General features: G+C 60.8%; 48 protein-coding genes, 1 tRNA gene and 2 riboswitches (2 of these 51 cut by a window edge). Of the genes, 20 read left to right on the forward strand and 29 right to left on the reverse strand.

From position 1 onward, the window contains the following. The 3 genes from ACQY1P_RS21150 to ACQY1P_RS21160 all read left to right on the forward strand — a co-directional run. Positions 1-529 carry the 3' portion of a response regulator transcription factor gene (locus ACQY1P_RS21150; protein ID WP_062462280.1) on the forward strand. The gene continues 152 nt to the left of window position 1, outside the view, so 529 of the gene's 681 nt are visible here — the last part of the coding sequence; the start codon falls outside the window, past its left edge; its stop codon occupies positions 527-529. 24 nt (positions 530-553) lie between these two features. Then, positions 554-1,009, forward strand: a complete 456-nt coding sequence (locus ACQY1P_RS21155) for a cyclic nucleotide-binding domain-containing protein (RefSeq protein WP_430255334.1) — start codon at positions 554-556, stop codon at positions 1,007-1,009. Between the two features lie 193 nt (positions 1,010-1,202). Then, complete coding sequence (locus ACQY1P_RS21160; protein WP_430255336.1) at positions 1,203-1,454, forward strand: hypothetical protein; 252 nt, start codon at positions 1,203-1,205, stop codon at positions 1,452-1,454. 14 nt (positions 1,455-1,468) lie between these two features. On the opposite strand, the gene ACQY1P_RS21165 is transcribed toward ACQY1P_RS21160, so the two are convergent. From ACQY1P_RS21165 to tesB, 6 genes are all read right to left on the reverse strand, one after another. Then, positions 1,469-2,272 carry an exodeoxyribonuclease III gene (locus ACQY1P_RS21165; RefSeq protein WP_430255338.1) on the reverse strand — a complete coding sequence of 268 codons (804 nt, stop codon included), beginning with the start codon at positions 2,270-2,272 and terminating at the stop codon, positions 1,469-1,471. A 111-nt stretch (positions 2,273-2,383) separates the two neighbouring features. Further along, on the reverse strand, positions 2,384-3,043 hold the full coding sequence (locus ACQY1P_RS21170) for an outer membrane lipoprotein carrier protein LolA (protein ID WP_062581593.1): 660 nt from the start codon (positions 3,041-3,043) through the stop codon (positions 2,384-2,386). A gap of 93 nt (positions 3,044-3,136) precedes the next feature. Continuing rightward, complete coding sequence (locus ACQY1P_RS21175; RefSeq protein WP_062581591.1) at positions 3,137-5,818, reverse strand: FtsK/SpoIIIE family DNA translocase; 2,682 nt, start codon at positions 5,816-5,818, stop codon at positions 3,137-3,139. A gap of 224 nt (positions 5,819-6,042) precedes the next feature. Continuing rightward, positions 6,043-7,404, reverse strand: coding sequence for an ammonium transporter (locus ACQY1P_RS21180; RefSeq protein WP_430255340.1), 1,362 nt, complete (start codon positions 7,402-7,404; stop codon positions 6,043-6,045). A gap of 28 nt (positions 7,405-7,432) precedes the next feature. After that, complete coding sequence (locus ACQY1P_RS21185; protein WP_062462263.1) at positions 7,433-7,783, reverse strand: P-II family nitrogen regulator; 351 nt, start codon at positions 7,781-7,783, stop codon at positions 7,433-7,435. 210 nt (positions 7,784-7,993) lie between these two features. Continuing rightward, positions 7,994-8,881: an acyl-CoA thioesterase II gene (gene tesB / locus ACQY1P_RS21190; RefSeq protein ID WP_430255342.1), complete on the reverse strand. Its 888-nt coding sequence runs from the start codon at positions 8,879-8,881 to the stop codon at positions 7,994-7,996. A 114-nt stretch (positions 8,882-8,995) separates the two neighbouring features. On the opposite strand from tesB, the gene ACQY1P_RS21195 reads away from it, so the two are divergent. After that, the gene (locus ACQY1P_RS21195) at positions 8,996-10,210 is read left to right on the forward strand and encodes a ubiquinone biosynthesis hydroxylase (protein WP_430255344.1); all 1,215 of its coding nucleotides are present in this window, start codon (positions 8,996-8,998) and stop codon (positions 10,208-10,210) included. 24 nt (positions 10,211-10,234) lie between these two features. Here the strand turns inward: ACQY1P_RS21195 and ACQY1P_RS21200 are convergent, their stop codons facing one another. From ACQY1P_RS21200 to ACQY1P_RS21215, 4 genes are all read right to left on the reverse strand, one after another. Beyond that, positions 10,235-10,423 (reverse strand): Trm112 family protein, encoded by a 189-nt coding sequence (locus ACQY1P_RS21200; protein ID WP_062581585.1) that lies wholly within the window; start codon positions 10,421-10,423, stop codon positions 10,235-10,237. A gap of 14 nt (positions 10,424-10,437) precedes the next feature. Then, on the reverse strand, positions 10,438-11,112 hold the full coding sequence (locus ACQY1P_RS21205) for an LON peptidase substrate-binding domain-containing protein (RefSeq protein WP_062462253.1): 675 nt from the start codon (positions 11,110-11,112) through the stop codon (positions 10,438-10,440). Between the two features lie 162 nt (positions 11,113-11,274). After that, positions 11,275-12,288: a thioredoxin gene (gene trxA / locus ACQY1P_RS21210; RefSeq protein ID WP_062462250.1), complete on the reverse strand. Its 1,014-nt coding sequence runs from the start codon at positions 12,286-12,288 to the stop codon at positions 11,275-11,277. Positions 12,289-12,369: 81 nt separating this feature from the next. Then, entirely contained in the window at positions 12,370-12,867 is a 498-nt protein-coding gene (locus ACQY1P_RS21215; RefSeq protein ID WP_430255346.1) for a prolyl-tRNA synthetase associated domain-containing protein, read from the reverse strand. 50 nt (positions 12,868-12,917) lie between these two features. Here ACQY1P_RS21215 and ACQY1P_RS21220 point away from each other — a divergent pair, with 50 nt between their 5' ends. Then, on the forward strand, positions 12,918-13,130 hold the full coding sequence (locus tag ACQY1P_RS21220) for a hypothetical protein (RefSeq protein ID WP_430255348.1): 213 nt from the start codon (positions 12,918-12,920) through the stop codon (positions 13,128-13,130). Further along, positions 13,131-13,205 (forward strand) — tRNA-Gly (locus tag ACQY1P_RS21225). It abuts the gene before it with no gap. A gap of 139 nt (positions 13,206-13,344) precedes the next feature. Here ACQY1P_RS21225 and ACQY1P_RS21230 read toward each other — a convergent pair. Beyond that, positions 13,345-14,367, reverse strand: a complete 1,023-nt coding sequence (locus ACQY1P_RS21230) for an aldose epimerase family protein (protein ID WP_430255350.1) — start codon at positions 14,365-14,367, stop codon at positions 13,345-13,347. Positions 14,368-14,488: 121 nt separating this feature from the next. Beyond that, positions 14,489-15,412, reverse strand: a complete 924-nt coding sequence (gene metA / locus ACQY1P_RS21235) for a homoserine O-acetyltransferase MetA (protein ID WP_430255352.1) — start codon at positions 15,410-15,412, stop codon at positions 14,489-14,491. Positions 15,413-15,474: 62 nt separating this feature from the next. Next, positions 15,475-15,552, reverse strand: a riboswitch (SAM riboswitch). A 118-nt stretch (positions 15,553-15,670) separates the two neighbouring features. Between metA and ACQY1P_RS21240 the strand changes: the two genes are divergently transcribed. The 7 genes from ACQY1P_RS21240 to ACQY1P_RS21270 all read left to right on the forward strand — a co-directional run bounded on the left by ACQY1P_RS21240 (position 15,671) and on the right by ACQY1P_RS21270 (position 24,158). Further along, entirely contained in the window at positions 15,671-16,321 is a 651-nt protein-coding gene (locus tag ACQY1P_RS21240; RefSeq protein WP_430255354.1) for a thiamine diphosphokinase, read from the forward strand. A 7-nt stretch (positions 16,322-16,328) separates the two neighbouring features. Beyond that, a complete protein-coding gene (locus ACQY1P_RS21245; protein ID WP_430255356.1) occupies positions 16,329-18,143 on the forward strand; it encodes an ABC-F family ATP-binding cassette domain-containing protein in 1,815 nt (604 codons plus the stop codon). Positions 18,144-18,311: 168 nt separating this feature from the next. Further along, on the forward strand, positions 18,312-18,785 hold the full coding sequence (locus ACQY1P_RS21250) for a response regulator (protein WP_062462225.1): 474 nt from the start codon (positions 18,312-18,314) through the stop codon (positions 18,783-18,785). Positions 18,786-18,952: 167 nt separating this feature from the next. Continuing rightward, a riboswitch (TPP riboswitch) is annotated at positions 18,953-19,060 on the forward strand. Between the two features lie 42 nt (positions 19,061-19,102). Next, positions 19,103-20,125 carry a thiamine ABC transporter substrate binding subunit gene (thiB, locus tag ACQY1P_RS21255; RefSeq protein WP_430255358.1) on the forward strand — a complete coding sequence of 341 codons (1,023 nt, stop codon included), beginning with the start codon at positions 19,103-19,105 and terminating at the stop codon, positions 20,123-20,125. Between the two features lie 15 nt (positions 20,126-20,140). Beyond that, a complete protein-coding gene (locus tag ACQY1P_RS21260) occupies positions 20,141-21,763 on the forward strand; it encodes a thiamine/thiamine pyrophosphate ABC transporter permease ThiP (RefSeq protein WP_325265475.1) in 1,623 nt (540 codons plus the stop codon). Then, the gene (locus tag ACQY1P_RS21265) at positions 21,756-22,430 is read left to right on the forward strand and encodes an ATP-binding cassette domain-containing protein (protein WP_325265474.1); all 675 of its coding nucleotides are present in this window, start codon (positions 21,756-21,758) and stop codon (positions 22,428-22,430) included. Before ACQY1P_RS21260 ends, ACQY1P_RS21265 begins: the two co-directional genes overlap by 8 nt. A 213-nt stretch (positions 22,431-22,643) precedes the next feature. Continuing rightward, positions 22,644-24,158: a M48 family metalloprotease gene (locus ACQY1P_RS21270; RefSeq protein ID WP_430256755.1), complete on the forward strand. Its 1,515-nt coding sequence runs from the start codon at positions 22,644-22,646 to the stop codon at positions 24,156-24,158. A gap of 107 nt (positions 24,159-24,265) precedes the next feature. Here the strand turns inward: ACQY1P_RS21270 and ACQY1P_RS21275 are convergent, their stop codons facing one another. The 5 genes from ACQY1P_RS21275 to ACQY1P_RS21295 all read right to left on the reverse strand — a co-directional run bounded on the left by ACQY1P_RS21275 (position 24,266) and on the right by ACQY1P_RS21295 (position 30,521). Then, the gene (locus ACQY1P_RS21275) at positions 24,266-25,129 is read right to left on the reverse strand and encodes an RNA polymerase factor sigma-32 (protein ID WP_062462213.1); all 864 of its coding nucleotides are present in this window, start codon (positions 25,127-25,129) and stop codon (positions 24,266-24,268) included. A 297-nt stretch (positions 25,130-25,426) separates the two neighbouring features. Beyond that, positions 25,427-26,002 carry a CarD family transcriptional regulator gene (locus ACQY1P_RS21280; protein WP_062462212.1) on the reverse strand — a complete coding sequence of 192 codons (576 nt, stop codon included), beginning with the start codon at positions 26,000-26,002 and terminating at the stop codon, positions 25,427-25,429. A 385-nt stretch (positions 26,003-26,387) separates the two neighbouring features. After that, positions 26,388-26,726: a ferredoxin FdxA gene (gene fdxA / locus ACQY1P_RS21285; protein WP_062462209.1), complete on the reverse strand. Its 339-nt coding sequence runs from the start codon at positions 26,724-26,726 to the stop codon at positions 26,388-26,390. A gap of 182 nt (positions 26,727-26,908) precedes the next feature. Beyond that, positions 26,909-27,316, reverse strand: a complete 408-nt coding sequence (locus ACQY1P_RS21290) for an RNA-binding S4 domain-containing protein (protein ID WP_062462206.1) — start codon at positions 27,314-27,316, stop codon at positions 26,909-26,911. 4 nt (positions 27,317-27,320) lie between these two features. Then, positions 27,321-30,521 carry a helicase-related protein gene (locus ACQY1P_RS21295; RefSeq protein WP_062462202.1) on the reverse strand — a complete coding sequence of 1,067 codons (3,201 nt, stop codon included), beginning with the start codon at positions 30,519-30,521 and terminating at the stop codon, positions 27,321-27,323. Positions 30,522-30,896: 375 nt separating this feature from the next. Between ACQY1P_RS21295 and ACQY1P_RS21300 the strand changes: the two genes are divergently transcribed. Both ACQY1P_RS21300 and ACQY1P_RS21305 read left to right on the forward strand, forming a co-directional pair. Beyond that, positions 30,897-31,052, forward strand: a complete 156-nt coding sequence (locus ACQY1P_RS21300; RefSeq protein WP_082471964.1) for a DUF3309 family protein — start codon at positions 30,897-30,899, stop codon at positions 31,050-31,052. A gap of 40 nt (positions 31,053-31,092) precedes the next feature. After that, on the forward strand, positions 31,093-31,347 hold the full coding sequence (locus ACQY1P_RS21305; protein WP_062462199.1) for a glycine zipper domain-containing protein: 255 nt from the start codon (positions 31,093-31,095) through the stop codon (positions 31,345-31,347). Between the two features lie 63 nt (positions 31,348-31,410). On the opposite strand, the gene ACQY1P_RS21310 is transcribed toward ACQY1P_RS21305, so the two are convergent. Continuing rightward, entirely contained in the window at positions 31,411-32,139 is a 729-nt protein-coding gene (locus ACQY1P_RS21310; protein ID WP_192077880.1) for a beta-ketoacyl-ACP reductase, read from the reverse strand. Between the two features lie 81 nt (positions 32,140-32,220). Further along, positions 32,221-33,402, reverse strand: a complete 1,182-nt coding sequence (locus tag ACQY1P_RS21315; RefSeq protein WP_113111682.1) for an acetyl-CoA C-acetyltransferase — start codon at positions 33,400-33,402, stop codon at positions 32,221-32,223. A 230-nt stretch (positions 33,403-33,632) separates the two neighbouring features. On the opposite strand from ACQY1P_RS21315, the gene phaR reads away from it, so the two are divergent. Further along, complete coding sequence (phaR, locus tag ACQY1P_RS21320) at positions 33,633-34,235, forward strand: polyhydroxyalkanoate synthesis repressor PhaR (RefSeq protein WP_113165692.1); 603 nt, start codon at positions 33,633-33,635, stop codon at positions 34,233-34,235. Positions 34,236-34,326: 91 nt separating this feature from the next. Here phaR and rpmF read toward each other — a convergent pair whose 3' ends face one another. The 4 genes from rpmF to mtgA form a co-directional block, all read right to left on the reverse strand. Continuing rightward, the gene (gene rpmF, locus ACQY1P_RS21325; protein WP_062462189.1) at positions 34,327-34,512 is read right to left on the reverse strand and encodes a 50S ribosomal protein L32; all 186 of its coding nucleotides are present in this window, start codon (positions 34,510-34,512) and stop codon (positions 34,327-34,329) included. A gap of 168 nt (positions 34,513-34,680) precedes the next feature. Further along, positions 34,681-35,328 carry a glutathione S-transferase family protein gene (locus ACQY1P_RS21330; protein WP_184654643.1) on the reverse strand — a complete coding sequence of 216 codons (648 nt, stop codon included), beginning with the start codon at positions 35,326-35,328 and terminating at the stop codon, positions 34,681-34,683. A 14-nt stretch (positions 35,329-35,342) separates the two neighbouring features. Next, entirely contained in the window at positions 35,343-36,065 is a 723-nt protein-coding gene (locus tag ACQY1P_RS21335; RefSeq protein WP_430255361.1) for a DUF1868 domain-containing protein, read from the reverse strand. Positions 36,066-36,176: 111 nt separating this feature from the next. Continuing rightward, entirely contained in the window at positions 36,177-36,923 is a 747-nt protein-coding gene (mtgA, locus tag ACQY1P_RS21340; protein ID WP_184654645.1) for a monofunctional biosynthetic peptidoglycan transglycosylase, read from the reverse strand. A gap of 131 nt (positions 36,924-37,054) precedes the next feature. On the opposite strand from mtgA, the gene ACQY1P_RS21345 reads away from it, so the two are divergent. Together ACQY1P_RS21345 and ACQY1P_RS21350 are read left to right on the forward strand one after the other, a co-directional pair. Further along, a complete protein-coding gene (locus ACQY1P_RS21345) occupies positions 37,055-37,969 on the forward strand; it encodes a polyprenyl synthetase family protein (protein WP_430255363.1) in 915 nt (304 codons plus the stop codon). Between the two features lie 49 nt (positions 37,970-38,018). Beyond that, positions 38,019-38,660 carry a LysE family translocator gene (locus ACQY1P_RS21350; RefSeq protein WP_430255365.1) on the forward strand — a complete coding sequence of 214 codons (642 nt, stop codon included), beginning with the start codon at positions 38,019-38,021 and terminating at the stop codon, positions 38,658-38,660. A 25-nt stretch (positions 38,661-38,685) separates the two neighbouring features. Here the strand turns inward: ACQY1P_RS21350 and ACQY1P_RS21355 are convergent, their stop codons facing one another. The 3 genes from ACQY1P_RS21355 to ACQY1P_RS21365 all read right to left on the reverse strand — a co-directional run bounded on the left by ACQY1P_RS21355 (position 38,686) and on the right by ACQY1P_RS21365 (position 42,009). Beyond that, positions 38,686-39,345 carry an OmpA family protein gene (locus ACQY1P_RS21355; RefSeq protein ID WP_062462176.1) on the reverse strand — a complete coding sequence of 220 codons (660 nt, stop codon included), beginning with the start codon at positions 39,343-39,345 and terminating at the stop codon, positions 38,686-38,688. Between the two features lie 114 nt (positions 39,346-39,459). Next, positions 39,460-40,710, reverse strand: a complete 1,251-nt coding sequence (gene ispG, locus ACQY1P_RS21360) for a flavodoxin-dependent (E)-4-hydroxy-3-methylbut-2-enyl-diphosphate synthase (protein WP_113165653.1) — start codon at positions 40,708-40,710, stop codon at positions 39,460-39,462. 105 nt (positions 40,711-40,815) lie between these two features. Further along, on the reverse strand, positions 40,816-42,009 hold the full coding sequence (locus ACQY1P_RS21365; RefSeq protein ID WP_113165652.1) for an MFS transporter: 1,194 nt from the start codon (positions 42,007-42,009) through the stop codon (positions 40,816-40,818). A gap of 219 nt (positions 42,010-42,228) precedes the next feature. Here ACQY1P_RS21365 and ACQY1P_RS21370 point away from each other — a divergent pair, with 219 nt between their 5' ends. Further along, on the forward strand, positions 42,229-43,140 hold the full coding sequence (locus ACQY1P_RS21370) for a DMT family transporter (RefSeq protein WP_430255367.1): 912 nt from the start codon (positions 42,229-42,231) through the stop codon (positions 43,138-43,140). Positions 43,141-43,144: 4 nt separating this feature from the next. Here the strand turns inward: ACQY1P_RS21370 and pyc are convergent, their stop codons facing one another. Together pyc and ACQY1P_RS21380 are read right to left on the reverse strand one after the other, a co-directional pair. After that, positions 43,145-46,606 carry a pyruvate carboxylase gene (gene pyc, locus ACQY1P_RS21375; protein WP_430255369.1) on the reverse strand — a complete coding sequence of 1,154 codons (3,462 nt, stop codon included), beginning with the start codon at positions 46,604-46,606 and terminating at the stop codon, positions 43,145-43,147. A gap of 100 nt (positions 46,607-46,706) precedes the next feature. Then, on the reverse strand, positions 46,707-47,444 hold the full coding sequence (locus ACQY1P_RS21380; RefSeq protein WP_113165649.1) for a helix-turn-helix transcriptional regulator: 738 nt from the start codon (positions 47,442-47,444) through the stop codon (positions 46,707-46,709). Between the two features lie 315 nt (positions 47,445-47,759). Between ACQY1P_RS21380 and ACQY1P_RS21385 the strand changes: the two genes are divergently transcribed. After that, positions 47,760-49,535 carry a glucan ABC transporter ATP-binding protein/ permease gene (locus ACQY1P_RS21385; RefSeq protein ID WP_062581549.1) on the forward strand — a complete coding sequence of 592 codons (1,776 nt, stop codon included), beginning with the start codon at positions 47,760-47,762 and terminating at the stop codon, positions 49,533-49,535. A 369-nt stretch (positions 49,536-49,904) separates the two neighbouring features. Here ACQY1P_RS21385 and ACQY1P_RS21390 read toward each other — a convergent pair whose 3' ends face one another. Next, positions 49,905-57,671, reverse strand: the 3' portion of a protein-coding gene (locus ACQY1P_RS21390) for a GH36-type glycosyl hydrolase domain-containing protein (protein WP_430255371.1). Its footprint extends 729 nt past the window's final position; 7,767 of the gene's 8,496 nt are visible here — the last part of the coding sequence; its start codon lies off the right edge, out of view; its stop codon occupies positions 49,905-49,907.

The raw sequence follows: 57,671 nt of genomic DNA on the forward strand, positions 1-57,671 counted from the left end.
GATCATGGATGTCGGCTTGCCGGATATGGACGGCCGCGAGGCGGTCAAGGTTCTGCGCAAGAACGGCTTCAAGGCCCCGATCATCATGCTGACCGGCCACGACACCGATTCCGACACGATCCTCGGCCTCGAAGCTGGCGCCAACGATTACGTGACGAAGCCGTTCCGCTTTGCTGTTCTGCTTGCGCGTATCCGTGCCCAGCTTCGCCAGTACGAACAGAGCGAGGACGCCACGTTTACCGTCGGCCCCTACCTGTTCAAGCCGAGCCAGAAGCTTCTGACCACGGACGATGGCAAGAAGATCCGTCTGACCGAAAAGGAAGCGGCGATCATCCGCTATCTCTATCGCGCCGGGCTGAAGGTCGTCACACGCGATATTCTTCTGGAAGAAGTATGGGGCTATAATTCCGGTGTTACAACGCATACACTGGAAACCCATGTCTATCGTCTGAGACAGAAGATCGAGCGCGACCCCTCGAATGCTGAGATTCTGGTGACGGAAAACGGTGGATACAAGATCGTTCCTTAACCTCGAAGACCGCAAACCCGCAAAATGGCACTGTCCGACGATATCCGGCTTCTGTCGCAAGTGCCGCTTTTCAGGGAACTGGATGGCGACCAGCTGCGGCTGATTGCGTTCGGGGCGGAACGACGCTCAACATCCGGCGGCCAGGAGCTGTTTCGCGAGCGTTCCCCCGCCGAATCCGCCTTCATCGTCTGCAAAGGCAGTTTCGACCTTTACTCGACCACCCGCGACGGCACCGTTCGTCTCGACAAGACGGTCGGGGCCGGCACGCTTCTATCCGAGCTCGCGCTGGTGACCATGGTCGAGCGCAAGTTCACGGCAATCGCCGCCGAAGATTCCGAAACGCTGAGGATCGGCCGATCCCTGTTCGAGCGCCTGCTGGAGGAATATCCGCAGGTCGGTCGTCTCATCGAAAACCGCATCCGCGACAACATCGTCAACCTTGCCAAGGCGGCGCTCGCCATGCAGCACCGGTTCCGCTGAAGTTTGGCTGCTAGCTGCTTCCCTAGTCGACCATCCCTCACCCTAAATGCTTGATTAACCGAGAAATTGCAGCGACACCGCATGGCAGTTTCTGCGTGTTAATTTGCGCGGACAAGCTTAGGGGTGGCCATGCAAGGCAAAAAAAAGCAGTATCGGTAAAGCAGCAATCATTGTCGGAGCCCTCGCCGGAATAATGGCATCGCTTATTCCCTGGGAGGAGCTTTCAGCTCCAGCTGGCGAATTCGCGTTCTGGGCAACTAAAATCTTCGCTGGTTTGGGCGGCGTTTATCTCCTGGGCTTGCTTATCTGGTCTTGGAAATCAAACCGTGAGATGAACCGTCTCATCGATCAGCGCGCGCGGTTCCAAACGCGAATGACGCCGGAAAACAAAAACTATTTCAATGCTCTAAGCGATGATCCATCGGAAAATAAGCACAGCCGCTAGACGGCACCCGCCGCTTAGAACTTGAACACTGCCGTCACCGGAACGTGGTCCGATGGCTGGGTCCAGCCTCGGGCTTCCTTCAGCACCTCGATCCGGTCGAGAAACGGGCCAAGGTCCGGCGATGACCAGATATGATCGAGACGGCGACCCTTGTTGGCGGCTTCCCAGTCCTTGGCGCGGTAGCTCCACCAGGTGTAGATCTTTTCCGGCTCCGGCGTGTACTGGCGCATCAGATCGAGCCAGCCGCCCTTGGAGATGATCTCCTTCATGCCCTCAGTTTCGACCGGCGTGTGACTGACGATCTTCAGAAGCTGCTTGTGCGACCACACATCGTGCTCCAGCGGTGCGATATTCAGATCGCCGACGAGGATCGACGAAATGCCGGGCGTCGCATCGGCCTTCAAAACCTTCATCTCTTCGACAAAATCCAGCTTGTGGCCGAATTTCGGATTGATCGTCCGGTCCGGCTCGTCGCCTCCCGCAGGCACGTAGAAATTATGCACCCGGATGCGCCGGGTACCCGTCCCGAAAAGCGCCGAGATGTGCCGGGCATCGCCGACATTGCAGTAATTCTGGCGGTGATCTTCCGAGAGCGGGATCCGCGAGGCGATGGCGACGCCGTGATAGCCCTTCTGGCCGTGCACGATGATATGCTCGTAACCGAGGTCTCTCAGCGGCTGGTAGGGGAATTCAGGCTCCTGGCACTTGATCTCCTGCAGGCAGAGAATGTCCGGCTGGTTGCGGGTAATGAACTGCTGCACGATCGGCATGCGAAGCCGGACCGAGTTGATGTTCCAGGTGGTGATGGAGAATGTCATGCCTGCCCTCGCTGATGGGCATCACCTCTAGGCAATTTCGCATAGCAGGAAAAGCAAAAAGGGCCGCGTTTCCGCAGCCCTCCAAAAGCGATCCGTCCTAGTCGATATGTCTTACTTCACCTGATCATAGGGGATGGTGAACACTCTCTCGTCCATCGCCACGCCGTTGCGGACGTTATAGACCATCACGGACGTATCCTTGTTCTGGGCGTCGGTGATCGTCCACTGGCGAAGGTCGAAGGTCTTGGTGTCGAACATCATGGTGATAGTCGAGTCGCCGAAGATCGACTTGTTGCCGAGCACGATCGTCGTCAGGTCGGTTTCCTCACGCACGCTGCGCACGGTCGCGGATGTCAAATCGATGCGCTCGGACAAGAGCAGGCTGAGCGGCGTCTTCGACAGCGGGTAGATATCCCAGGTCTTGAGCTTGACGTTGCCCACGACCACGTTGCGACCATCGGCAATCACGCGCAGCGGCGACGGATCCTCGAAGTTGAAGCGCAGCTTGCCGGGGCGTTCGATAAAGAACTTGCCGCCGGTCTGTTCACCGCGCGGCCCGAACTGAACGAACTCGCCCATCATCGTCTTCACCGACGAGAAATGGTCGGCGATCCGCTGAGCCGAGGCACCGGCTGCGGCCTGCGCCAGAACGGGCTTGGCCGCTCCCGCAACCAGCAGTCCGGCAACACCGCCGGCAAGGCCGAGCGAGAACTGGCGACGGCCGAGAAGTCCGGTCATGCTTTTGGAAAGAGTGGTCTTTTGTTCTGTCATTCTGGTCTCCTTCCGTGTTTCTGTTGTGGAAACACGGCGTCTTGATGGCCGCTTGCGCCGGATCACGAACCCCTGAAGACCGCTTTACCGGCCTTACCGATCCAGCACATCCGCTTCGGTCGGCACGAGGATCTCGCGCTTTCCGGCATGGTTGGCCGGGCCGATCAGGCCCTCCTGCTCCATCCGCTCGATCAGCGATGCCGCACGGTTGTAGCCGATGCCGAGACGGCGCTGGATGTAGGATGTGGAGGCCTTGCCGTCTTTGAGCACAACCGCCACCGCCTGGTCGTAAGGATCGTCCGAGTCGGAGAGGTTGGAAGTGCCGGCAGGTCCTGCGCCCTCGCCATCCTCGTCGTCATCAGCCGTGATAGCTTCGAGATATTGGGGCGACCCTTGAGTTTTCAAGTAGGCGACGATCTCTTCGACCTCGGTATCGGAGACGAAAGGCCCGTGGACACGCTGAATCCGACCGCCGCCCGCCATGTAGAGCATATCGCCCTGACCCAGCAGCTGTTCGGCACCCTGTTCGCCGAGAATGGTACGGCTGTCAATCTTCGACGTGACCTGGAAAGAGATACGGGTCGGGAAGTTGGCCTTGATCGTGCCGGTGATGACGTCGACCGAGGGGCGCTGCGTCGCCATGATCACATGGATGCCGGCCGCACGCGCCATCTGCGCCAGACGCTGGACAGCGCCTTCGATATCCTTGCCCGCTACCATCATCAGGTCGGCCATTTCGTCGATGATGACGACGATATAGGGGATCGGCTGCAGGTCGAACTCTTCCGTCTCGTAAACCGCCTCGCCGGTCTGGCGATCAAAACCGGTCTGGACGGTACGGGTCAGAACCTCGCCGCGTTCCATCGCCTGCTCGACGCGCGAATTGAACCCGTCGATATTGCGCACGCCGATCTTCGACATCTTCTTGTAGCGCTCTTCCATCTCGCGGACGGTCCATTTGAGCGCGACAACGGCCTTCTTCGGATCGGTGACGACGGGAGACAGAAGATGCGGGATGCCGTCATAGACGGAGAGTTCGAGCATCTTCGGGTCGATCATGATCAGGCGGCACTTCTCCGGCGTGTAACGATAGAGAAGCGAGAGGATCATCGTGTTGATAGCGACGGACTTACCCGAACCGGTGGTACCGGCCACGAGAAGATGCGGCATCTTGGCGAGATCGGCGACAACAGGCTCGCCCCCGATCGTCTTGCCGAGTGCCATGGCAAGCTTTGCCTTGCTGGTTTCGAAATCCTTAGAGCCGATCATTTCGCGCAGATAGACGGTTTCGCGGATGCGGTTCGGCAGCTCGATCCCGATCGCGTTGCGGCCGGGAACGACCGCGACACGGGCGGCGATGGCGCTCATGGAGCGGGCGATATCGTCGGCAAGTCCGATCACGCGGGACGACTTGATGCCCGGCGCAGGTTCCAGTTCGTAGAGTGTCACGACAGGGCCCGGGCGGACGTGAATGATCTCGCCCTTGACGCCGAAATCCTCCAGCACGCCTTCCAGCATGCGGGCGTTCTGCTCCAGCGCGTCAGCCGACAGCGAAGCATCGCGGGCAATCGCCTTTGGTTCGGCAAGCAGGTGCACGGAGGGCAGTTGGAACCCGTCGGCAGAGATAAACGAGCCCTGCGCATCGCGACCGACGCGGGCGCTGGGCTTGGGAGGCGGTGCCGCCGGGACGACGCGCGGAGAGCCGTTGCCAGCAGATTTCGGCCCGCGCGCGGCCGCGAAATCCTCATCGTGGTCGGCGAGGATCCCGGCCGGGCGCCGTGGATTGTCTCCCGTATCGAGCGACGAATCATCGTCGTCATCCGCGTCATTGGAGGACATCGGCGGTGCCGATACGATCCGGCGTGGCGACAGGACCCGCTCCGGTGCGCCATCGAGCGACGGCTCCATCCGGCTTCTGCCACCGGCAGAGGCCTGCTTGGCACGGACCGGCTCGTTCAGGGTGCCGAATTCGTCGTCGTTGAAATCATAGGGCTGGTCGAAACCGACACGGGCGCGGGGCTTTGCGCCAGTCAGCCGCCGCAGGCGCGCCTGAGCGATATACCAGTAGTGTGCCAGTGCGCCGAACGCCAGGAAGCCTCCGAAGAGGCCGTTGTCGTCGCCGTCATCGTCCTCATCCTGACGGTTGCGCGCGGAGACGGCGGCCACGGGCGCATCGTCGTCATCGCTTTCCGTCTCGACGGCTTCGCCGACAAAGCCGGAGGCAAACAGCATCAGCCAGATGCAGGGAATGGTAAAGATGCAGCCGAGCACGGTTGCGACCATGCCGGTCGGATAGGCACCGACGAAGAGAGCCGGGAAGCGCAGTATCATGTCGCCAATGACGCCGCCGATGCCGTTCGGGATAGGCCAGGTCGCCGGCGCCGGAAAGCAGCCGAGCGTCGCCGAGGCAAGAAGCGTACCGCCGCCCCATGCTGCAAGCCGCGCCGGAATGCGATCGTAACGACGCCCGGAAATCAGAGCGAGCGCCAGGGCAAGGATTGGAAGCAGCGCAAAGATGCTCGCAAGTCCGAGGAACTGCATCATCAAGTCGGCGAAGGCTGCGCCCGAAAAGCCGAGGATATTGGCAGGCGGGTTGTCGGTGGCGTAGGAGAAACTCGGATCTGCGACATTCCACGTGGCAAGGGCTGCCACCGCCAGCGCCAGCAGCGTGAAAATGCCAAAGCCTGTCAGCGCAAGCGCCTGTCGCCAGACAAAGGCTGTGAGTACCAGGCGGGTGGATCGATTTGCCATAGCCGCCGAACTGCTTCTGCCCATCTTGTCTGCCCGCCGTCCTGAAAAACCGCCTGTTTCATGAACCGGCAGGTTTCGGCCGGTCACGCAATTCCAGGCAGAATACCCCCGCGATGGTTAACGCGACTTTAACCAAGATTGATCGGGTGGAATTCGCTTGGCAAAACGCAAAAGCCCGGACCAGAGGCCCGGGCTTGTGTGATGGTCATCAGAGATTGACGCTGCCTTCGAGAGGCAGTTGCAGCCTCTTACGAGTGGTAGGCAGCTTCGCCGTGCGAGGCGAGATCGAGACCTTCGCGTTCTGCTTCCACGGTAACGCGCAGGCCCACGACGAGATCGACGATCTTGTAGATGAGCAGCGAGCCGATACCGCACCATGCGATGGTGACGAGAACGGCATAGACCTGGGTCATGAACTGACCGCCCATCGTGACGCCTTCGGCATAGCCGATACCGCCGAGCGAGGCGGATGCGAAGATGCCCGTGGCAAGAGCGCCGAACAGGCCGCCGATGCCGTGGACGCCGAACACGTCTGCCGTGTCGTCATAGCCGAACTTGTTCTTGATGACGGCAACGAAGAAGTAGCACAGCGGCGAGACGATCAGACCCATGACGATGGCGCCCATCGGACCGGCAATGCCGGCAGCCGGCGTGATGGCGACGAGACCGGCGATCATGCCCGAGACAGCACCGAGCAGCGAAGCCTTGCCGCGGGTGAAGGTTTCGACAACGCACCACGAGAGGACGGCTGCAGCGGTTGCAACAAAGGTGTTGACCGTTGCGAGCATCGCGCCGCCCGAAGCTTCGAGGTTGGAGCCTGCGTTGAAGCCGAACCAGCCGACCCAGAGCATTGCAGCGCCGACCAGCGTCAGCGTCATCGAATGCGGGGCCATCATGTCCTTGCCGTAGCCGGTACGCTTGCCGACCATGATCGCACCGATCAGACCTGCAAGACCTGCATTGATGTGAACGACGGTGCCGCCGGCAAAGTCAAGCGCGCCCCAGCCGAAGATCAGGCCGTTTGCGTCCCAGACCATGTGGGCGATCGGGAAGTAGACGAAGGTAACCCACAGGATGCAGAACAGGATCGAAGCCGAGAACTTGATGCGCTCGGCGAAGGCGCCAATGATCAGTGCAGGCGTCAGAGCCGCAAAGGTCATCTGGAACATCACGAAGATGAATTCCGGAATGACCACGCCGTCGGAGAAGGTTGCAGCCGTCGAGTCCATGTTGACACCCGACAGGAACATTTTCGCCGTACCACCCCAGAAGGCGGAGGTGCTGCCACCGAAGGCGAAGGAATAGCCGTAGGTGACCCAGATGATCATGATGGCGGCGCCGGCAACGGTGCACTGCATCAGGACCGACAGCATGTTCTTGGTGCGGACGAGGCCGCCGTAAAACAGGGCGATGCCCGGCATCAGCATGAACAGCACGAGAAGCGTGCAGATGAACATGAACGCGGTGTCGCCCTTGTCGGCAACCGGGGCCGCAGCCGCGGCAGCGACTGCCGGTGCGGCAGCGTCCTGCGCAAAGGCGACGGCGGGCGCGGCGAAGGCCGCAGCCGCGGCACCGAGGCGCCCGAGAGTGGAAAATTTAGTGAATTGCATAGCTTGAAGACTCCCCTGTCAGCCGTTCTTACAGCGCTTCAGTATTGGTTTCGCCGGTGCGGATGCGCACGGCCTGCTCGATCGAATAGACAAAGATCTTGCCGTCGCCGATCTGGCCGGTCTTGGCGGAAGAGGCGATTGCTTCAACGGCTTTTTCGACGAGGTCGGTCGGAACCGCGATCTCGATTTTCAGCTTCGGCAGGAAGCTGACCGCATATTCCGTCCCACGGTAGATTTCCGTGTGTCCCTTCTGGCGTCCGTAGCCCTTTACTTCGGTCACGGTAAGGCCCTGGATACCGACAGCGGTGAGGGCTTCGCGCACCTCATCCAGCTTGAATGGCTTGATAATGGCCATTACAATTTTCATCTGGCTTCCCATCCTTTGTTGCTCGGCTCGGGGCCGATTCTCCTGGATCACTGCCTGATCAAGAGCAGCGACTGACATGACACATTCAAGGGTCATGCCAGTTTGAAAAGCCAGATTAAGCTATTGATAAGAATGACCCTTTTAGAAAGTCGCCAAATAACGGGCAACGCGCCGGCCAAATTGCGGCGAAAACTTGTGCAGTTTTCTCAAAATGCCCAAATATTATTCATTTGCTCTTTTACGAATCAAACCTTCTTGTGCGACGGATGCGACGAGCTCGCCGGATCGACTGTAGATTGCGCCGCGGGTCATGCCGCGCGCGCCGGATGCGCTGGGACTGTCCTGCGAATAGAGCAGCCAGTCGTCGAAACGGATCGGACGGTGGAACCACATCGCATGGTCGATACTCGCGGCCTGGATGGTTGGATCGAAGATCGAGGTGCCGTGCGGATAGAGAGATGCATCGAGAAGCGTCATGTCGGAGAGATAGGCAAGCAGCGCTGCCTGGATCGGCCGGTCGTCCGGCACCGGGCCGGTGGTCCTCACCCAGATATCCTGGCGCGGCTCCAGCTTCTCCTTGGACAGATAATGCGCAAGCGACGTCGGCCGCATCTCGATCGGACGCTCGCGAGACCAGTAGCGGCGCACGGCATCCGAGCCGTGCTTGAGGAACATCTGCTTGAATTCGCTTTCCGGCATCAGCTCTTCCGGCATGGCGACGGGCGGCATCGACATCTGATGGTCGTAACCGCCTTCTTCGATCTGGAACGAAGCGGACATCGAAAAGATGGCATGACCATGCTGGATGGCGACAATCCGTCGCGTGGTGAAGCTCGACCCGTCCCTGATACGCTCCACTTGGTATATAATCGGCACCAGCGGATCTCCAGGCCGCAGGAAATAGGCATGCAGCGAGTGCACGAAGCGATCGCTGGCGACCGTCCGCTGTGCCGCAACCAGCGCCTGGCCGATCACCTGTCCGCCGAACACTCTCTGCCATCCCGTGTCGGGGCCGGTCCTGCCGCGAAACAGGTTCTCCTCCAGCTTTTCGAGGTCGAGTACTGTCAGCAATGCGCTGATGGGATCGATCGGGGTAGAAGAACTCGACATTAAGACGGACTCCGGCGGTAGGAAGCGGGCACTTGATGATCTATATCTAAGGCTAAGCGTTTCGAGCTCAAATGGAAACGCCACGAAGTGTTTGACGTGCTCGGGAGTTTTTCAATGCTGGACATGCTGGTTGTGGGTGGTGGTTATGTGGGCCTTGCGGCGGCGGTCGCGGTCAAGCAGGCGGCGCCGCATCTGGAGGTCCAGGTCGTCGAGGCCGCACCGGCCGGTGTCTGGGAAAAGGACGAGCGCGCCTCCGCGATCATCGCGGCCGCCAGCCAGATGCTCGACATCCTCGGCACCTGGGACGAGATCTTGCCGCATGCCCAACCCATCAACCGGATGATCGTCACCGACAGCCGGACATCCGATCCGGTCCGCCCGGTCTTTCTCACCTTCGACGGCACGATCCAGGCAGGCAAGCCCTTCGCCCACATGGTGCCGAACGTCGCGATGGTGCGCGCACTGCGCGGTGCCGCCGATCGGCTCGGCGTCTCGATCCGTCACGGCCTTTCCGCCACCGGCTTCGAGACGACGGCAACGCATACGACCGTGAAGTTTTCCGATGGCTCGACCGAGGACACACGCCTCCTCGTCGCCTGCGACGGCGTGCGCTCGAAGCTGCGCGACATGGCCGGCATCCGCACTGTCAACTGGACATACGACCAGTCCGGCATCGTCGCGACGGTTGCCCATGAACGCGACCACGAAGGCGTGGCGGAAGAGCATTTCCTGCCGTCCGGCCCGTTCGCCATCCTGCCGCTCACCAACAATCGCTCGTCGCTGGTCTGGACGGAGCGCACCGATGCCGCCGAGCGCCTGATGGCATCGGACGACTTGATCTTCGAGGAAGAGCTGCAGCGGCGCTTCGGCCACAAGCTGGGCGAGATCCGGCTGGTCGGCGGTCGCAAGGCCTATCCGCTCAGCCTCACCCTGTCGCGTGCCTTTGTCGCACCGCGCTTCGCGCTTGCCGGCGATGCCGCCCACGGCATTCATCCGATCTCCGGCCAGGGCCTCAACCTCGGCTTCAAGGATGTGGCAGCGCTTGCCGAGACCGTCGTCGAGGCGGATCGCCTCGGCCTCGACATCGGCTCGCTCAATGTGCTCGAGCGCTACCAGTCGTGGCGGCGTTTCGATACGTTCCGGATGGGCGTGACGACGGATGTGCTGAACCGGCTGTTTTCCAACGACGTCACGCCAATCCGCATCGCCCGCGATTTCGGCTTGGGCGTCGTGGAGCGGCTTCCGAAGATCAAGGATTTCTTCATCGGTCAGGCCGCCGGAACGACGGTGAAGGACAACCCGAAACTGCTGAGCGGCCGATCGATCTGAAGGCTGCACGGCTCGATCTGAAGGCTAGTCCTCGAGCTTGCGGGCTTCCGACATGAGCATGATCGGGATCCCGTCGCGGATCGGATAGGCAAGGCGCGCGCCTTGCGACACGAGCTCGTTGTTTTCGCGATCGAGTGACAGCCTTCCCTTGGTCAGCGGACAGACGAGAAGATCGAGCAGTTTCGGGTCCACCTTGCTGAGTTTTTCGTCCATGACCGGCCTTTGCCCTACTGCAGCACGTTCGCTGTCCCGGACCCTTGCGCGAGCAGGATCTCGGTGATTGCGATCAACGTATCAGCCCGGCTCTTCAGATCCGGTGCCTCAAGAAGCGCCTGCTTCTCGGCAGGGCCAAAGGGCGACATCATCGACAGCGAATTCACCAGCGTCCGGTTTCCGGCCCGCTCGATGCTTTCCCAGTCCGCCTCCAGCTTGTTGGCGTCGAGATAGGCCTTGAAGACCCGCAGCAGTTCCGGCCGATTGACGGCTTTTTCATCATCCTCGTCGGTCAGATCGGACAGGAAAGGCGCGTGTCTGAATTTGCGGAACGGATGGCCGCCACCGATCTCATCGAGCAGCCTGAAGCGGCAGATCCCGCTGAGCGAAATGATGTAGCGGCCATCGCCGGTTTCGGCAAAGGACGTGATCCGACCGGCGCAACCGATCGACGACAGCGCCGAGCGCCCGCCGCCGAGCGGCTCATCCGGTTCCATCAATGATGGCTGCACGATGCCGATCAACCTGTCGCCCGCAAGCGCTGCATCGAACAGGGACAGATAACGCGGCTCGAAGATATTGAGAGGAAGCTGGCCTCCCGGCAGGAGCAAAGCCCCAGTCAGCGGAAAGACCGGGATCGTTTCCGGAAGATCCTCCCGCTTCAGATAGCGCGCGTTTCCCACATGCATTGGTCCGATACCTCCCAGACCACATTCACCGGACAAAAATGTCTGTCCGAATCTGGCCGTTGTCCAAACCTGGCCGTTAAGCCAAACCTATAAAACTAATGTGGGGCATCGTCGCCGGAACGCAAGGCTGCGATCCGGCTTAGCGATCAATCGGCAACACAATCAGGAGAACAGGATCGACGAAAGACGACGGCGCCCGGAAATCGTAGCCGGATCTTTCGGCCCCCAGACCTCGAAGAATTGCAGCAGCTGGCGGCGCGCGCCATCGTCGTCGAAGGTGCGGTCCTTGCGCATGATGGTCAGCAGGTGATCGGCCGCCTTTTCGCGTTCGCCCTGGACGTTGAGGATCTTGGCGAGGCTCACGCGGGCCTCGTGATCGTCGGGGTTGGCGGCAAGCTGCTGCTCGAGTGCGACAGGGTCACCCAGCTTGCGGGCTTCCTCGATCTGCTCCAGCTTCTTGGCGACCGCCTGTATTGCGGGATCGGCAGCCATCTCTTCGGGCAGGGAGGCGAGCATCTCGCCGGCGCGGGCCGTTTCGCCCATGCCGATCAGGCACTGCATCATGCCGGCCGCAGCCTTGGGGTTTTCCGGGTCGGCCTGCAGAACGGCGCCGTAGAGCTGTGCGGCACCCTGGATATCGTCCTGTCCGAGCAGGGTTTCCGCATCGCCGAGCACCGCCTCGATCTCGGCCGCCTGGTCCATGCCCTCTGGACCTGCGACCTTTTCGATGAACTCGCGGATCTGGCTTTCCGGAATGGCACCCATGAACCCGTCGACCGGACGGCCATCGGCAAAGGCGATCACGGCCGGGATCGACTGGATCCCGAGCTGTCCCGCGATCGAGGGATGGTCGTCAATGTTCATCTTGACGAGCCTGACGCGACCCTGGGCTTCGTTGACGACCTTTTCGATGACGGGCGTGAGCTGCTTGCACGGACCGCACCAGGGCGCCCAGAAATCGACGAGAACCGGCTGGCTGCGCGATGCCTCGATCACGTCCTTGCCAAAGCCTGCGGTCGTCGTGTCCGAGATATAGCTACCGGCAGCAGCAGGGGCAGAGGAAGCCGCGGGCGCTGGGGCCGCTGCAGGCGTCGAACCGAAGTTCACCGTCGCGTTCTGGCCACCGTAGTTACCGGCGCCGTAGGAGCCACCATAAGGATTGTTCGTGCCGCTCATGAAAGTGTTCTCCCGGAAAAAGTCCAATCGGCACACGGCCGATGCGCATTATGTCTTACTCTGAATTGCAGAGATCGTATGTCAGCCCGTCACTTTCAAGACAAGCGGCGTATGGCCCGTCGCCTCCAGAAAGCGGATAAGATCGTCGCGACCGATCGACGTCGTCGCATCGTTTGAGAGTGGATGGCCATTGATCACCTCTTCGCTCAACAGGTCTTCGTCGAGCACGAACGTGACGTTGTTATCCGTGTCGTTCAGCGCGCCGAACACGGTGACGGAGCCCGGCACGACGCCGAGAAATTCCAGCATCTTTTCAGGATTGCCGAACGAGACGCGACTGGAGGCCCCGATCACCTTGTGGACGGTCTTTAGATCGACGCTGGCATTTTCTTCGACCGTGATGACGAAGAACTGGTCCTTCTTGTCTTTGACGAACAGGTTCTTGGTATGCCCGCCCGGGATCTCGTCACGCAGGCTGGCTGATTCCGATACCGTAAACACCGGTGCATGCGCTTTCGTCTTGTGGGCAATATCGAGGCTATCGAGAAAGGCGAACAGGTCTTCTGCAGTATTTGGCATGATCGATCTTGGCTGCTCTTGAGGTGTTGGCCCCGGCCGGCGGGGTAAGGATGGCGGACTATAGACAGATTGTTCGGACCGGCCAAGATGCACGCCTGGGCGCAAACCCTTGTTTCGCAGGGACTTTCAAAGCGCCTGAAAAATTCTTCATCGAGATCGTCATTTCCCTGTTGCATTTAAAAAAAGTCTGGGCCATATACCGCCCGTCGCCGGCAACGAGCGGCACCGACGATCCAGACTACCACCGGGTCGACGGTTTATGAGCGGGTGTAGCTCAGTGGTAGAGCACAACCTTGCCAAGGTTGGGGTCGAGGGTTCGAATCCCTTCGCCCGCTCCAAATTCTCCCTTCAGACGAAAAAACGAATAACGGTATTGGTACCCAGTAGGGTACCTCGTCTATTATCGTCATTCGCTGGCTGCCTGCATCCTCGCAGCCAGACTGAGGCCGCCTTTCGGCAGCCTCAGCCCTCATCGCCTCAGCTCTTCGAAAACACGTAGTCGGTTTCCTGGCGCAGGGTTTCGCCCGGGCGAAGCACTGCATTGGGGAAAGTCTCGTGGTTGATTGCATCGGGCCAGACCTGGGTTTCCAGGCAGAAGCCGGCGTAAGGCGCGTAGGGACGGCCTTCCATGCCGGGCACCGGCAAGGCGAGCTTGAAGCCCGCGTAGAACTGGATCCCCGGCTCCGTGGTGCGCACTTCGAGCTGCACGCCGGAATACAGGCTGCGGGCAAGCGCGACCGAGCGCTTGGCAGTCCTCTCCTCCGAGAGGCAGTAGTTATGATCGAACGTCACCTGTTCGCCATCGGCGCCGGTGCGCTGGATCGGACCCATCTCGCTCAGGTCGAACGTGGTGCCAGCAAGCGGCATCAGGACGCCGGTCGGCACCATCCTTTCATCCACCGCCGTCAACTCAGCCGCGGCGATCATCATGTCGTGGCCGAAAATGTCGGGACGACCGTCGAGATTGAAATAGGAGTGCTGGCAGACGTTGGCGGGCGTCGGCTGGTCGGTCACCGTGTCGTAGATCACCGAAAGCACCCCGTCTTCCATCAGCTGGTAGGTCGCAGTGACGGTGCAGTTGCCGGGATATCCGGCGCGTCCGTCCGGGTCGGTGATCTGCAGCACGACTCGGTCTTCCGCGTGATCGACGATCGACCAGATGCGCCGGGCGATACCGTCGGATCCGCCGTGCAGATGGGTTACGCCGTCTTCGTTGAGTTCCAGCTGGTATTCTGTGCCGTCGATCGAGAAGCGGCCATCGCCGATGCGATTGGCACAGCGACCAGGCGTGGCGCCGAAATAGGGAGAATAGGCCTCATAGTCCGCAAAATTGTCGAACCCCAGCACCAAAGGCGGCTCGTGGCCGGCAAGCCGCAGATCCTGAATAACGGAGCCCCATGTAAGAACCTGGGCTGTCAGCCCGCCGCCCGACAGCGTGATCCGATGCACCGCCTCGCCGCTCTTCGTCGTGCCGAAAATCTCGAATTCATGACCCGTCATAACCCATCTCCCGAATGTTTGCGGCAAACTGCGTGATTTCGATCAAAGCTGCAACGAGGCCAGCGGAAAATTCCGTCAGGCTCTCATCCAGCAAGGATGACGGGGCAGAAACCGGTCTCGGTCACTCGGTGCCGATTTTTTCGAGGTCGTACGGCGTCGTCTGGTAGATCTCGTTGATCCAGTTTCCAAACAGCAGATGCGCATGGCCGCGCCAGCGGTTGAGCGGAGCCAGCGTATCGTCGTTGTGCGGAAAATAGTCGTGCGGCATCTTGATGGGGATGCCGGCATCGACATCGCGGAAATACTCGTCGGCAAGCGAGGTGGAATCGTATTCGACGTGGTTAAACATGAACAGCCGCCGTCCGGCCCGCTCATGCACGAGGCAGAGGCCCATTTCGTCTGATTCCATCAGGATCTCGAGGTCACTGCCGGCCTTTTCAACATCCTCCCGACGAACTTCCGTCCAGCGCGACACCGGCACCTGGAAATCGTCGGAGAAGCCGTTGAGATAGACAGAGGCCGGCGACAGGTTGCGGTGGCGATAGACCCCAAACGCCTTTTCCTTCAGCCCGTGCTTCGGAACGCCGTGGAAATGATAGATGGCGGCCATCGCCCCCCAGCAGACATTCATGGTGGAATGCACGTTGGTGGTGGTCCAGTCGAAAATTTCCTTCATCTCCTGCCAGTAGGTGACGTCTTCGTAGGGCAGGGTTTCCACCGGCGCGCCGGTGATGATGAAACCGTCGAATTTGCGGTGCTTCACCTCTTCCCACGTCTCGTAGAACGACAGGAGATGATCTTCCGATGTGTTCTTGGCTTTGTGGCCGCCGATGCGGACCAGCGAAAACTCGACCTGCAGCGGCGAAGCGCCGACAAGGCGCGCCATCTGCACTTCGGTCTTGATCTTGTTGGGCATGAGGTTGAGTAGCCCGATCTGCAGTGGCCGGATGTCCTGCCTGACCGCCATCGTTTCGGTCATCACGCGCACGCCCTCGGAAATGAGCGTGTTGAAGGCAGGCAGCGTATCGGGGATCTTGATCGGCATATCTTCAACCCAAAAACAAAAAGCCGGCACGAAGAATCGCAGCCGGCCCGTGGGAAGTTTTTGAAACTCTTCTCGCGGCCCTTTAGCGACTTTTTTTACGTGGCTGCAAGCCGGCCGGCCAAATCACCACGGAATTTCGACTTTTCAAATAATCCTTGCCACGCCCGCCGTCAATGGGAGCAAAAATGACCGCTTTCGCACGAACAGTGCGACACGCGCCTTTCCCTTGCCAGCCGCTTTAGGATAAGGGCATGGGCAATGGCCAACTCGACCTTCACGATCCTGCTCGGCGGTGACCTCACCGTAACAGACCGACTGCAAAAGGCAGTTGCCGCAAGCCGCTTCATTGCGGCCGATAGCGGCATGCGGCATGCGCAGGCGCTGGGTGTGATGCCGGAGCTCTGGGTGGGCGATTTCGATTCCTCCGACGCAGACCTGATCGCGCGCTTTCCGGATGTCGAGCGCCGGACCTATCCGCCGGAAAAGAACGAGACGGACGGCGAGATTGCAACGGCCGAAGCGATCGAACGCGGCGCGACGCGGCTCATCCTGATCGGCGCACTGGGCGGAGAACGCTCCGACCATGCGCTCCAGCATTTTCTGCATGCGATGAGCCTTGCCGAACGCGGCCATGACGTTTTCCTGACGTCCGGCGAGGAAGAGGCTGTGCCGTTTCTCGCCGGCACGATGACGCTCGACCTGCCCAAGGGCACGTTGTTTTCCGTCATCGGTTTCACAGGCCTTGCAGGCCTCGACATTCTTGGCGCGCGCTATCCACTCAAGGATTACACGCTGCCCTTCGGTTCCTCCCGCACCGTGTCCAACGTTGCAGAAGGGCCCGTCCAATTCCATTTACGTGACGGGAGGGCGATGATCCTTGCCCGTCCAAACGATTTTTCCGGAGCATAGACGCCGCATGGCACCGCCAATTCTGAAACTCGACGATATCGTTCTAACCTTCGGCGGCACGCCGCTTCTCAACGGAGCTGCCCTGCAGGTGGAGCCCGGCGACCGCATCTCTCTCGTCGGCCGCAACGGCTCGGGCAAATCGACGCTGATGAAGATCGCCGCTGGCATGGTGGAAGCGCAGTCGGGTGAGGTTTTCCGGCACCCCAATGCGACGATCCGCTATCTCGAACAGGCGCCGGATTTTGCTGGTTACAAAACCGTGCAGGCCTATGCGGAAGCGGGGCTTGGACCTGGCGACGATCCCTACCGCGTCACCTATCTGCTGGAGCATCTCGGCCTGACAGGAGAGGAAGACCCGGTCAGGCTTTCCGGTGGCGAGGCGCGACGCGCAGCACTTGTCCGCGTCATGGCGCCGGAACCGGATATCCTGATGCTGGACGAGCCGACCAACCATCTGGATCTGCCGACCATCGAATGGCTGGAAGACGAGCTGCGCAAGACCCGCAGCGCACTGGTCGTCATCAGCCATGACCGTCGCTTTCTCGAAAAAGTGTCCAACGCCACCGTCTGGCTGGACCGCGGCACGTCCCGCCGCCTGTCGCGCGGTTTCGGCCATTTCGAAGCCTGGCGCGACCAGGTTCTCGAAGAGGAAGAGATCGAGCAGCACAAGCTCGGCAAGGCAATCGAGCGCGAAGAACACTGGATGCGCTACGGCGTGACCGCAAGGCGCAAGCGCAACATGCGCCGCGTCGGCGAACTGCAGGCCATGCGTGCCGACTACCGTGGCCACAAGGGACCGCAGGGCTCCGTCCAGGCCTCCGTCGCCGAAGGTCGCGAGTCCGGCAAGTTGGTGGTGGAAGCGGAAAACATCACCAAGACCTATGACAAGCCGATCGTTGCGCCATTCTCGATCCGCATTCATCGCGGCGACCGGATCGGCCTGGTTGGTCCGAATGGCGCTGGTAAGACGACGCTTCTCAAGATGCTGACGGGTCAGCTTGCTCCCGACAGCGGCTGGATCAAGCTCGGCACCAATCTCGAAATTGCCACGCTTGACCAGAAGCGCGAGGACCTCGACCCCGCAGATACGCTGTCTCACTACCTGACAGACGGCCGCGGCGAGACGCTGCTAGTCAACGGCGAACAGCGGCATGTGGCGGGCTACATGAAGGATTTCCTGTTCCAGCCGGAACAGATCCGCACGCCGATCAAGAACCTCTCCGGGGGCGAGCGCGCGCGCCTGATGCTGGCCCGCATGCTGGCCAAACCCTCGAATCTTCTGATCCTCGACGAACCGACCAACGACCTCGACATCGAGACGCTGGACCTCTTGCAGGAAATCGTCGCGGGCTATGCCGGCACCGTCATTCTCGTCAGCCATGACCGCGACTTTCTCGATCGGACCGTGACTTCGACGATCGCCCCGACAGACCCGGATGCCCCTGATGGCCGCTGGATCGAATATGCGGGCGGCTATACCGACATGCTGCAGCAGCGCAAAGGCATGGCCGACGAAAAGCGCCGCGCCGATAAGGCGGAAAAGGCGAAAACGGACAGCACTGCTCCGGCTGCCACCAAGTCAAAGGGCAAGCTCTCCTTCAAGCAGAAGTTCGCGCTGGAAAACCTCCCCAAGGACATGGCCAAGGCGCAGGACGAGATCGCTACATCCGAACGGAAGATGGCCGATCCCAAACTCTTCGCCAAAGACCCGTCGGCGTTTTCAAAGCTTGCCGCAGAGACGGCAAAACTACGCGATCGTGTCGCCAAAATGGAAGAAGAATGGCTGGAGCTTGAGATGCTCCGAGAACAGATTGAAGGATAGTTAAAGAATTCCTATACTTAACAAATAAATATCCACCGTTTTATTTGTCGCGAGCCGGAACAAACATTCCCCAGTGACGTTCGGCATCCATCAAGTGGTCGAAATGCGTAGTGCGGTATGAATGCCGACATGCCGACCAGATGGAAACAAAACGGTTAGGAATGTCCAATGCTGACTAATGTGATGCGTCGTCGGCTGGCGAGTGATGCAATGGAACAGCGCGTTCTGATCGTTGAGGACGAATTCCTGATCGCGCTTGATGTTGCCGAGACTGTCGAGAGCATGGGTCTCAAGGTTGCAGGCTTTGCCAGCGCCCGCAAGCACGCCCTGTCGCTCGGTGCATACGCCGATATCGCGCTGGTCGACGTCAATCTCTCCGACGGCCGGACCGGTCCGGAAATCGGGCGCGAACTCGCTGCCGAATACGGCCTGACGGTCATCTTCATGACGGCCAATCCGGAAGACGTGAAAGACGGCGTCGAGGGATCGCTCGGCGTTCTGACCAAGCCCGTCATGCCGCATGTGGTGGAGCAGACAATCGACTATGCCATCGCCAACCGTCTTGGCGGCATGGCGATCGTGCCGCGTGACCTCAAGATATTCCGCAACGACTCGCAGTCAGGCTACGCGCTCAACGCGTGAACCTTGTTGCCAAAGAACTACTAGCAAGAAAGCCGTCCGGCACGCCGGGCGGCTTTCTTGCTATCGCGACCGCTATCGCACGATGCCCCTCGTTCCTTGGCCCTGAACGCAAGACGGCAGCGGTTCGACACCACTTGCCAGACAATTCCTTCACCGTTACATCTACTCCCGCTCTAACGGGGTGCTGCGCGGTAACGTGCGGCTGAGAGGCTTTCAGCCAACCCGCGGAACCTGATCCGGCTAACACCGGCGGAGGGATTAGACGGCTCACGCTCAGCGCCTATTCCCCTTGTAGATTGATTTTGAAGGAGGCGTTGATGCGCAAACTCTTGCTATCGCTCACCGTGGCTGCGGCCACCATCATCATGTCGCCGGCAGCCAAGGCCGAAGACAAGGTGCTGACCATCTACACCTATGAAAGCTTTACTGCCGACTGGGGCCCCGGCCCCAAGGTGAAGGCGGCTTTCGAAAAGACCTGCGCCTGCAAGGTCGAATTCGTGGCTGTCGCCGATGGCGTAGCCCTTTTGACCCGGCTGAAGCTGGAGGGTGAGACGACCAAGGCCGATATCGCGCTCGGCCTCGACACCAACCTGATTTCGGAGGCCAAGGTCACCGGCCTGTTCGAACCGCATGGACTGCAGGCATCGTCCGGGAATGGCGGCATCAGCGTTCCCGGCAATTACGCCGATGATACGTTCCTGCCCTATGACTACGGTCATTTCGCCGTCGTCTACGACACGAAGACCATCAAGAACCCGCCGAGGAGCCTGAAGGAACTGGTGGAAGGCGATCCGTCGCAGAAGATCGCGATCGAAGATCCGCGCACCTCGACACCGGGCCTCGGCCTGCTGTTGTGGATGAAATCCGTCTATGGCGACAAGGCGCCGGAAGCCTGGGCAAAGCTGAAGGGCCGCATCCTGACCGTCACACCCGGCTGGTCGGAAGCCTATGGCCTGCTTACCAAGGGCGAAGTGCCGATGGTGCTCTCCTATACGACCTCGCCCGCCTATCACATGGTGGAGGAGAACGAGAACCGTTACCAGGCGGCTGCTTTTTCCGAAGGACATTACGTTCAGATCGAAGTGGCCGGCATGCTGAAGGGCGCCCGTGACAAGGATCTCGCCCGTGACTTCCTCAAATTCATGGTGTCGCAGGGTTTTCAGGACGTGATCCCCACTACCAACTGGATGATGCCGGTGACGAAGACGTCGCAGCCGCTGCCCGACGCTTTCGGCAAGCTGGTCATGCCGGAAAAGACATTCCTGATGGGATCCGACGAAGTCGCGAAGAACCGCCAGGCATGGATCGACGAATGGCTCAACGCCATGAGCATGAACTGATCGGCTGAACCGGGCATGCTGCTGACCGCTGCCGAGCGAAGACGGGGGATTTCCGGAGGGGTGCTGAGCCTCGTCGCGATCGCGCTTTTCGTCGGCATCGCGGTCTCGGCCCTGCTGTCCTGGGACGCCCCTGAAACGCAGGGGCGATTGTTCTCGGCCTATACCGGCCGCATCCTGCAGTTCACGCTGTGGCAAGCGGCGCTATCGACCTTGTTCTCCGTATGCCTTGCCCTTCCCGTAGCGCTGTCAATGGCGAGACGGCCACATTTCATCGGCCGCGTCTGGATCGTGCGGCTGATGGCGCTGCCGATGGGCCTGCCGGTTCTGATCGGGGCGCTGGGTCTGATCGGCATCTGGGGCCGCCAGGGCGCGGTGAACGGCCTCCTATCGACATTGGGGCTGGAGCAACCGATCAGCATTTACGGCCTGACCGGCATTCTTCTGGCCCACGTGTTCTTCAACCTGCCGCTGGCCGCCCGGCTGTTTCTCGTGGCGCTTGAGCGGCAGCCGGCCGAATACTGGCTTTTGTCCTCAAGCCTCGGCATGAAGCCGTTGTCGATCTTCCGTTTCATCGAAGGCCCGGCCCTAATCCGCGTCGTGCCAGGCATTGCCGGGCTGATCTTCATGCTATGCGCCACCAGTTTCACGCTGGTCCTCATCCTCGGTGGCGGGCCGGCGGCAACGACACTGGAAGTAGCGATCTACCAGTCGCTGCGCTTCGATTTCGATCCGCCCCGCGCCATCGGATTGGCGGTGCTGCAGATTGCGGTAACCGGCCTGATCCTCGCCGCCCTCGCGTTTCTCCCCGCCCCCGACGGCACACATGTGACCGCCGGCCGCGCCACCCGCCGCTTCGATGGACGCACATGGGGCGCAAGGCTGTGGGACGGCTCGACCATCCTCGCTGCGACCCTGTTTCTCGTCCTGCCGCTTGCCTCGATCTTCCTAGCCGGCATCAAGGCCGATCTCTGGCGGCTGGCCTCAAGCCCCGCCTTCCTCAACGCGGCCTATACAAGCCTGTCGATCGCGCTCTTGTCAGGCCTCCTGGCCGTCAGCGTGGCTCTGGCGATCATTCATGCGCGCATTGCAATCAGGGATCTCCGCCACCCCGGCATCCCGGCGCGTGGACTGGCGGCGATGCTGGGTGCGACGTCGTCGCTGGTGCTGCTGGTGCCGCCGGTCGTGATCGGGACAGGCTGGTTCCTGCTGCTTCGCCCGTTTGGCGATGTCTCGCGTTTTGCCCCCGCACTGGTCGCGGCCATCAACATGCTGATGGCGCTGCCCTTCGTGATGCGGGTGCTGGAACCCTCGATCGAGGATCATCGGCGGCAGACGGCACGGCTGGCCGCGAGCCTCGGCGTATCAGGCCTTTCGCGATTGCGGCGGATCGACCTGCCCTTCCTGATCGGCCCTGTCCTGACGGCACTGTCGTTTGCCATGGCGCTCTCGCTCGGCGATCTCGGAGCCGTGGCACTGTTCGGCTCCACGGAACTGACGACCCTGCCCTGGCTCGTCTACAGCAGGCTGTCGAGCTACCGAACCAACGACGCCGACGGGCTTGCCCTGCTTTTGGGCATGATATGTCTGGCGCTGACGATCCTCGGAAGTCTGAGCCGGCGAAAGGGATACGATGGCTGACGGCATCCGCCTGGAAAAGACTGCGCTGCAACTCGGCACCAAACGGTTCAGCTTCGATATCGCCATGACCGACGGCGCGATTACCGCCGTGACAGGGCCGTCGGGATCGGGAAAATCGACCCTGCTGAACCTCATCGCAGGCTTCGAGATACCGGAGTCCGGCCGCATCCTGATCGCGGGCGAGGACGTGACCCACGCCCACCCCTCAAAGCGGCCGATTTCGCTGGTGTTCCAGGACAACAATCTGTTCGCCCATCTCGACCTCGTCACCAATATCGGCCTCGGTGTCGATCCGTCGCTGAAGCTTTCGCGTGAGGACAGGGCGAGAATATCGCAATCACTCGAACGTGTCGGGCTTTCAGGCTTCGAGACACGCAAACCGGGAACGCTGTCCGGCGGCGAGAGGCAACGCGCTGCCTTCGCGCGGGTGCTGGTGAGAAAGAGGCCCGTTTTGCTGATGGACGAGCCGTTTGCGGCGCTTGATCCCGAACTCAGGGCTTCGATGGCATCGCTGCTTCTGGACCTGCACCGCGAAACCGGCAATACGGTGGTGATCGTCAGCCACGACCGCGCCGAGGTTCAAAAGCTTGCCGATGTGGTGGTCGCCGTCGACGATGGCACGATCGTGAACTCCGCCGCAAACACGGCTATTCCTTACGCCCGCTAGAGGCCAGTCGACGGAGCGTCGTCACGAATAGAGACAGGCGAAAACCAACGTTATCGCAGTGCCACAATTTGGTCTTGCGGCGATGTCATCGCCTTGGTTTATCAGAAGTCAATTGCAAACGCGCCGGCTGAACCTATCTCTTTTATCTGTGCATGCGATGCGAAAATCGGTACGAAGCGAAGGTGAACAGGACTGACGGTGCAGAAGACACGGATCAAAACACGCGAGGACGCGACACCCGGCAGGACCGGGCAGACCAGCGCACCGCGCCGTTGGAGACGCTTTGCCGTCGTGTTGCTCGCAGGTGCAGCACTCGCAGGCTGTCAGTCCGTGTTCGACCAGGCCTATACGCCGAACGTTTCTCCATCAGACTCGCCTCAGATCGTCGACGAAGTTCAAAAGAACGATCCGCGGGCGCAGATGGGTGCGCGCGAGCATCCCCGCATCGTGGCAAGCTACGGCGGCGAATATCGTGACGCCAAGACCGAACGGCTGGTGGCCCGGATTGCCGGTGCGCTGACCGCCGTTTCGGAAAATCCCACCCAGTCTTTCCGGATCACCATCCTCAATTCCCCGGCGATCAATGCCTTCGCCCTCCCCGGTGGCTATCTCTACGTCACGCGTGGACTGCTGGCGCTCGCCAACGACGCTTCCGAAGTTGCGGCCGTGCTGTCGCACGAGATGGGCCACGTGACCGCCAATCACGGTATTGAGCGCCAGCGGCGCGAAGAAGCCGAAGTGATCGCTAGTCGGGTGGTTGCCGAAGTTCTCTCGAGCGACATCGCTGGCAAGCAGGCGCTTGCCCGCGGCAAGCTGAGGCTGGCAGCCTTCTCCCGCCAGCAGGAACTGCAGGCAGACGTGATCGGTGTGCGAATGCTGGGCGAAGCCGGCTACGACCCCTATGCCGCTGCGCGCTTCCTCGATTCGATGGCGGCCTATGCGCGCTATTCGGCGGTCGATCCCGACAGCGACCAGAGCCTGGACTTCCTGTCCAGCCACCCGAATTCCGCGCAGCGCGTCGATCTGGCCCGCCGGCATGCCCGCAATTTCGGCCAGGAAGGCGTTGGCGATAAGGGTCGCGACTATTTCCTCGCCGGCATCGATGGTCTTCTCTATGGCGACAGCCCCCAGGAGGGTTATGTCCGCGGCCAGACCTTCCTGCACGGGGGCCTTGGAATACGCTTCGACGTTCCGCCGGACTTCCGCATCGACAACAAGGTGGAAGCGGTTCTCGCGACAGGACCTGGCGAAACCGCGATCCGTTTCGACGGCGTCGCCGCTGGCGACACCAGCAGCTTGCCCAACTATCTGACCAGCGGCTGGGTGGCAGGGCTTCAGCCGGAAACCGTGCGCGAGACAACCGTCAACGGCCTGCCGGCCGCGACCGCACGCGCCTCCGCCGAACGCTGGGATTTCGACGTGACCGTGATCAAGGTCAATGATCAGATCTTCCGGTTCCTGACGGCCGTTCCGAAGGGCAGTCCCGCTCTGGACACGACCGCACAGATCTTGCGCAACAGTTTCCGCCGCATGACACAGCCTGAAATCACGTCGCTGAAGCCGCTCCGCGTCCGCGTCGTGAGCGTCGGGCCGCAAGATACGATGGCATCGCTGTCAAGCCGGATGATGGGCACCGACCGCAAGCTGGACCTGTTCAAGCTGATCAACGCCATTCCGGTCGGCGCGACATTGTCACCGGGCCAAAAGGTCAAAATCATTTCCGAATGAGGCTTGTATAAAAGCTTCAAAGCGCGGAGGCCGTTTCAAGGGCCTGCGCGCTTTGAAGCATCGTATCGAGATGTCGCGACCGCCAGAGCGGCGCGGGCACAGTGTGTTTAGGACACAAGCGCCATCTGCGGATTTGCGGTGACAAGTGCCGACTTCAGCTTCTCGATCGCGCGGCTTTCGATCTGCCGCACACGCTCCTTGGAAATTCCGAGCTTGGCACCCAGCGCTTCCAGCGTCGCACCGTCATCCGTCAGCCTGCGGGCGCGGATGATCATCTTTTCGCGGTCGTTGAGCTTGGTGAGGGCACCCTGCAGCCATTTCAGACGACGCTCGCCGTCAATCATCCCAGAGACCTGTTCGTCCGGCAGTGGTTCGCCGCTGGCCAGCATGTCGAGGCGTTCGCCACTGTCGGCATCACCGGAAATCGTTGGAGCCTGGAGCGACGAGTCATTGCCGGAGAGACGGGCATCCATTGTCTGCACGTCGGAAACGCTGACGCCGAGTGCGACGGCAATTTCCTCATGGATGGCCTGGGCCGTGAGGTTGGAGTCGCCGCGGGCAAGTTTTGCGCGCAGGCGGCGCAGATTGAAGAACAGCGCCTTCTGGGCTGAACTCGTACCACCGCGAACGATCGACCAGTTGCGCAGGATATAGTCCTGCATGGAGGCACGGATCCACCAGCTGGCGTATGTGGAAAAGCGGACATCGCGGGCCGGTTCGAACCTTGCCGCAGCCTCGAGCAATCCCACATAACCTTCCTGAACGAGATCGCTCATGGGTAGACCGAACCCACGGAATTTCGACGCCATCGCGATGACGAGACGCATGTGGGCGAGTGCAATCTGGTTTCGAGCACCCTGATCCTGGCGGTCTTTCCAACGGATTGCCAGATCACGCTCTTCCTCGCGGGCGAGATACGGAGCCGACATCGCTATCTTGATCATTGTGCGGTCTGCGGACATGGCTGTCATAGTGTTCTCCGTGGTGCCGTGATCGACAAAGGGCAAAACCAAAAAAAACGCTGAATTGCGGGATTACCGATATTCCAGCCTTGATTTTTGCGAATTTCTGCCGATGTCCCTCAAGTGTCTCGCGGAGGTCTTGGACCGGTTAGGCAATCGCCCCGCTATTGGTTAGGACGGAGAACACGCAGCACGATGCAGCATTAAATTCGCCGTTCCGGCGGGTTAACGCGCTTGTGTTGTAAAGGTTCCAACAAAAAACCCGGCACTAGGCCGGGTTTTTGGTGTTGTCTTTCAGAGACAAAATCAGGCTGCTTCTTCTTCCTGAGCTTCATCTTCCTCAACTGTCTTGCCGCGCTTAGGACCCTTGGCAAGGTTGACCTCGATCAGGCGAACAGCTTCCGTATCGGACATCTTGTTGACGGCGGCAATTTCGCGCGCCATGCGATCCAGCGCCGCTTCATACAGCTGACGCTCGGAATAAGACTGCTCGGGCTGGTTTTCGGCGCGGAACAGATCGCGCACCACTTCTGCAATGGAAATCAGATCACCGGAATTGATCTTGGCATCATATTCCTGTGCGCGACGCGACCACATCGTGCGCTTCACGCGGGCCTTGCCCTGAACCACCTTCAATGCACGTTCGACGAAATCCGTCTCGGAGAGCTTGCGCATGCCGATGCTCAAGGCCTTGGCGACCGGAACCTTCAGGCGCATTTTGTCCTTTTCAAAATCGATCACGAAAAGCTCGAGCTTCATGCCCGCGACTTCCTGTTCTTCGATAGAGGTGATCGTGCCGACGCCATGCGCAGGATAAACAATCGATTCACCAGTTCTAAAGCCCTGGCGTGCGGGAGAATTCTTTTTCAGTTGGGTCGTCATTCGATTCACAAACTCCCTTTGACTCACCCGTTTTATCGGGTCTGGGGAAACCGGGTCTGTCAGGCCCGGATGAGACGGGGGAAACCGTCGGGTCACTCCATACTGATCCGACAACGCGCGCAAAAACAGACCAACTCGCGAAACGGCGACGACAACATCAAAGTGTTGCAATGTCACGGGGAACGCGGGGAGCGATCTGTTTCTTTCGTGATGTTTTTCGGGCACGCGAGTGCCACCTTGTGGAACAGTGAGTAAGCTCTACCACAAAAAAGTGCGGAAATCAATAATTTGCTTTTATTCTTGCAAGCCGCGTGACAGTCGGACAGTGCCCAACCAAAAGACAGCTGATTCGAGCGGGTGACGGGCGCACCATCACCATCCGGGTTTAATCGCCGGAACCTGGCTCTGCCGAGAAGTACTTTTCATACTTGCCTTCTTCGCCGTCCATTTCCTTGGCCTCCGGAAGCGGATCCCGCTTCACGGTAATGTTCGGCCAGATCTGCGCGAAGTCGGAGTTCACCTTCAGCCACTTGTCGAGACCTGGTTCCGTGTCAGGCTTGATGGCCTCAGCCGGACATTCAGGCTCGCAGACGCCGCAATCGATGCATTCGTCCGGGTGAATGACCAGAAAGTTCTCACCTTCGTAGAAGCAATCGACCGGGCACACTTCGACACAGTCTGTGTATTTGCAGCGGATGCAATTGTCTGTCACGACGAATGTCATGCGAAACTCCGAATATCGCAGATTGCGGCACGCTGCCGACGAAAGGTGCGGCAGGCGAAAAGCCGGCAGACTTCAGCACTAAAGGAAGTCATGCTTTTCGAGTGTCACCTAATGCCTTTGCTGCAACTGCGCAAGAATAAACCGTGCGTAAAAACCGGGTCTTGGGGGCGGATTTTCTAAACCTAGTTTTCGCCCGCTTCGGGAAACAGGCGTTCGGTCTCACGCCTTTCCTTCTTCGTCGGACGCCCGGAGCCCGGCAGGCGTTGCGCCTGCTCGAACGCCGTCAACTTCTGGCGTTCCTCCGGAGGCGGCGTCAGATCTTCGTAGAGAAGCCGCGCCTCTTCGAACGGTCCGCGCCGATCACCCCCGGACTTGACGACCAGAACGACATCGCGCCGTTCCAGCTTGATGTCGAGGCGGTCCCCGGTCTTGACCTGATAGCTTGGCTGAGACACCAGCGCGCCGTTGATCCGGATGCAGTTGGACTGGATCAGCGACTGCGCGATGGAGCGTGACTTTGCCATGCGCGCGAAAAAGAGCCACTTGTCGATGCGCTGTCGCGAACCTGCATGCAGCTCTTTTTCAACCATGCGCCTACTTCTTCATCTGCTCCTTGAGAGCAGCAAGCTTGGCAAAGGGCGAATCCGGATCGATCGGCTTTTCCTTGCGCGGTGGCTTGGCCTCAAAGCGAGCGGGCTGCGGTCCCTTGTTACGGTCCGGACGATCGTTACGATCTCCGCGCTCGGGACGATCGCCCCGGTTTTCAGGCCGACGGTTGTTGTTGTCGCGGTTTGGACGACCACCGTCACGGCGCTCGCCATCCCGACGACCATCGCGACGGCCTTCCTTGGGAGCGGCTTCGCCCTGGGGGCGGGCTTCCTGGGTGCGGCCTGCTGAGGCAGCACCGGCATTGCGCTGACCCTGGCCGTTACCACGGCGATCACCCTGCTGTGGCCGACCACCCTGGCGCTGGCTGTTCTCGCGACCGCCACCCGGGCGCCACAGGAGAACAGGCTTTGCTTCTTCGGGTTCGACGGCAGCGGCAGATTGAGTCGAGGCGGCTGTCTCGGCCTGAGCGTCCGGCTCGGCCGTTGCAGGTGCCTCAACGGTTTCAGCTTCCATGGAAGCGGCGACGTCAGGCGCTGCAGCTTCTTCACTCGCAGCGTCTTCTGCAGGAGCAGCAGCCTCAGCAGGCGCCACAACCTCAGCGGAAGCTTCGGTTGCTTCAGTTTCTTCGCCCTGATCGCCTTCGGCAGTCGGTGCGGCCTCGTCTGCTGCAGCCGTTGGCGTGGCAGGGGCAGCCGCAGCTGGCTCCTGGCCAGCCAGGAATGCCTGCGCCTCTTCAGGCTTCACGGCATCGGCGCGATAGCCGAGGCCTTTCAGAATTTCTTCCATATCGTCAGGCGTTGCGCCGAGGATCGACAGCATGGCTGTCGTCGTCACGAAGCGGCGACCGTCATAGGCGCCTTCTGGACGCGGGCTGGAGCCCGGCTTCCACTGCAGCAGCGGACGGATGAGATCGGCCAGACGCTCGAGAATGTCGATACGAACGGCACGCTTGCCGAGGAAGCGGAAACCGGCGAGCTTGTAGAAGGTACGCTCGAAAGCAGGATCCGCGACGACCGATGTGCGGCCGGCAGCAAGCGCCGGAATGAGATCGCCGTAACCCGGCTTGTCGATGCCGTCGTTCTTCAGCGCCCAGAGAAGCGTGATAAGCTCGGCCGGAGCAGGCTTCAGCAGCGCCGGCATGAACACATGGTAGGCGCCGAAGCGGATGCCGTAGCGGCGCATCGAAGCGCGCGCATCCTGATCGAGCGTCTTCACGTCTTCGGCAACATCGCGCCGGAACATGACGCCGAGGTTTTCGACCAGCTGGAAGGCCAGGCCCTTGGCGAGACCCTGCAGGTCTTCAGCGCGCGACAGATCGTCCAGCGGCTTCAGCACGGTCGCAATGTGATGGTTCACGAAACGCTCGATGCGCGCAACGACGTGTTCGCGGGCATTGCCGGTCAACTGCTCGTCGGCAAGCAGGATCAGGCGCGGGCGCATGATATGGTCGCTTGACGCAAGCCGGCCGACAGGTTCGCCGAGCCAGCGCACGGAACCGTCCGAGCCGACAGCAAGGTCGTTGTTGCCGGATGCATAAAGCCGCGCGGCGCGTGCCTCGAACTCCAGCGCAAGCGCCTTTTGCGCGGCACCCTGGACGGCCTTCGCATCTGGACCCTCCGTGCCGGCTATAGGCGTGAATCGGAATCCAGCCAATTGCCCCACATGATGGCCTTCGACGAAGACATCCCCATTCACACTGATTTCAGCTTCCAGCATCGCATTCTCTCTTAGGCGCTTCATGAGCACAGATGTCCTGCGATCAACAAAGCGTTTCGTCAACCGTTCATGTAACGCGTCCGACAACCTATCCTCGATTTCCCGTGTCTTTTCTTGCCAGTGTGTCGGATCGGCAAGCCAGCCAGGGCGGTTCGAAACATAGGTCCAGGTACGAATCTGCGCGATTCGGGCCGACAGGGTGTCGATTTCTCCGTCGGTCCGGTCGGCGCGGCGAACCTGTTCTGCCATGAATTGCTCGTTCACCGTGCCGAAGCGCACAAGATCCGAGAAAAGAGTCGAAATGAGGTCTGCGTGTTGCGCAGGGGCAATCCGCCGATAGTCCGGCAGAGCGCAGGCCTCCCACAATTTTTCCACCCGCTCCGGCGTTGTCGCCGTATCGCGGATTTCTGCGTAGCGCGACAGATAGTCGAGCGCCTGGATATCGATTGCCGGCAGCGCGCGGGCAAGCCCCGCCACGGTCGGCGGCCGGTCGAGACTGGCACGCAGAGCGGCAAGCGAGGAATAGTCGACGCTTTTCGTGCGCCACTGCAGCACTTTCACCGGCTCGAAATGATGACCCTCGATCCGCTCGACCAGTTCGTCGTCGAACGGCTGGACCTGCCCGGTGACACCAAAGGTTCCGTCACGCAGGTGGCGGCCCGCACGCCCGGCAATCTGCGCCATTTCGGACGGATTGAGATTGCGGAACTGATAGCCGTCGAACTTGCGATCCTGAGCGAAGGCAACGTGATCCACATCGAGATTGAGGCCCATGCCGATCGCATCGGTTGCGACGAGATATTCCACATCGCCTTCCTGATAGAGAGCGACCTGTGCATTGCGGGTGCGCGGGCTCAAGGCGCCAAGCACGACAGCCGCACCACCGCGCTGGCGGCGGATCAGTTCGGCGATCGCATAGACCTCTTCCGCAGAGAAGGCGACGATCGCGGAACGCTGCGGCAGGCGGGTGATCTTTTTCTGACCGGCATAAAACAACTGCGAGAGGCGCGGCCGTTCGACCACGGTGATCCCGGGAAGCAGCCGTTCGAGGATCGGCCGCATGGTGCCGGCACCGAGCAGCAACGTCTCCTCGCGTCCGCGAAGATGCAGGATGCGGTCGGTGAAGATGTGCCCGCGCTCGAGATCGCCGGCCAGCTGTACCTCGTCGATAGCGACGAAGGCGGCCTTTGTCTCGCGCGGCATCGCCTCGACGGTGCAGACGGAAAAGCGCGCCATATGCGGCGTGATCTTTTCCTCGCCCGTGATCAGCGCGACATTGTGATAACCGACCTTCTCCACGACACGCGTATAGACCTCGCGTGCAAGCAGGCGAAGGGGCAGACCGATGACGCCGGAACCGTGCGCAACCATGCGCTCGATGGCATAATGGGTCTTGCCGGTATTGGTGGGGCCTAGCACGGCCGTGACGCCGCGGCCGCTGAGAATCATGGGCTGAGAATGCAAAGCCAGTTCCTGCTTATCCGCCGATGCGATCCTCCACGGAAACGCAATCGCAGTATCAGATGGCCATGCTCGACGATAAACGCAAGCCGATATGTTGTCCTCGACAAGGCGAGACCACGATTTCCAGGATCAACATGTGTACGATACGCACGCCAGTTTCGTTCGAACAAACGTGAACGAATCGGCGACGATTGCGGATTCCGGAGCGTTCTCGATCTGTTTCGAACATTACCCGGCTTTCCGACGCATGGCCAAAGTGTAACCCGTTAACCACACTTCACGGGCGAGCTAGTGGTGAGTGGAACAAAAGTTCCCATGCTACGTTTTCTCGGCAATCCCAACCGGACATGTCGAGCCGGGAGGTCAGCGGAGTACAAGCCTATGCTCGGAACCATCCTACTTATCGTACTGATTTTGCTTTTGATCGGCGCGCTGCCGAATTGGGGGCACAGCCGGAACTGGGGTTATGGTCCGTCCGGCGGTCTCGGCCTCGTTGTGCTGATTATCATCATCCTCCTGCTGATGGGCAGGATCTAAAAGCGGCGAAGCCGCACGTTACCAAGGGAAGGAAAGTGACATGAAAAAAGTTTTGCTCGTCGGCGCTCTCGTCGGAATGCTGGCATCCTGCACATCCACTGAAAAGGGCACTGCAATCGGTGCTGCTTCAGGCGCCGTTATCGGTGGCGCTGTGACCAACAGCTGGGGTGGCGCTGCAGTCGGCGCTGTCGGCGGCGGTCTGGTTGGCGCTGCTATCGGCGAATCGCAGAAGCGCAACGGTTACTGCGTCTATCGCGACCGTTATGGCCGTACATACGAAGCGCGTTGCCGCTAAGTCCTGCGTTTAGTCGCAGTATAGAAACCGGCGTCCCATGGGCGCCGGTTTTTTTGTATCCGCTTACCCGGCGAAATACTGACCGCCATTTGCGCTGAGCGTCGAGCCGGTAATGAATCCGGCTTCTTCAGAGGCTAGAAACAGCACGCAGCGGGCGATTTCTTCCGGCTCTCCCAACCGTCCGACAGGTATCTGCGGGATGATCTTTTCGTCCATCACCTTTTGCGGGATGGCACGCACCATGTCGGTTCCGATATAGCCGGGGCAGATCGCATTGACGGTGATGTTCTTCGAGGCCCCCTCTTGAGCCAGCGCCTTGGTGAAGCCGAGATCGCCCGCCTTGGCGGCGGAATAGTTCACCTGCCCCATCTGGCCCCTCTGGCCATTGATCGAGGAGATGTTGATGATGCGGCCGAATCCGCGCTCGCGCATGCCGGGCCACACCGGATGGGTCATGTTGAACAGGCCGGAAAGGTTGGTATCAATGACCTCCTTCCACTGCTGCGGCGTGATCTTGTGAAACATGCCGTCGCGGGTGATGCCGGCATTGTTGACGAGGACGTCGATCGGCCCGAGCTGCGTTTCGACTTCAGCGATGCCCTTCACGCAGGCATCGTAATCCGACACGTCCCACTGGAACACCGGAATGCCCGTCGCCGCGTGAAACTCAGCGGCCTTTTCGGTATTGCCCGCAAAATTTGCGGCGACCGAATAGCCTGCCGCTTTCATGGCAGTGCTGATCGCAGCCCCGATGCCGCGCGTGCCTCCTGAAATCAACGCGATACGCGCCATGTAAACTTCCTTTCATACCGTCGCCGCCGTCAGCGTAACGGAGCTGCTCACGCCGATAACGTGGGCAGCTGCCACCCAGTGCTAGAGCGCTTCCAGACACATGGCGACGCCCATACCACCCCCGATGCAGAGCGTCGCAAGCCCCTTTTTCGCGCCACGGCGCTTCATTTCGAACAGCAGCGTATTGAGAATTCGCGCACCCGACGCACCGATCGGGTGACCAATGGCGATCGCTCCGCCGTTGACGTTGACGAGCGACGGATCGAGGCCCAGATCCCGCGTGACCGCGCAGGACTGTGCGGCAAACGCCTCATTCGCTTCGATCAGGTCGACATCGCCGATTTTCCAACCGGCTTTTTCCAGCGCGCGACGCGAAGCCGGGATGGGCCCGGTTCCCATGATCTGCGGATCGACGCCAGCAGTGGCCCAGGAGACGATGCGCGCCAGCGGCGCAATGCCACGACGACCGGCTTCTTCCTCCGTCATCAGCAACGCTGCGGCGGCGCCATCGTTAAGGCCGGATGCGTTGGCGGCAGTCACTGTGCCTTCCTTGTCGAAGGCCGGCCGAAGCTTCGCCATCCCCTCCAAAGTCGCACCGGCACGGATGTATTCGTCGTTCTCGACGCGCAACTCGCCCTTGCGGGTCTGGATCAGGAAGGGAACGATCTCGTCCCTGAAGCGGCCAGCAACCTGCGCTGCCTCCGCTTTGTTTTGCGAGGACACCGCGAACTGATCCTGTTCCTCGCGCGACAACTGCCACTGTCGGGCGATGTTTTCAGCGGTGATGCCCATGTGATAGCCGTAGAACGCGTCGGTCAAGCCATCCTTGATCATCGTATCGATCATCTTGAAATCACCCATCTTCACGCCGCCGCGTAAGTGCGCGCAATGCGGTGCCATCGACATGGATTCCTGTCCACCGGCGACGATGATCTTGGCATCGCCGAGCGCGATCTGCTGCATGCCCAGTGCGACCGCACGAAGACCGGAACCGCAGAGCTGGTTGACGCCCCAGGCCGTCGCCTCCTGCGGCACCCCGGCCTTCATCGCCGCCTGACGTGCGGGGTTCTGTCCCTCGCCGGCAGGCAGGACCTGCCCCATGATGACCTCGTCCACTTCCCCCGCCTCCACGCCACCGCGCGCCAGCACCTCCTTGATTACCGCGCCGCCAAGTTCGTGTGCGGGGACGTTCGCAAATGCGCCGTTGAAGGAGCCGACGGCCGTTCGTGCTGCGGCTGCGATAACGATGGATGGATTGGACATGATGTCTCCTCTTTCCGTTTCTTGGCACCGAGACTGGCAAAGCCTGAGCGCCCTGTCAAACGCCCGGTTTTCGCCCGAAACACCCGGTTTTTCATCGATTTGCTGCGCAGCATGGTGATCCATCGCGGCGCACAAATCGATTGTCAGTTGCGCCAATTTAAGCTTACATTCGAGGCGGGAGAAGATGCCAAGCACTAATAATCGCGCGAATGGCGAAGTGGAGGGAAATCATGGCAAAGACCGAAGGTGACGTGACGATCAAGAAATACGCTAACCGGCGTCTCTACAACACCGGAACAAGCACATACGTGACGCTCGAAGACTTGGCGAAAATGGTCAAGAAGGGCGAGGTATTTACGGTTCAGGATGCCAAGACGGGCGAGGACATCACGCACTCGGTTCTGACCCAGATCATTTTCGAGCAGGAGTCCAAGACGGGAAACACGCTTCTGCCGGTGTCCTTCCTGCGACAGCTGATTTCCTACTACGGCGACCAGATGCAGATGGTGGTGCCGACCTTCCTCGAACATTCGATGAAGACGTTTTCGGACCAGCAGGTGCAGATGCGCGAGCAGATGACGAGTGCGTTCGGTGACACGCCGATCGCCAAGAACCTGCACCTTCCGATGCAGATGATGGAAGAACAGGTGCGGCGCAATACGGACATGTTCCGTCAGGCCATGCAGATGTTCACGCCCTTTGCCGGTGCCGCGACGCCGCCTCAGCACCAGTCCGCCCCACCATCGGGCAAGAAGGCGGAAGCCAAGGACATCGACGAACTGAAGGAGCAGCTCCGCGCGCTTCAGGGTCGTCTCGACAGCATGAGCACCTGAACGGCACCTCCTGCGGGAAGAAGCGCGCCTTACCGAGCGCCTAACAAAAAAGGCCGGCAAAGCCGGCCTTTCAAGCAATCATCAGAAAAGCTTACGCGCTTTCCTTCGGCGTCAGAACCTGACGGCCGCGGTACATACCGGTCTTGAGATCGATATGGTGCGGACGGCGCAGTTCGCCGGAGTTCTTGTCCTCGACGAATGTCGGGGTCTTGAGAGCGTCAGCAGAGCGGCGCATACCGCGCTTCGACGGGCTCGTTTTTCTTTTAGGTACAGCCATTTTCGTTACTCCACTTCGTGCAAAACAGGGATTTCCGGCCGGAACTGAGGCCGAACATTCCATGTCTCGATCTCGGAAATTTGGCGCGCTTATACATGCCAACCGGGTACTTGACCAGTCCCTGCAGGGATATTGGCGGGATTTTTTCGCAAACCACGCCGAAACACCTCAGGCCTCGTCTTCTTCGACGATTGCTGTCTCCTGAAGGGCCGCTTCCTGCCATGAAACCCAGGCCGGATGCGACGTCATTGCCTCCATATACGCAAGCGTGTCGGCGTCGTCTACCAGATCATAGACCGCAAAGCGATTGACGACCGGTGCGAACATCGCGTCCGCTGCGGTAAACTCGCCAAACAGGAACGGACCGCCGGATTTTGCCCGCAGTTCCCGCCAGATCGTGGAGATGCGCGCGACGTCTTCCATCACCCCATCGGCAAGCTCGATACGCCGCTTCGGCCGGCGAAAATTCATCGGGCAGGCATTGCGCAGCGCGCGAAAGCCCGAGAGCATCTCCATCGAGATGGAACGGGCGACGGCACGATCCGCAGAGGATGTCGGCCAGAGCCCGCTCTCCGGAAACAGCTCGGCTGCGTATTCGATGATCGACAGCGACTGCCAGACGCGCACGTCGCCATGATGCAGCACCGGCACCTGGGCATTGGGCGAGATCGTCTTGTAGCGTGGATTGCCTGCCGGATAATCGAACGGGATCAGCACTTCCTCGAAAGGAACGCCGGCAGCTGTGAGCGCAATCCACGGCCGGAAGGACCAGGACGAATAGTTCTTATTTGCAATATAGAGGACGAGTTTTTCCATCGGCGCGGTTTCCATCAGGTCTCGGAATCGAAAATCATCAGTTCGTGGAAATGGTTCATGTCCTCGAACGAGCAGAATGCCGGCGGACGCAATTGAAGCACCGGGGCCGCGCGCTGGATCTCAGCGGTCACCTCGTCGAGCATCAACTGCCAGGCCGGCAGCGCTGCATCCGACAGGCGCTCGATCACATAGGCAAAGGTAATGTGGAAGGCATAGTCGTCGTGATCCGGATGGCGATAGCCGAGGAGCCGCGCCAGCGCATCGCGCCAGGCCTTCATCGCCTTGCGGTCATGCTCGGACTTCCCCTCGACCACGAGACCCGACGGCTTGGCGCTTTTCACGGTGACCTGGAACGGATCCAGCGTCGAGAAACCTTCGAGCCGCGCGGCCATGATTTCCGTCATATCCTCGATTGGCGTCTCGAGCGGCATATCGTCCGGCCAGAAGCGAGGCTTGCGGCGATACTCGATGACACCCTGGAACAGCGTCATGTGCAAACTGGTGATCGGCGTGAAGAGAAAACGCTCGGCTTCCGGCATGTCGAGATAGCGCGCACGTGCCGCGACAAGCAGCGCCTGCGTTTTCGATTCTTTTTCCACATGGCAGACGATCGTGTTGCCGGGCTCGGGCAGAAAGCCGCCTCGCCGTGCGTAACGCGTTCCAAGCCGCGGCGGCGGTTTTGGATTGTGCGTCGCCGAGTATCTGAGGAGATCGGGCGAAATCAGTCTGGCATCCATCGGCGGTCCACTTTCTGCGTAAACGCACTCACAAAGCGTGCTCGATCCGCTCTTAAGCCAGCGTCGATACTGACAGATGACATGAGGGACGTTTAACGCTTAGTTTTGACGTCACCCATAAATGCATTTGATGTAATCGCTGGATGCGCGCGCGCGCCGTTCCACAACACCGGCCAGCCGCTGCATTCCGCGGCCGGGCTTGCTGGCGACCCGCGTGTGCGGATTGGGAAGTGCGACGGCGAGCAACGCGGCCTGACGGGCACTCAGCTTGGCAGCTGGCACCTTGAAATGATACTGCGCCGCCGCTTCAGCCCCGTAGATACCAGGTCCCCATTCTGCGACGTTGAGATAGATTTCCATCAACCGCCATTTCGGCCAAATGAAATCCTCAGCCAGCGCCAGCGGCAGTTCCAGCCCTTTACGGATGAAGGAGCGGCCGTTCCATAGAAACAGGTTCTTGGCCGTCTGCATCGGAATGGTGCTCGCGCCACGCGTTGCCTCGCCGTCCAGTGCATCCTGCACGACGCCGCGCATCTGGCGCCAGTCGACGCCGCCGTGGAAACAGAACTGGCCGTCCTCCGACATCATCACGGCCCGCACGAGATTGGGCGAGATGTCCTCGATATCAACCCACTGGCGGTCATACCCGCGCAGAAGAAACAGTTCCGACAGCATGAGGGTGGACACCGGCCGCGTGAATGGCAGCGCATAGACCGGGATGAGAAGATAGGGCAGCACCACCAGCGCAATGACGAACAGGATGACGCGCCGGAGCCACGTGGTGTTAGGCAGGCGAAACCGTCGTGCGGGCCTCACGGGTTCGTCTTCTTCGGCATGCTGTTCAGGTGCGATATCCAAGGTGCTTCTACCCGCCCGTTTAAAGTTTCATAGCCGGTGGCGCTTTCGAAGGCCAGTCCACCGGCTGAAACTTCGGCAATGCTGGTAAATCGACATTGCCTGTATCGTCGCCCCATGCCAAACAGCCCGGCATGAACACGACCGATCTTGCATTCGAAAGCCGGTTGAAAGACAGCGCAGTCGCCACCGAGGCGCTGCTTGTGTCGCTTCTTTCGGATCAAACGTTGCCCGACGAAGTCACGCGCCCGGCCCATCTGATGGCCGCGATGCGCCATGGTTCGCTGAATGGCGGAAAGCGCCTGCGACCGTTCCTGCTGCGCGAAAGCGCGCTTCTGCTTGGTGGGAACGAACAGGCCGCCATGCGCGTCGGCGCGGCTCTCGAATGTCTCCACTGTTATTCGCTGATCCACGACGACCTGCCGGCCATGGACGACGACGACCTTCGCCGTGGTCAGCCGACGGTCCACAGGGCATTCGACGAGGCGACCGCGATCCTTGCCGGCGACAGCCTGCTGACCTACGCCTTCGACATCATCGCAGCGCCTGAAACAGCCCTGCCGGACCGGGCAAAGACGGAACTTGTTCTGGCCCTTGCCCGCGCCGCCGGTTCCGGCGGCATGGTGGGTGGCCAGGCGCTCGATCTGGCTGCGGAAAAATCAGCACCGGACGAGGCAGGGATTACCACGCTTCAGGCGATGAAGACCGGTGCGCTGATCCGCTTCGCCTGCGAGGCAGGCGCCATCATCGCGGGCGCGGATCAGGAACATCGTCAGCGCCTCAGAAAATTCGGCCAGGTCATCGGGCTTGCTTTCCAGCTTGCCGACGATCTTCTCGACATCACCTCCGATGCCGAGACCATGGGCAAGGCGACCGGCAAGGACGCTGCCCGAGGCAAGGGCACGCTGGTTGCCATGCATGGCACAGGCTGGGCGGAAGAGAAGCTCGATGCGCTGACAGCCGAGGCTGTCGACCTGCTTGCGCCCTACGGCGAAAAGGCATTTATTCTGCAGCAGACGGCACGCTTTATCGCCAGCCGCCAGAACTGACGATCCCGGACGGTGGCAAGCCTCCCGGATCAACCCCGAGGAGTAAAGCATGCCGGATGTATTCGCCTACCTGCCCTATATCTGGCCAGCCTATCTCGCCTATCTCATTGCCGTCCTCAGCCCCGGACCTGCCAATTTCGCCATTATCGGGATGGCGATTTCGCATGGCCGTCGCAACGGGGTGATCCTGGCACTCGGCGTCTTCTGCGGCTCGCTGACCTGGGCCTGCGCTGCCGCACTCGGGCTTGCCGCAGTCCTGCGCAGCTACGCGATCGCGCTCGAAATCATGAAGGTTCTCGGCGGGCTCTATCTGATCTATCTTGCCTGGAAGGCATACCGCTCGGCGCGGACCCCGGATATCGAGACCGCATCGAGCGAGAGCAGGACGTCCTATACGGCAAGGCAACTCTGGCTGCGCGGCTATGCCATCCGCGTCACCAATCCGAAGGCGATCTTCGGCTGGCTGGCGATCATTTCGCTCGGCCTGCCCGCGGATGCACCACCTTCGGCGATCATGCTGATCGTCGGCATCTGCTCGACCTCAAGCCTGGTCATCTTCACCGGATATGCGGTTCTGTTTTCGACCCGCCACGCGCTTCGCGCCTACAAGGCCGCCCGGCGCTGGATCGAAGGCACCATGGCGGTGTTCTACAGCATTGCCGGCGTGAAACTGCTGACGAGCCGGATCTGACCGGCTCGTCGACATCTGTCCGAACTCAGCCCTGCTCGATCGGCGCGATCGCGACTTCGACGCGGCGGTTCTGGGCGCGACCATCCGGCGAGGCGTTGGAAGCGACCGGCTGCGACGGGCCGTAGCCCATGGTCGAGACACGGCGCTGATCGACGCCGCGACCACCGAGATAGTTGGCGACCGAGACGGCACGGCGTTCCGAAAGCGCCTGGTTGTGCTGCAGGCTGCCGGTCGAATCCGTGTGACCGTTGACGTCGATATAGGTCTTGCCGAACTTGTTGAGCACGATCGCAACCGAATCGAGCGTGGCATAGAACGGCGGGATCACCTGATCCTGATCGGTGGCAAAGGTGATGTTCGACGGCATGTTTAGAATGATGCGGTCGCCGTTGCGGGTCACCGATACGCCGGTTCCCTGCAGCTGCTGGCGCAGTTCGGCTTCCTGGCGGTCCATGTAATTGCCGATGGCGCCACCGGCGAGGCCACCGATCGCAGCGCCGATCAGCGCATTGCGGCCCTTGTTGCCGCCGCCGATCAACAGACCGCCGACCGCGCCGAGACCGGCACCGATGGCAGCGCCACCAGCCGTGTTCGACATTTTCTGCTGACCCGTATAGGGATCGGTCGTCGTGCAGGCAGAGAGATACGTCGCGCAAGCTGCGACGATAGCAATTTTTTTCAACATATGAATCAGTTTCCCCGTCGTCCGTAGTACCTCTCATTTACCATGAAATACGGCAATAGCGAGGAGAGGCAGCGGCAGCCGGGATAAGGAATTATCCCTATCCGGGAATGACGCTTACTCGGCGGCGGTTTTCTGGCCGAAGCGGTTCTCGATGTAATCGATCACCAGCTTTTCGAAATCCTGAGCGATATTGGGGCCGCGCAGCGTCATCGCCTTCTGACCGTCGATAAAGATCGGGGCGGCAGGCGTCTCGCCAGTGCCGGGCAGCGAGATGCCGATATCGGCATGCTTGCTTTCGCCGGGGCCGTTGACGATGCAGCCCATGACGGCGACGTTCAGCGCCTCGACGCCCGGATACTTTTCGCGCCAGATCGGCATGTTCTTGCGGATATCGTTCTGGATGTTCTGGGCCAGCTCCTGGAACACCGTCGACGTGGTGCGCCCGCAGCCGGGACAAGCGGCAACCACCGGAATGAACTGGCGGAACCCCATGACCTGCAGGATTTCCTGCGCAACCTGCACTTCGCGGGTGCGGTCACCATTCGGTTCCGGCGTCAGCGACACCCGGATCGTATCGCCGATGCCGTGCTGCAGGACATAGCCCATGGCGGCCGACGAGGCGACGATGCCCTTGGTGCCCATGCCGGCCTCTGTCAGGCCCAGATGCAGCGCATGGTTGGAGCGCTCGGCCAGCATCGAATAGCAGGCGATCAGATCCTGCACCTGGCTGACTTTTGCGGACAGAATGATCCGGTTGCGCGGCAGGCCGATGCTTTCAGCAAGCTCGGCCGAAATCAGCGCCGACTGGACGATCGCCTCATGCATGACCTGGCGGGCAGACAGCGGCGAACCGGCTTCGGAATTGCGGTCCATCAGCGTCGTCAGAAGATCCTGGTCGAGCGAACCCCAGTTGACGCCGATGCGAACAGGCTTGTCGTAACGGATCGCCATCTCGATGATGTCGCCGAACTGCTTGTCCTTCTTGTCCTTGAAACCGACATTGCCCGGGTTGATGCGGTATTTTGCGAGCGCCTCGGCGCAGGCCGGATGATCGGCCAGCAGCTTGTGGCCGATATAATGGAAATCGCCGATCAACGGCACGTCGAGGCCGAGGCGCAGCAGACGCTCGCGCACCTTCGGCACGGCGGCAGCGCTCTCGTCGCGATCGACGGTGATGCGGACGATCTCGGAGCCTGCCTTGTAGAGCGCCGCAACCTGCGCAACGGTCGCATCCACATCAGCCGTATCGGTATTGGTCATCGACTGGACGACGACGGGCGCACCACCACCGACGATCACACCGCCGACATCGACGGCAACCGTGGCGCGGCGGGGCTTCGGGTCATATTCAATCGGTGCGTTCATGGGATCGTCTCGTTGCCTTTGCCCTGGGGCTAACTGGGGGCATAAACCGTCTTTCAGGTGGCGTATGACCGCCGGCTTGTCAACCAGCGGCCATGAATAGTTGGGTCAGTGATGCGCGCCGTCCGCATGCCTTGCAAGGTTCGAGAGAAGCAGCGTCACCAGGATCAGCACCGACAATCCCGCGAAAATGCTGCCAAGTCCCGTATGCTCAGCGATAAAGCCGATTGCCGAAGGTGCAACGAGAATTCCGGAATAGCCCATCGTGGTGACCACGGACAAACTGACGCCCGCTGCCATGCCCGGCAGATTGCCGGCCGCGGAAAACAGGATCGGCACGATGTTCGAAATGCCGATGCCGGCGATAGCAAAGCCTGCAATGGCCATCGTCGAACTGGTCGCAAAACCGATCGTCAGCATGCCCAGCATGGCGATGACGCCGCAGACCCTAAGCGTATTGACGGCACCGAACCGGTCGCGGATGAGATCGCCGGCAAAACGCATCGCCGCCATCGTGAAGGAGAAAGCCGCAAAGGCGAAGCCGGACAGCGTCAGCGAGGCCGACAGCTCGTTGCGCATGTAAAGCGCGCCCCAATCAAGAATGGATCCCTCGGGGATCATGCAGAACAGCGCCATGATTCCGAGCAGCCAGGGAAGCGGTGACGACGGCAGGCGGCGTCCGGCCCCGGCCGCCCTCTCCTCCGGATGCGGCGCATCCTGAAGCACCATTTTCCAGGCGACGGCGATCATGACGGCGGCGACGACGGTTACGAAAAGCGCATGCGGAAGAACGCCGATCCGTTCGAGAAGAAAGCCACCGGTCGAGGCGCCGAGCAGGCCGCCGAGGCTCCAGAACGCGTGGCAGGATGACATGATCGCGCGGCGCATGCCTTTCTCAGTCGCAACGGCATTGGCATTCATTGCCACATCCATCGCGCCGATCAGGCCGCCGAACAGAAACAACGCAACCGCTCCGCTCCAGACGCTGCCGATCAGCGACAGGAGAAGAAGCGTCGGCGTCAAAAGGACTGCGGTGACCTTTGAGACGATGCTGGAGCCGAACCTCGCGATCTGGCTGCCGGCGATCGGCATCATCACGATGGAGCCTAGCCCGAAGATCAGGATCATCACGCCGAGCGACTTTTCGCTCAGCTCCAGACGTGCCGCAAATTCCGGGATCTTTGGCGCCCAGGCACCGATCATGAAGCCGTTCATCAGAAACAGCAGCGATACGCCGATCCGCTGCGGTGTGATGAAAGCACGTCGGGTCTTGGCTTCCGCCGGCGAAGACAAATCGTTCATCAGGTTGCTTCCTCCAGGCGCTGAGATTTAATTAAATCGATTTAGATTGCAATCTTCCGCGCTCAGCATGAGTTTCACGATTTATGTCTCCGGTTCACGCTTGTCACCCCTTAGCAACGACGGATGGAGCGCGACGAAGCTGATTGCAATCGCTGCAGAACGCCTTAAGCATTCGGATATGCAATGATATGAGGCGTCGGTATCCGGCGTGTGACTTTCTTGAAATCCAGCATCGGCAGCGGCATTCTTCTCGTCAGTACCTCCTACTTCGTGTTCACGCTTCATGATGCGGTGATCAAGCTGCTGGTGGTCGATGTCGGCGTCTGGCAGATCATTTTCTTCCGAAGCCTGACGGTTCTGATCGCCTGCCTCGTCATCGGGGGACGCGGTTTCATCCCGCGCGTTGTCCGCTCTCCGATCGTCCGGCCGATGATGGTGCGCAGCGTCATCCTTCTCGCCGCATGGGTGTCGTTCTACACGGCCGCCAAGTCGCTGCAATTGGCCGAACTGACGACGATCTATTACGCCAATCCGATCGTCGCCACCCTGCTTGCCATTCCGGTTCTGGCGGAAAAAGTGCCCGCGGTCCGCTGGGTGGCGATCATCCTCGGCTTCGTCGGCGTGGTGATTGCCGCAAACCCGGCTGGGCTGACGATCTCGGTACCGGTCGGTCTCGCGCTTCTCGCCGCAATCCTCTGGGCGATCGGCAGCGTTCTCTTGCGCAAGACGGCGATGAGCGAGAAGACCCTTGTCCAGATGACGCTCACCAACTTCTTCTTCGTGGTGATGACCTTCGTCATGGCCGTGCTGACATGGCAGCCGGTCGATCTGAAAAGCGGTGCGCTTCTGGCGCTCATCGGCATTCTCGGCGGCACCGCCCAGGCGACGCTGTTCGAGGCGATGCGACGGGCGCCGGTCTCGGTGCTCGCGCCGTTCGAATATTCATCGTTGATCTGGGCTTTCGTGCTCGGTTACGCCATCTGGCAGGATATTCCCGCAAGCAATGTCGCCGCCGGTGCCGCACTGATCTTCTGCGCCGGGCTGCTGATCGTCGCGAGCGAGCGGCTCGCGGCAAGGCGCTATCGCCTCGCCCAACCTGCGGACGGCCCGGACGGACCGACGGGCGCCTGAGTCGTCAGGACCCGTAGACGACGAGCAGATCCTTGGCGTCGATCTGGTCGCCGGCCTTGACCAGCACTTCGGCAAGCGTGCCGTCTTTTTCGGCGTGCAGCGCGGTTTCCATCTTCATCGCTTCGATGGACACCAGCACGTCGCCGGCCTTGACCGCCTGACCCGCCGCCACGAAGACGCGGGAAATCACGCCCGGCATCGGCGCGCCCAAATGCAGGGGATTGGCGATATCCGCTTTGGCCCGCACAGCCGAACCGCTTCCGCCATGGGCCCGGTCCGGCACCTTGATGCGGCGCGGCTGGCCGTTCAGTTCGAAAAAGGCGGTGACCATGCCCTGCGCATCCGGCGCACTCGTCGCCTGGTTGACGATAACAAGCGTCTTGCCGCGTTCGATATCGGCAAACAGCTCTTCGCCATCCGCGATCCCGTAGAAATAGGCATGCGTCGGCAACACGGAGACCGGACCGTAGGTCTCTGACGCCAGGGCGAAGTCGGTGAACACTTTCGGATACATCAGATACGAGGCGAACTCGAAGTCGTCGACCTTGCGCTCCAGCTTGTCCTCGATCGTCTTGCGCTCGGCATCGAGATCGGCGGGGGCAAGCAGCGAACCGGGAACGTCGGTATAGGGCTGATCGCCCTTCAGCGCTTTTTTCTGGAGCGCCTGCGGCCATCCGCCCGGAGGCTGGCCGAGATCGCCCTTCAGCATCGACACGACCGAATCCGGGAAGGCGATGTCCTTGGCCGGGTTTTCGACATCGGCCACGTTCAGGTCCTGGCTGACCATCATCAGCGCCATGTCGCCGACCACCTTGGACGATGGCGTGACCTTGACGATATCGCCGAACATCCGGTTCACGTCCGCATATGTCTGGGCGACCTTGTGCCACTTGCTCTCGAGACCGAGCGAGCGGGCCTGTTCCTTGAGGTTGGTAAACTGGCCACCCGGCATTTCATGCAGGTAGACTTCCGACGCCGGACCCTTGAGATCGCTCTCAAAGGCCGCATACTGGCCGCGCACCGCTTCCCAGTAGAACGAGATCTTGCGGATCCATTCCGGATCGAGGCCGGTATCGCGGTCCGTTCGCGACAGCGCTTCGACGATCGAACCGAGGCAGGGCTGCGACGTGTTGCCCGACAGCGCATCCATGGCCGCGTCAACGACATCGACGCCGGCATCGACGGCTGCAAGCACGGTCGCAGCCGAGATGCCCGACGTGTCATGCGTGTGGAAATGGATCGGCAGCGAGGTCGCTTCGCGCAGTGCCTTGAACAGCACGCGGGCAGCAGCGGGTTTTAGCAGACCCGCCATATCCTTCAGCGCGATGATATGGGCGCCGGCCTTTTCGAGCTCTTCCGCCAGCGCGACGTAATATTTGAGGTCGTATTTCGGACGCGCGGAATTGAGAATATCGCCCGTGTAGCAGATTGCCGCCTCGCAGAGACGGTTCTCCTCGTTCACCGCGTCCATCGAGACGCGCATGTTGTCCACCCAGTTCAGGCAGTCGAACACGCGGAAGACATCGATGCCGCCCTTGGCGGCCTGTTGGACGAAGTATTTCACGACATTGTCGGGATAGTTCTTGTAGCCGACGCCGTTTGCGCCGCGCAGCAGCATCTGCAGGAGAATGTTCGGCGCCGCCTCGCGGATCAACGCCAGCCGCTCCCACGGGTCCTCGGTCAGGAACCGCATCGACACGTCGAAGGTGGCACCGCCCCAGCATTCCAGCGAGAACAGGTTCGGCAGAGCCCGTGCGTAGACCCCGGCCACGCGGGCGATGTCATAGGTCCGCATGCGGGTGGCGAGCAGCGACTGGTGGCCGTCACGCATCGTCGTGTCGGTGATGAGGGCGCGGCTTTCGCCCCGCATCCACTCGGCGAATTTCTTCGGGCCGAGCTCATCCAGCTTCTGCTTGGTACCGGCGGGAATATCGCCGTTGATATAGGGCAGAACAGGCTTTGCGGCCTTTGCCGACGGTGCCGGACGACCCTTGGTTTCCGGATGACCGTTGACGGTGACGTCGGCAAGATAAGTCAGAAGCTTGGTGGCGCGGTCGGCGCGCTTCACCTGTTCGAACAGTTCGGGCGTCGTATCAATAAACCGCGTCGTATAGGAATTGTCGCGGAATTTCGGGTGGGTAATGATCGCTTCGAGGAAGGTGAGGTTCGTCGCGACGCCGCGGATGCGGAACTCGCGCAGCGCCCGGTCCATGCGGGCGATCGCTTCCAGCGGCTGCGGTGCCCAGGCCGTGACCTTGACGAGCAGCGGATCGTAGAAACGGGTGATGATCGCACCCGTATATGATGTTCCGCCATCGAGACGGATGCCGAAACCCGACGCCGAGCGGTAGGCGGTGATACGGCCGTAATCCGGAATGAAATTGTGCTCGGGATCCTCGGTGGTGATGCGGCACTGCAGCGCATGGCCGTTCAGCCGGATGTTCTCCTGCGCCGGAACGCCCGATTCCGGCGTGCCGATGGCAAAGCCGTCGAGGATGTGGATCTGCGCCTTGACGATATCGATGCCGGTGACGACTTCGGTCACCGTGTGCTCCACCTGGATGCGCGGATTGACCTCGATGAAGTAGAATTTGCCGGTATCGCTATCCATCAGATATTCGACCGTGCCGGCGCCGACATAATTGGTGGCGCCAGCGATCTTCAGCGAATAGGCAGCGAGTTCGGCCCGCTGCTCCTCGGAAAGATAAGGCGCCGGGGCGCGTTCCACGACCTTCTGGTTGCGCCGCTGGATCGAGCAGTCACGCTCGAACAGATGCACGACGTTGCCATGGGTATCGCCAAGGATCTGGCTTTCCACATGGCGGGCCCGCTCGACCAGCTTTTCGAGATAGACCTCGTCCTTGCCGAAGGCCGCTTTTGCTTCGCGCTTGGCCTCGACGACTTCCCTGGCGAGGTCCTTCGGATCGCGGATGGCACGCATGCCGCGACCGCCGCCGCCCCAGGACGCCTTGAGCATGACCGGATAACCGATCTCCTCGGCCATCTTCGCCACGACATCCATATCATCAGGCAGCGGTTCGGTGGCAGGAACTACGGGCACGCCGACCGAAATGGCAAGATTGCGCGCCGCCACCTTGTTGCCGAGCTGGCGCATCGTATCCGGACGCGGGCCGATGAAGATGATGCCCGCCGCGTCGCAGGCATCGACGAATTCGGGGCTTTCCGACAGGAGGCCGTAGCCTGGATGAATGGCATCGGCGCCCGAAAGCTTGGCAACCCGGATTACCTCTTCAATCGAAAGATAGCTCTCGATCGGGCCCATATCCTTGTCCAGATGGGGACCGCGACCGACCTGATAGCTTTCGTCCGCCTTGAACCGGTGCAGCGAGAGCTTGTCTTCCTCGGCCCAGATCGCCACCGTCTTGATGCCGAGCTCGTTGGCGGCGCGAAAGACGCGGATGGCGATTTCAGAGCGATTGGCGACGAGAATTTTCGATATCGGCAAGACAAGCCTCCCCAGGTGCCTCGAATGGTGCACCGCAAGAGATCAACATCTCCCGCATTAGGCAAGGGCTATTTGGTCGATAGCCGGCGTCAAGGACGCTTCAGGTCACCAGCCCATGGCGAAATGCCATGGCCACCACATGCTGTCGGTTCTTCGCTTTCAGCTTTTCCTGGAGGCCGTTGATATACCAGTCGACCGTGTGGTTAGAGATGTCGAGCGACCGTGCGATCTCATGCGATGTCATGCCGTCGGCAAGAAGCGCCATGACTTCCATCTCGCGACGGGTGAGTTGGGTATCCAGTCTGGCCGAGGCCTCGAGCGCCGTCGCGTCGCCGGCGATCTCCAGCAGTCTCCAGAAAATGCGCTTGGCGGCCGTGTCGAACAGTGAGATCTCGGTCGGCGATAGATCGATCGGTTTGCCGCCGATGATCATGTTGCCGAGAAATCCGTTGCGTCCATGGATCGGAAACACGTAGCCGTCGTCGAGACCATGGCGGCCCGCTTCCTGCATCATCCGGTCCATCCGCGAACGATGCGGATCGGACTTCAGGGCAAGGATCGAATCGCGCCAGCGGAACGGGCGATGGGCCGCATTCAGCATCCGCATGACAGGGTCGATGACGGTATATTTGCGCGCGCGATAGACCTCGACCCAGCTGTCCGGCCAGCGGGAGATCAAGGTCATTCCCTCGGGATCCGTTTGCCCTTTTCTCAGGACGATTGCATAGAATTCGAAACCGTAGGTTTTGAGGAGTGACGCAAGATTGTTCGCCACATCCTTCGTCGTTCGTGCCTCTTCAACCAATACAAGCAACTGCACAACAAATTGGATGCTCAAATTCGCCCCCAGACCGTCTCCCCGACGATCGGCTTTATTCTTATAAAACACCGACGTCGGCATAGAACCCGACCGCCCGCTTAACATAGTTATCATTTATACCACGTACATGCCGAAATCTTGTGATTGACGCAGCGATCAGGATCGGCATCAGCATACCGCATCGGTAACCTAACTACGGGCGAACCCTTGCTCTCACTGGATTATTTTCGGAAAAGAAGTTCACCGGCTAGGTTCGTCTCGGATTCGCCCTGTCCTTGCCATAACTATGCTGCCAATCGTTTCATGCCTGCACTTCAATAGGAGTTGCGCCCGTTGACGCTCTTCCAAGTTTACGCCCGAGCTTTGCAATATCTGACGAAGAACCGATGGCGGGTCGCCGCGGTCGTCGTCGCCAACATTATTCTGGCCATCATCACGATTGCCGAACCGATTCTGTTCGGTCGAATCATCGACGCGATCTCCTCCAAGAGTGACGTCACCAACGTTCTGCTTCTGTGGGCGGGCTTCGGGGTCTTCAATACCGTCGCATTCGTGCTCGTTGCACGCGAGGCCGACCGTCTGGCCCACGGGCGCCGCGCTTCGCTGCTGACGGAGGCCTTCGGACGCATCATTTCGATGCCGCTGTCCTGGCACCACCAGCGCGGCACGTCGAACGCGCTGCATACGCTGCTGCGTGCCTCCGAAAGCCTGTTCGGTCTGTGGCTGGAATTCATGCGAACGCATCTCGCGACCGCCGTTGCAATCTTGCTGCTGATTCCGACCGCCATCTCGATGGATTGGCGCCTCAGCATCGTGCTTCTCATTCTGAGCATCTTCTACTGGATCATCGGCGTTGCCGTGATGAAGCGCACGAAGGAAGGCCAGGCCGCGGTCGAAACCCATTACCATCAGGTTTTCAGCCATGTCAGCGATTCGATCAGCAACGTCTCTGTGATTCACAGCTACAACCGCATCGAAGCCGAAACTTCGGCCCTCAAGAACTACACCAAGGATCTGCTGAAGGCGCAGTATCCGGTGCTGGACTGGTGGGCTTTGGCCGGTGGCCTTAACCGCACGGCATCGACGGTCTCGATGGGCGTGATACTTGTGATCGGCACTATGCTGGTGCAACAGGGCAAGATCCGCGTCGGTGACGTCGTCGCCTTTATCGGCTTCGCCAACCTTCTGATCGGCCGCCTCGATCTTCTGCGCCAGTTCGCAACCCAGATTTTCGAAGCCCGCGCCAAGCTCGAGGATTTCTTCGTTCTGGAAGATTCCGTCGAGGAGCGCGCCGAACCGACGGATGCACGCGATCTGGGAGATACGGTCCGGGGCGAAGTGGAGTTCCGCGACGTCTCCTTCGGCTTCTCCAACACGAGCCAGGGCGTTCACGACGTATCGTTCATCGCGCAAGCGGGGGAAACGATTGCGATCGTCGGCCCGACTGGTGCTGGCAAGACGACGCTGATCAATCTCCTGCAGCGGGTCTATGATCCGCAGCAGGGCAAGATTCTGATCGACGGCGTCGATATCGGCACCATCACCCGCAAGTCACTGCGCCATTCCATCGCGACCGTGTTCCAGGACGCGGGCCTGCTTAACCGCTCGATCAGCGACAACATCCAGCTGGGACGAGAAGGTGCAACGCGGGAGGACATCGTCCGGGCGGCAGAAGCCGCAGCCGCGGCTGAATTCATCGAAACGCGTCTCAATGGCTACGACACGACGGTCGGCGAGCGTGGCAACCGCCTGTCGGGCGGCGAGCGCCAGCGTATCGCCATCGCCCGTGCGATCCTGAAAAACGCACCGATCCTCGTTCTCGACGAAGCAACCTCGGCGCTTGATGTGGAGACGGAACAGCGCGTGAAGGCGGCGATCGACAAGCTGCGTCAGAACCGCACCACGTTCATCATCGCGCACCGGCTCTCCACCATCCGCGACGCCAACAAGGTCATCTTCCTCGAGGGTGGGCGGATTGCCGAAATGGGCACGTACGACCAGCTGAGCCGCAGCGGCGGCCGCTTTACCTCACTCCTCACCGCCAGCGGCATCGTCATCGACGAGGACGAGGAAGGCCACAAGCTCCCGGTACCCGCCGAGCACGCCTAAGCCATAGCACCCATACCGAGCGAACATCAGACACCCCGCTTCCAGCAATGGAAGCGGGGTTTTCTTTTTTGTGACGTAATGCGGGAGCACCGCTTGTTCGCATGAGCTTCTGCCTACGCGGCTTTGCAGGTGCTTGCCATACCAAGTGCGTGAGCGGCGGTTGGGTCCCGACCTGTTCATGCCGTGCATTGTGAGCGGCATCCCGATCGGCTGGCACGATACGTGGACATCAGAGCAGGACATCGCCCCTCCCCCGGATCGGCCGACACTTCTCCTCACCGGGCACAAACCAACAAAAAACCCCGCTGCCATTGCTGGAAGCGGGGTTTCTGTTTGGGATACCATCAGGACGTTCGACGTCCGGTGGGATCAGCTTTCTGCGGGCGGAGCCGGCAATGCGCTGGTCGCTGGCGCCGCAAGGTTCAAGCCGTTGACCGGATCGACAGCGACGCCACCGATCGACGCCTTGCCGTCCTTGACCACAATCTCGTGGGTGACGCCATCGAGGGTAAGTTCGGCGGTAAAGCCATCCCAGCCGCTCGGCAGGACCGGATCGACATACAGCGTGTCGCCGGCACGACGAATGCCGAGAATGCCTTCGACCGCGGCGCGGTAGAGCCAGCCGGCGGAACCCGTATACCAGGTCCAGCCGCCGCGGCTCTGATAGTCGCCGGCACCGTAGACGTCGGCTGCAACCACGTACGGTTCGACGCGGTAGGTTTCGGCGGCATTCCGGTCAAGCGCATGGTTGATCGGGTTGAGCATCTGGAAGCACTTCCAGGCATCGTCGCCGCGCTTCAGCCGGGCGAGCGCGAGCACGACCCAGATTGCACCATGGGTATACTGGCCACCGTTTTCACGCACACCGGGTGGGTAGGCCTTGATGTAGCCCGGATCCCTGCGCGTGTCCTGGAAAGGCGGGGTGAAGAGGCGGATGATACCCGCATCCTCGTCCACGAGCTTGTCCATGACCGCGTTCATAGCCTGCTCGGAACGATCCGGCCTGCCTTCGCCAGACAGCACACTCCAGGACTGGCCGAGCGAATCGATGCGGCATTCGTCGCTCTTGGCCGAGCCGAGCGGAGAACCGTCGTCGAAATAACCGCGGCGGTAATACGCACCGTCCCAGCCATCCGATTCCAGCGCAGCCTTCAGCGTATCGATATGCTTGCTCCAGCGATCGGCACGCGAACGATCCTTGCGGGCTTCCGCATAGGGCAGGAAGTTTCGAAGCGCAGCCGCCAGGAACCAACCGAGCCAGACGCTCTGACCACGACCGGCCATGCCGACACGGTTCATCCCGTCGTTCCAGTCGCCACCGAGAATGAGCGGAAGATCCAGGTCTCCGGTCCGCTCAACAGCGAGATCGAGCGCGCGTGCTGCGTGTTCATACAGATCGGCGACCTCGTTGGAGATCTCCGGCTGGATAAAGGCGTCGTGCTTGTTTTTTTCCAGCATCGGTCCGGTGAGGAACGGCAGCTTCTCATCGAGCATCGACAGATCGCCGGTCACCGACACATACTGGTGGATCGCGTAGGCAAGCCACACCACGTCGTCGGAGATCGTCGTGCGAACACCGGCGCCGGTGTTGGGAAGCCACCAGTGCATGACATCGCCTTCGCGGAACTGCCGCGACGCCGCATTGAGGATCTGCTTGCGGGCAAGCGACGGCTCATGCAGCAGGAACGCGAGCGTATCCTGCAACTGGTCGCGGAAGCCGAAGGCACCCGATGCCTGGTAGAAGGCGGTACGGGCCATGATGCGGCAACCGAGTGCCTGATAGGGCAGCCAGTGATTGACCATGTTGTCGAGCGACTTGTCCGGCGTCGAGATCTTCAGGCGGCCGGTGAAACCGCTCCAGAAGCTGCGGTTCTCCGAAAGGATATCCTCGAACCGGTCGCCGCGAAGCGCCAGTGCAAGGCTTTCCGCCTCCTGCTTCGTTGCAGCATCGCCGAGGAAGAAGGTGACCTCGGTCTCTTCGCCCGGCGCCAGTTCGACGTCGTAGGCAAGTGCTCCGCACGGGTCGCCGTCGAGATCGAGCGAGCCGCTGAGGCTTGAACCGGAAACGACCGCTGCCGGCAACTGAACCGAACCGAACTTGCCGACAAACTCCCGACGGCTTGCCGTAAAGCCCGACGGTGTCTCGTGCATGCCGAGGAAGGCAAAGCGCGAGAAGTTGATGCTGAACGGGTTGGTCGCAAACAGCGTGCCCGTCGCCTCGTCACGGCTGGACAGGATGAATGGCGAGGTCTTGGCAGGATTGGTGCCCAGCAGCCATTCGACATAGCCGTAGATGCGCAGCTTCTTCGTTTCCGAACCGGTGTTGCGAAGCTTCATATGCGAAAGCTTTGCGGACCGGTTGCGGTCCACCGTCTGGGTCAGCGACAGCTTGACGCCATCTTCCTCGGTCGAGAACACCGAATAGCCGAGGCCGTGACGGGTTTCGAACACGGTTTCTGGACGACGCGACAGAGCCGCGAACGGCGTGACCACGGTGCCCTTGTCGATATCGGCCACGTAGAAGCCTTCGCCGGGACGGTTGATGACGAGATCGTTGGTCCACGGCGTCATCTGGTAGTCGCGCGAGTTCTGCGCCCAGGTAAAGCCTGCGCCTTCCGCGGAAACGTGGAAGCCGAAATTGTCGTTGGAGATGACGTTGATCCACGGATGCGGCGTCGACTGACCACCGTTGAGGCGCACGACATATTCGCTGCCATCTGCGGAGAAGCCGCCAAAACCGTTCCAGAACTCAACTCCGGCCGGACCTTCGCTGGTCTCGACGGGAGCGGAATAGATCTCGCCATTTAGCAGCGGACGGCGATCAACCTCGATCTCCTGATCCTTCGGCGGGGCGAAGATCGTGCTGGTCCGGTTCAACTGATCGCTGATGCGGCCGTTGCGCGCATGAAGCACGACGCGGGACGCGGCAATCAGACCATCGGCGCCGGCACCTTCGATCAGGTCGCGGCGCAGCGTGAAGACGTGCTGGCGTCCACCTTCCTGACCCATGCGGGCAGACATGTGTTCGATCGACGTCTGTACTTCCTGGGCACCCTCGGTTGCCCGCTCGTTGAAGATGACGAGATCAGACACAACGCCGCGCGAGCGCAGGTACTGCTGCGCAAGGATAGCTTCCTTGGCAACCGGCATGTCGTTTTCGTCATTGATGCGCAGCGTGAAGATCGGCAGGTCGCCGGACACCGCCGACGGCCACAGCCCCGACTGTGCCTGCATGCCGGCCTTCAGCGTCGGCTGATCGGCCCGAAGCTGCATGTCCGGATAGACCAGATAGCGGGCGAGATGCTGGAAGGCCGCGGCATCCTGCGAAGTGACGCCGAGATGGCGCATCTGCACCTGCGTGCGGGTCCAGGCCTGGGTCAGTTCGTTCTGGAAGGTTTCGGCATGACGATAATGTTCGATCGCCTTGTCGAGATCCTCGCGCCGTGGCGCGGCGATCGTCCAGAAGATAACGCTGACCTTCTTGCCCGCCGGCACACGAACTGTGCGGCGCAGCGACAGGATCGGATCGAGCGTGAAGCCGTCGGTGTTGGACAGCGACGCACCCGGATCGAAAGCCGCAGCTTCCGACAGCGTGCGACCCCGGCCGAGGAACTTGCGACGGTCGGTCTCGTATTCGGTCGGTCGCGAAGACCCGGCATTGTCGGCGGCAAGATGTGCCACGATCATGTCGGGATCGCTGAGGTCGCGCTTGTTGCGCCAGGCGCGGATGACGTCGCCACGCTTGCCGATCTCGGTGCGGATAAACATGCGCGAGAACACGGGATGGCCGCTGTCGCCATCATCGCCGGCAATCACCGGCTCCATGTAGGAGGTCACCTCGATGAAGCGATCCTCATCGCCCATGTTGAGCAATGTGACGCGGCGTCCCTCGGCATCGTGTTCGGTGCCGACGATAACTTCGACCGTGCTGGTCAGTTCGCCGACCGTCTTGTGGAATTCGGCCTTTTCGTCACCGAACACCGTCTTGGTCTGCTCGCCCTCGGCGCGGCGCGGCTCGGCCGTGGTGGACCACCACTCGCCGGATGTCGTGTCGCGCAGGAAGATGAACTGGCCCCAGCGGTCTTCGGTCGGATCCGCCTTCCAGCGGGAAACCGACAGGTTGTTCCAGCGCGAATAGCCGGAACCGGTCGCCGTCAGCATCAGCGAGTAGTGGCCGTTGGAGAGCAGGACCAGTTCGCGGTCCTTGGTGGCCGGGTTGGTGACGGTGCGGATTTCCGGACGCAGCAACTCGCCGCCGCCGGTACCTGGCTTTTCCTCGTGCTTGGCGCTCATCACTGGAATGTCGCGCGGAGCCTTTTCCTGCAGCAACAGTTCCGCCGCTTCGATCACAGGATCGGCGTGGAAGAGTTCGCGCAGCAGGCCGTTCATGACGACGTTGGCAACGGCTGCAATCGACATGCCATGGTGGTGGGCATAGTAGTTGTAGACGACCGCGCAGCGCTTGCCTTCCGGCACGCGGGTCGGCGTGAAGTCGACCGCATCGTGGAAGCCGTAGATGCCGAGTGCGCCGAGCTTGCGCAATTCGTTCAGGTTTTCGACGGCCGCGATCGGATCGTACTGGCTGGCGAGGATCGAGGCATAGGGTGCGATAACGGCATTCTGGCCGAGACCGCGCTTCAGACCCAGCGTCGGCACACCGAAGTTGGTGTACTGATAGTGCATCTGGTGATCGAGCGCGTTGAACGCGGCTTCCGAAATGCCCCATGGCGTGCCGAGACGGCGGCCGTGGTTCATCTGTTCCTTGACGATCAGATTGTTGGTCTGGTTGAGGATACCACCCTGACGCTCCTGCATGACGAGCGGCGGCATCAGGTATTCGAACATCGAACCCGACCAAGAGACGAGCGCACCGCGCGCGCCGATCGGCACGACGTGACGGCCAAGCTTGTACCAGTGTTCCGTGGGCAGATCACCCTTGGCAATCCCGAACAGGCTGGTCAGACGCGCTTCGGACGCGAGAAGGTCGTAGCAGGCCTCGTCGACCTCGTTGCTTTCGACCCGGTAGCCGATCGACAGAAGGCGGCGGTCCTTGCGGAACAGGAACTTGAAATCCATCCCGAAGGCGATCTTGCGGGCACGGTCACGCAACACGGCGAGACGGTCGCGCAGTTCCTCGATATTGCCGTTGTCGAACGTGCTGTCGCCGATATGCGCTTCGCAGACGGCAACCAGCGACGCTGCCCACTTGGTCACTTCCTCGCTCTGCGCGGAACGCACCTCATGATCGAGATTGTGCGACAGCTTCTGGATGTCGCGGGCAAGCACCGACAGGTTGATGATGCGGATCGAGGCGAACTCGTGCTCGCGCTTGACGGCGGCAAGCGCGTTGGAGAAGCCGATGATACGCTCCTCGAGACGGCGCCGCAGCGGACGGACGGTCTTGCGATCGTCCGGCAGCGACTTCAGCGTTTCTTCGAGAATGCCGACGACATCGCCGAGACCATCGAGATTGCCCTGCAGATGCGCAGAAGGCGCTTCCGCCCAGACACGGCAGGCAGATGAGATGGCAATCAGATGGCCAGCGAAGTTGCCGCTATCGACCGACGACACATAGCGCGGCATCAGCGGCTTCAGGGTATCGGTGTGATACCAGTTGTACATATGGCCGCGGAATTTGTCCGCGCGCTCGACGGTCGCAAGCGTCTGCTCGATCCGTTCGATCGTTTCGGTAAACGAGATCCAGCCGAAATGCCGCGCCGAGACGATCGACAGAAGGTAGACGCCGATATTGGTCGGTGACGTCCGCTTGGCGATCGAGGGATTGGGCTTTTCCTGGTAGTTGTCAGGTGGCAGGTAGTTCTGCTCGGCCGTGACGAAGGTTTCGAAATAACGCCAGGTCCGCCGCGCGATCTTGCGCAGTTCGACCGAGACGTTCTCAGGCACGAACAGCTTGTCCTCGGTTTCAGCGGACTGGCTGACATACCAGGCAACGAGCGGCGAGAAGATCCACAGGATGGCGAACGGAATGCCGACCAGGAACGCGTTGTCGCCCGGCAGTGCCGCGAGGATCACCGAGAGAACGGCAATCGCCGGCGCATGCCACATGGCACGGTAGTAATCGGTGGGGCTGCCCTGGGCGCCCGACTGGATCGAGGCGGCTGTCTTCCATTCCAGCATCAGCTTGCGGCTGACGAGCAGACGATAGAGCGAGCGGGCGATCGCATCGGTCATGATGCAAGCGGAATCAGCGATGAACACGATGCGCAGTGCGACCTGCGCATTGGTGGAGCGCACATCCGACCAGACCGAATAGAAATGGGCGCTCGTGACATTGTCGCTGGAGCGCGGCAGAAGGTTGGTGAGAAGCGAGATTGTGGGCGCCACGAACAGCGAGAAGATCAGCAGGATCTGCCAGATCAGCGCACCGAGCGGATCCATGAAGTACCAGCCGAGAATGGAGGCAAAGAACCATGCGATCGGGGTCAGCGACCGGCGCAGGTTATCGAGCATCTTCCAGCGGCCAAGGGCGCTGACGCCACGCTTGGCTTCGAGAATGTAAGGCAGGAGCTGCCAGTCGCCACGCGCCCAGCGATGCTGGCGAGAAACTTCGACTTCGTAGCGGACCGGGAAATCCTCGACCAGCTCGACATCGGTGATCAGCGCGCAGCGCGAGAACGAGCCTTCGAGAAGATCGTGTGAGAGGACGGCGTTTTCTTCGATACGGCCCTTGAGGGACGTCTCGAACGCGTCGACGTGATAGAGGCCCTTGCCCGTGAACGAGCCTTCGGCCGTCAGGTCCTGATAGACATCGGAGACCGCAAAGACATATGGATCGAGACCGCGGCCGACCGAAAACACGCGCTGGAAGACAGAGGCTTCCTTGCCGGTCGTCAATGACGGCGTCACGCGCGGCTGCATCAGACCGTAGCCGCGCACGACCTGGTGCGTATCAGGATCGATGACGGGACGGTTGATCGGGTGATGCATTTTGCCCACCAGCTTGGTCACCGCATCGCGGATCAGGCGGGTGTCGGCATCGAGCGTCATCACATACTGGACATTCTCCGGCACCATGTTGGCGCCCTGGAGATAGGTCGTGTCGCGGTCGCCGCGCAGAAGCAGGTTGAGTTCGTGCAGCTTGCCGCGCTTGCGCTCCCAACCCATCCAGGCGCCTTCGTTCGGGTTGAACAGGCGTCGGCGGTGCAGGAGGTAAAAGCGCGTCCCCGCCTCTTCCATGTAGCGGGTATTGAGCGCTGCAATTTCGCGCTTGGCATATTCGAGGATTTCAAGATCGGCTTCCTGTTCCTCGAACTTGGCATCGCGCCAGTCGCTGAGGAGCGCGAAATAGATCTCGCCCTTCGGGTTGGCCAGATAATGGACTTCCAGATTGCGGACGAGTTCATCGACCGTATCCCGGTCGGCGATCAGGCAGGGCACGACGACCAGCGTGCGCGCCTCCTCCGGAATGCCTTCCTTGTATTCGTATCCGACAAGCCGGGCCGGTTTGACGAAATAGGTCACGACCGTATTGAACAGACCGGTCGCGCCTTCCGACGCGGGCAGCGCGAACATCAGAAGCAGGAAGAAGACGACCACCAGCGGAATGGCAGCCGCCACGAGGAAATAGCCGGTAACGGCGAGCGCCAGAAAGGTGAGAAGCATGACTGGGCCGCCGATGGCGAACCAGCCGAGCTTGCGGTAGGCGCGCACAGCCCGCTGCAGAAGCGGCGGCTGGTAGCCGACGGCCGTCTCCAGCTCCTTGCGGCGGCGCCCGACGATGAAGGCGCCGATATTGGTTTCGCGCTCGTCCGGATTGTGCGCCCTAGCCGCGATCGCAAGATCAACGGCAGCCTGGGTCACCTCGGCTTCGCTGCGCTTGGAAACGCGGGCGATCTTTTCGATGCGGCTGCGGAAGGCATTGCGCGAGCCGAAATCGAGCGCTTCGTAATCCGTATGCTCGCGGAAGATCTTGTCGATCTGCGAGACCTCTTCGAACCAGACGCTCCATTCCGTATCGTCGATGAGGCGCAGGCTCTTGATGATGTTGCCCATCGTCACGTTGCCGGACGACAAGCGGCTCTGTTCCGCCTGCATCACGGTTTCGACAGCCTTGCCGGACGCGACCAGCCGCTTTTCGAGCCACTCGATGGCAAAGCCGGAATTTTGCGAGGCATT

The organism is Neorhizobium sp. DAR64872/K0K18, assembly GCF_050500175.1.
Classification (GTDB): domain Bacteria; phylum Pseudomonadota; class Alphaproteobacteria; order Rhizobiales; family Rhizobiaceae; genus Neorhizobium; species Neorhizobium soli.

Excerpts from the sequence above, each read along its gene's own strand:
- ACQY1P_RS21230 (WP_430255350.1), bottom strand. The coding sequence starts at position 14,367 with ATGACGGGTCATGAATTCGAGATTTTCGGCACGACGAAGAGCGGCGAG.
- ACQY1P_RS21315 (WP_113111682.1), bottom strand. The coding sequence starts at position 33,402 with ATGTCCAATCCATCCATCGTTATCGCAGCCGCAGCACGAACGGCCGTC.
- ACQY1P_RS21155 (WP_430255334.1), top strand. The coding sequence starts at position 554 with ATGGCACTGTCCGACGATATCCGGCTTCTGTCGCAAGTGCCGCTTTTC.
- ACQY1P_RS21215 (WP_430255346.1), bottom strand. The coding sequence starts at position 12,867 with ATGCCAAATACTGCAGAAGACCTGTTCGCCTTTCTCGATAGCCTCGAT.
- ACQY1P_RS21280 (WP_062462212.1), bottom strand. The coding sequence starts at position 26,002 with ATGACGACCCAACTGAAAAAGAATTCTCCCGCACGCCAGGGCTTTAGA.
- ACQY1P_RS21335 (WP_430255361.1), bottom strand. The coding sequence starts at position 36,065 with ATGGATGCCAGACTGATTTCGCCCGATCTCCTCAGATACTCGGCGACG.
- ACQY1P_RS21290 (WP_062462206.1), bottom strand. The coding sequence starts at position 27,316 with ATGGTTGAAAAAGAGCTGCATGCAGGTTCGCGACAGCGCATCGACAAG.
- ACQY1P_RS21365 (WP_113165652.1), bottom strand. The coding sequence starts at position 42,009 with ATGAACGATTTGTCTTCGCCGGCGGAAGCCAAGACCCGACGTGCTTTC.
- ACQY1P_RS21220 (WP_430255348.1), top strand. The coding sequence starts at position 12,918 with ATGGCGGACTATAGACAGATTGTTCGGACCGGCCAAGATGCACGCCTG.
- ACQY1P_RS21275 (WP_062462213.1), bottom strand. The coding sequence starts at position 25,129 with ATGACAGCCATGTCCGCAGACCGCACAATGATCAAGATAGCGATGTCG.
- ACQY1P_RS21175 (WP_062581591.1), bottom strand. The coding sequence starts at position 5,818 with ATGGGCAGAAGCAGTTCGGCGGCTATGGCAAATCGATCCACCCGCCTG.
- ACQY1P_RS21195 (WP_430255344.1), top strand. The coding sequence starts at position 8,996 with ATGCTGGACATGCTGGTTGTGGGTGGTGGTTATGTGGGCCTTGCGGCG.
- ACQY1P_RS21355 (WP_062462176.1), bottom strand. The coding sequence starts at position 39,345 with ATGTTGAAAAAAATTGCTATCGTCGCAGCTTGCGCGACGTATCTCTCT.
- ACQY1P_RS21330 (WP_184654643.1), bottom strand. The coding sequence starts at position 35,328 with ATGGAAAAACTCGTCCTCTATATTGCAAATAAGAACTATTCGTCCTGG.
- rpmF (WP_062462189.1), bottom strand. The coding sequence starts at position 34,512 with ATGGCTGTACCTAAAAGAAAAACGAGCCCGTCGAAGCGCGGTATGCGC.
- ACQY1P_RS21245 (WP_430255356.1), top strand. The coding sequence starts at position 16,329 with ATGGCACCGCCAATTCTGAAACTCGACGATATCGTTCTAACCTTCGGC.
- phaR (WP_113165692.1), top strand. The coding sequence starts at position 33,633 with ATGGCAAAGACCGAAGGTGACGTGACGATCAAGAAATACGCTAACCGG.
- ACQY1P_RS21305 (WP_062462199.1), top strand. The coding sequence starts at position 31,093 with ATGAAAAAAGTTTTGCTCGTCGGCGCTCTCGTCGGAATGCTGGCATCC.
- ispG (WP_113165653.1), bottom strand. The coding sequence starts at position 40,710 with ATGAACGCACCGATTGAATATGACCCGAAGCCCCGCCGCGCCACGGTT.
- ACQY1P_RS21240 (WP_430255354.1), top strand. The coding sequence starts at position 15,671 with ATGGCCAACTCGACCTTCACGATCCTGCTCGGCGGTGACCTCACCGTA.
- trxA (WP_062462250.1), bottom strand. The coding sequence starts at position 12,288 with ATGAGCGGCACGAACAATCCTTATGGTGGCTCCTACGGCGCCGGTAAC.
- ACQY1P_RS21170 (WP_062581593.1), bottom strand. The coding sequence starts at position 3,043 with ATGACAGAACAAAAGACCACTCTTTCCAAAAGCATGACCGGACTTCTC.
- ACQY1P_RS21265 (WP_325265474.1), top strand. The coding sequence starts at position 21,756 with ATGGCTGACGGCATCCGCCTGGAAAAGACTGCGCTGCAACTCGGCACC.
- metA (WP_430255352.1), bottom strand. The coding sequence starts at position 15,412 with ATGCCGATCAAGATCCCCGATACGCTGCCTGCCTTCAACACGCTCATT.
- ACQY1P_RS21310 (WP_192077880.1), bottom strand. The coding sequence starts at position 32,139 with ATGGCGCGTATCGCGTTGATTTCAGGAGGCACGCGCGGCATCGGGGCT.
- ACQY1P_RS21165 (WP_430255338.1), bottom strand. The coding sequence starts at position 2,272 with ATGACATTCTCCATCACCACCTGGAACATCAACTCGGTCCGGCTTCGC.
- fdxA (WP_062462209.1), bottom strand. The coding sequence starts at position 26,726 with ATGACATTCGTCGTGACAGACAATTGCATCCGCTGCAAATACACAGAC.
- ACQY1P_RS21250 (WP_062462225.1), top strand. The coding sequence starts at position 18,312 with ATGCTGACTAATGTGATGCGTCGTCGGCTGGCGAGTGATGCAATGGAA.
- thiB (WP_430255358.1), top strand. The coding sequence starts at position 19,103 with ATGCGCAAACTCTTGCTATCGCTCACCGTGGCTGCGGCCACCATCATC.
- ACQY1P_RS21160 (WP_430255336.1), top strand. The coding sequence starts at position 1,203 with ATGGCATCGCTTATTCCCTGGGAGGAGCTTTCAGCTCCAGCTGGCGAA.
- ACQY1P_RS21260 (WP_325265475.1), top strand. The coding sequence starts at position 20,141 with ATGCTGCTGACCGCTGCCGAGCGAAGACGGGGGATTTCCGGAGGGGTG.
- ACQY1P_RS21185 (WP_062462263.1), bottom strand. The coding sequence starts at position 7,783 with ATGGGAAGCCAGATGAAAATTGTAATGGCCATTATCAAGCCATTCAAG.
- ACQY1P_RS21350 (WP_430255365.1), top strand. The coding sequence starts at position 38,019 with ATGCCGGATGTATTCGCCTACCTGCCCTATATCTGGCCAGCCTATCTC.
- ACQY1P_RS21300 (WP_082471964.1), top strand. The coding sequence starts at position 30,897 with ATGCTCGGAACCATCCTACTTATCGTACTGATTTTGCTTTTGATCGGC.
- tesB (WP_430255342.1), bottom strand. The coding sequence starts at position 8,881 with ATGTCGAGTTCTTCTACCCCGATCGATCCCATCAGCGCATTGCTGACA.
- ACQY1P_RS21345 (WP_430255363.1), top strand. The coding sequence starts at position 37,055 with ATGAACACGACCGATCTTGCATTCGAAAGCCGGTTGAAAGACAGCGCA.
- ACQY1P_RS21205 (WP_062462253.1), bottom strand. The coding sequence starts at position 11,112 with ATGCATGTGGGAAACGCGCGCTATCTGAAGCGGGAGGATCTTCCGGAA.
- ACQY1P_RS21180 (WP_430255340.1), bottom strand. The coding sequence starts at position 7,404 with ATGCAATTCACTAAATTTTCCACTCTCGGGCGCCTCGGTGCCGCGGCT.
- ACQY1P_RS21200 (WP_062581585.1), bottom strand. The coding sequence starts at position 10,423 with ATGGACGAAAAACTCAGCAAGGTGGACCCGAAACTGCTCGATCTTCTC.